Origin of the sequence: Mycobacterium sp. IS-836, assembly GCF_001954275.1 — a bacterium.
Lineage (GTDB): Bacteria > Actinomycetota > Actinomycetes > Mycobacteriales > Mycobacteriaceae > Mycobacterium.
Genome location: NZ_MBEU01000013.1, coordinates 57,672 through 99,680, shown reverse-complemented (window position 1 = coordinate 99,680; position 42,009 = coordinate 57,672). Strand labels below are relative to the sequence as shown.

Here is a 42,009-nt window from a genome sequence, read left to right as displayed (position 1 = left end):
CCCACGGCCAGAAGGTGCAGACCGCCGGCAGCAACATGGCCAGCACCGACAGCGCCGTTGGGTCCAGCTGGGCCTAACACCGCACCCTTAGACCGGGGCCGCACACCAATCGGTGTGCGGCCCCGTCGTTTGTGAATCAGCTTGGTGCGGAAGGTAATTCGTGGTGTGGCGCCCCTCAGGCCCGGCGCTTAGATTTGAGAATTCTATGAACTCCGTGACAATTGGATATGCGTATTGGGAGAATGTGGGGACATGACCACAACGTCGGGATACGCCGGCAGCCAGCGGCCGCGCCAGGCCATGCTCGGACAGCTGCCCAGGATTTATCGCGCCGACGGATCCCCCATCCGGGTTTTGCTGGTGGACGATGAGCCCGCGTTGACCAACCTGGTCAAGATGGCGCTGCACTACGAAGGCTGGGTCGTCGAAATCGCCCACAACGGGCGCGAAGCCATTGCGAAGTTCGAGCGAGTCAAACCCGACGTGCTGGTCCTCGACATCATGCTTCCGGACGTCGACGGGCTGCGAATTCTGCAGCGGATCCGTGAATCCGACGCCTACACGCCCACGCTGTTTCTCACCGCCCGCGATTCGGTTATGGATCGGGTCACCGGCCTCACCGCGGGCGCGGACGACTACATGACCAAACCGTTCAGCCTCGAGGAGCTCGTCGCGCGGCTCCGCGGCTTGCTGCGCCGCTCCGGCCAGCTGACCCCACCGACTCCCGAGGCGCTCAAAGTCGGCGATCTTCGAATCGACAGCGCTAGCCGCGAAGTCAGCCGCGACGGGACGGCGATCTCACTTTCGTCGACCGAGTTCGAATTGCTTCGCTTCCTCATGCGTAACCCACGTCGCGCGCTGAGCCGCACCGAGATCCTGGACCGAGTCTGGAACTACGATTTCGCCGGGCGCACCAGCATTGTCGATCTGTACATCTCTTACCTGAGAAAGAAGATCGACTCCGGCAGGGAGCCGATGATCCACACCGTCCGAGGTGTCGGATACATGCTGCGGCCACCGGAATGACGGCCGAGCGCGACACCCCGCGGTGGTTTCCCCGTTCCTTGCGACGCCAATTGCTGGTCGGCGTATTGGCAGTCGTCACAGTGGTTTTGGTGGCGGTCGGGGTGGTCTCGGTGCTGAGCCTGCGCGGCTACGTCACCACCATGAACGACGCCGAAGTCGCCAAATCGCTGCACGCGTTCAACCACTCCTACAGCAGATACCGCAGCGGCGACCATGCGTCGGGACACCGAGCCAACGCCCCGGTGTCGCAGGCCTTGCTGGAGTTCACCGGACAAACCCCGGGAAACCTCATCGCCGTGGTGCGCGACGGAGTGGTGATCGGCTCGGCGGTCTTCTCCGAAGACGAACCACGACCCGCGCCGGCCGACGTCGTCCGCGCCATCGAAGGACAACAGTGGCACGACGGTCCGCCCCATACCGAAAAGCTCGGCAGCCTTGGGTCCTACCGGGTCGACTGCCTCATCGATGGGTCCGACGTCCTGGTCGTCGGGGTGCCGCTGAACCTCGCCGACCGGATCATCGCACGCAAGAACATCACCACCACGGCGCTTGTCACGGCCGCCCTGATCATCACCGCGGGACTCACGGTCTGGGTGGTCGGCTACACCCTTCGCCCGCTGCGCCGGGTCGCGGCGACCGCCGCGGAAGTCGCCGCGATGCCGCTCACCGACGACGACCATCGGATCAGCGTCCGGGTTCGGCCGGAGGACACCGACCCGGACAATGAGGTCGGGATCGTCGGGCACACGCTGAATCGGTTGCTGGACAACGTGGATAGTGCGCTGGCGCATCGCGTCGACTCCGATCTGCGCACGCGACAATTCATCACCGATGCCAGCCACGAGCTACGGACCCCGCTCGCCGCCATTCAGGGTTATGCCGAACTGACCCGCCAGGACAGTTCGGCACTGCCACCGACTACCGAATACGCGCTGGCCCGCATCGAGTCGGAAGCTAGGCGCATGACGCTGCTTGTCGACGAGCTGCTGCTGCTCTCCCGCCTGGGCGAGGGTCAAGACCTGCAGAACGACGACGTCGACCTGGCCGACCTCGTCATCAACGCGGTGAACGACGCCGCGGTCGCGGCGCCTTCGCACGAGTGGGTCAAGGACCTGCCCGACGAGCCGGTATGGGTTCGGGGGGACCACGACCGCCTGCACCAGCTGGTCAGCAATCTGCTCAGCAACGCCCGGGTGCACACACCGCCGGGCGTCACGGTGACCACCGGGATCACCTGCCAGCGCGGTGCCGAGGGAGCCTATGCGGAGCTGACCGTCGCGGACGACGGGCCCGGCATCGACGCCCAGCTGCTGCCCCGGCTATTCGAGCGATTCGTCCGGGCCGACACGACGAGGTCCGACGGTTCGGGCATCGGGCTGGGGCTGGCGATCGTGAGTTCGATCGTCAAGGCGCACCGCGGCTCGGTCACCGCCGAATCCGCCAGCGGCCGAACGGTGTTTAGGGTGCGACTGCCGATGATCGAGGGCCCACTCTCGGATAGCGCCTAACCTTCTGCGTCGGGCGTAAACAAACCGTAAAGGTAAACCGCGGCGCCGTTAGGAAAGCATCAACCAACGGCCCCACGCCATCCGGTCCGATTAATTTCAACCTGACCTTTGCCTCCGAGGACTACGCTGTCGCGGACTCGATGAGGTCGTTAAGTGTGCGCACGACCGGCGCAGAACGGAGACAAGATGGGCGTCTTGGTGTACCTCGCGCTGACCGTAGCGGTCTTCGCCGCGCTCGGCTGGACGCTGAAGTTGGGCTCGTGAGCAGCGCTAACGCCATAGGTCTGATACTGGCCGTGCTCATCGCCCTGCTGCTGGGCGCGGCCCTCGTCTTCCCGGAGCGGTTCTAGTGAGCGGGACCGCGGCGGGGCTGATCTTCCTCGGGTTACTCGTCGTCGCGCTGGCGGTGGTCCATATCCCGCTGGGCGACTACATGTACCGGGTCTACAGCTCCCGAAAGCATTCGCGCACAGAGAAATTCATCTATCGCCTGATCGGGGCCAATCCGGACGCCGAACAGGGCTGGGTCGCGTATGCCCGTAGCGTGCTTGCATTTTCGGCCGTCAGCGTCGTATTCCTGTTCGTCTTGCAACTCGTCCAGGGCAAGCTGCCGCTGCATCTACACGACCCCGGGACAAAGATGACACCGGCGCTGGCCTGGAACACCGCCGTCAGCTTCGTCACAAACACCAACTGGCAGGCCTACTCCGGCGAATCGACCATGGGGCACCTGGTGCAGATCGCCGGGCTGGCGGTGCAGAACTTTGTCTCCGCCGCCGTCGGCATGGCCGTCGCGGTCGCGTTGGTCCGTGGTTTCGCGCGCCACCGCACCCACGAACTCGGCAACTTCTGGGTGGACTTGACGCGCGGCACGCTCCGCATCCTGCTGCCGATCTCCATCCTCGGAGCCATCGTGCTGATCGCCGGGGGCGTCGTGCAGAACTTCCACCTCAACGACCAGGTCGTCACCACACTGGCCGGTGCCCGCCAGACCATCCCCGGTGGGCCGGTCGCCAGCCAGGAGGCGATCAAGCTGTTGGGCACCAACGGCGGCGGCTTCTACAACGCCAACTCCGCGCACCCGTTCGAAAACCCGACCGCCTGGACGAACTGGGTGGAGATCTTCCTGCTACTGGTGATCAGCTTCTCGCTGCCGCGAACCTTCGGCCGCATGGTGAACAGCAAGAAACAGGGCTACGCGATTGCGGCGATCGTCGGCGTCCTGGCCGTTCTCAGCGTCACGTTCATGATGCTGTTCCAATTGCAGCACCACGGCACGGTTCCCACCGCGGTCGGTGCTTCCACCGAAGGCGTCGAACAACGATTCGGGGTCGCCGATTCCGCGATCTTCGCCGACGCCACCACTCTGACGTCGACCGGTGCCGTCAATTCGGTGCACGACTCCTACAGTTCCCTGGGCGGCATGATGACGATGTTCAACATGCAGCTCGGCGAGGTCGCGCCGGGCGGCGTCGGCTCCGGCCTATACGGCATCCTGATCCTCGCCGTCATCACCGTGTTCGTCGCCGGCTTGATGGTCGGCCGAACACCGGAATACCTCGGCAAGAAGATCAACCCGCGCGAAATGAAGCTCGCCGCAGGCTATTTCCTGATCACCCCGCTGATCGTGCTGCTCGGCACCGCCATAGCGATGGCGCTACCGGGTGAGCGCGCCGCCATGACAAACACCGGCCCGCACGGCCTCTCCGAGGTCCTTTACGCATTCACTTCCGCGGCCAACAACAACGGTTCGGCCTTCGCCGGGCTCTCGGCCAATACGGTCTGGTGGAATACCGCGCTGGGCCTTGCGATGGTCTTCGGCCGCTTCCTGCCGATGATGCTGATTCTCGCGCTGGCCGGTTCGCTCGCCCGTCAGGGCGCGACCCCCGAATCGAGCGGCACGCTGCCCACCCACAAGCCCCAGTTCGTGAGCTTGGTGGTGGGTGTGACCGTCATCCTGGTTGGCCTCACCTTCCTGCCCGCACTGGCGCTCGGGCCGCTCGCCGAAGGGATTCACTGAAGTGACCGCCACGATCCCGTCCCCAAGACTCCGGCGCAGCGCCAAGGCGCCCGGCGATAAGTTGCAGGGCGGGTTGCTCGACCCCGCATTGCTGGTGAAGTCGCTGCCGGACGCGTTCGCCAAGCTCGATCCGCGCACCCTGTGGCGCAACCCGGTGATGTTCATCGTGGAAATCGGCGCCGCATGGTCGACGGTGCTCGCAATCGGCGACAGCAGCTGGTTCAGCTGGCTCACGGTGTTCTGGCTATGGCTGACAGTGGTTTTCGCCAACCTAGCCGAAGCGGTGGCCGAAGGGCGTGGCAAGGCGCAGGCCGACACGCTACGCAAATCGAAAGCCGACACCATCGCGCACCGGCTCAACGACTGGAAGCCGGGCGGCACCGGCGGCACTCCCGAAGAAGTGGCGGCGCCCCTACTGCAGCAGGGCGACATCGTGGTGGTCACCGCGGGAGAGGTCATTCCCGGCGACGGCGACGTCGTGGAAGGCATTGCCTCGGTTGATGAATCGGCCATCACGGGCGAATCGGCGCCCGTCATCCGGGAATCCGGCGGGGACCGCTCGGCGGTAACCGGCGGAACCACCGTGCTCTCCGACCGGATCGTCGTCAAGATCACCCAGAAGCCCGGAGAGAGCTTTGTGGACCGGATGATCGCACTCGTCGAGGGTGCGAATCGGCAGAAGACACCCAACGAGATCGCGCTCAACATTCTGCTGGCGGCACTGACCATCATCTTCGTGTTCGCGGTGGCCACGCTTCAGCCGCTCGCGATCTACTCCAAGGTCAACAATCCCGGTGTGCCGGCGACCTCGGCGCTGAGCGCGGACGGGATCAGCGGCATCGTCCTGGTCGCACTTCTGGTCTGCTTGATTCCCACCACAATCGGCGCGCTGTTGTCGGCGATCGGCATCGCGGGCATGGACCGGTTAGTGCAACGCAACGTGCTCGCCATGTCCGGTCGCGCGGTCGAGGCGGCCGGCGACGTCAACACCCTGCTCCTGGACAAGACCGGAACCATCACGCTCGGGAATCGTCAAGCGTCGGAATTCATTCCGGTGCCTGGGGTGACGAACCAGGATCTGGCCGACGCCGCGCAGTTGTCCAGCCTCGCCGACGAAACTCCCGAGGGTCGTTCCATCGTCGTCTATGCCAAGGAGGCCTACGGGCTGCGCGCGCGGACCCCAGGCGAGCTGTCCAACGCCTCCTGGGTGGAATTCAGTGCGACTACCCGGATGTCGGGCGTGGACCTCGACGGCCGCCAGCTACGCAAGGGCGCGGCCAGCTCGGTGGCCGAGTGGATCCGCGGCCACGGGGGCACGGTTCCCGCCGAACTCGGCGAGATCGTGGACGGTATCTCCGCGGCCGGCGGAACCCCGCTCGTCGTCGGACGGCTGGCCGGCGGACAAGCCGAAGTGCTCGGCGTCATCCACCTCAAAGACGTGGTGAAGCAGGGCATGCGCGACCGGTTCGACGCGATGCGGCTGATGGGCATCCGCACCGTGATGATCACCGGCGATAACCCGTTGACCGCCAAGGCGATCGCCGACGAGGCCGGCGTCGACGACTTCCTCGCCGAGGCCACGCCGGAAGACAAGATGATGCTCATCAAGCGCGAGCAGCAGGGCGGCCGCCTGGTCGCGATGACCGGTGACGGCACCAACGACGCCCCCGCACTGGCCCAGGCCGACGTTGGGGTGGCGATGAACACCGGCACGTCGGCGGCCAAAGAGGCCGGCAACATGGTGGACCTGGACTCCGACCCGACCAAGCTCATCGAGATCGTGGAAATCGGTAAGCAGCTGTTGATCACCCGCGGGGCGTTGACCACGTTCTCCATCGCCAACGACATCGCCAAGTACTTTGCGATCATCCCGGCGCTGTTCGTGGCGATCTTCCCGGGCCTGGACCTGCTCAACGTCATGCGGTTACACAGTCCGCAATCGGCGATCCTGTCCGCGGTCATCTTCAACGCGATCGTCATCGTCGCCCTGATTCCGCTGGCGCTCCGCGGAGTTCGCTATACGCCGAGCCGTGCAGCCAAGCTGCTGAGCCGCAATCTCTACATCTACGGCCTCGGTGGCATTGTCGCCCCATTCGTCGGAATCAAGCTCATCGACTTGCTGGTTCAACTGCTCCCCGGGATGGCCTGAGATGAAATTTGGGAACGTGATTCGCCAACATTGGGCCGCGCTGCGCGCGCTGCTCGTGTTCACCGTGCTGCTCGGTTTCGGCTATCCGCTGCTGATTTGGTTGGTGGCTTCGATTCCCGGGTTGCACGACAAGGCGCAGGGCTCGATCGTCACCGCGGGCGGCAAACCGGTCGGCAGCAAGCTGATTGGCCAGTCGTTCACCGACTCGTCCGGCAACCCGCTGCCGCAGTACTTTCAGAGTCGGCCATCGGCCGCGGGCAGCAACGGGTATGACCCGACGTCGAGCGGCGGCAGCAACCTGGGTCCCGAAAGCGTAGTCGACATGGATCCGGCCAAGCCCAGCCTGCTGACGCAGGTGTGTTCCCGCAGTGCATCGATCGGCCAACTCGAAGGCGTCGACGGATCGCGTCCGTTCTGCACCGGCGGCGGCGTCGGGGCCGTCCTGTCGGTGATCGGTCCCCGCGATTCGCGCGGCTATGTCACGCACCCCACCCGAGTCGTGAGCGTCAACGAGCCGTGCGGCACGACGCCCCACCCTTTCCTGGACTTCTACGAAGGCGTTCGGGTCGAGTGCGCGAAGTCCGGCGAGGACTACTCGATCGGCCAGATCGTGCCCATTCGCGGGGCCGCACCGGCGGATCCGCGGGTGCCGGCCGACGCCGTCACCGCCAGCGGCAGCGGCCTGGATCCGAACATCTCACCGGCATACGCCGACATCCAGGTCGCCCGCGTCGCCAAGGCCCGCCATGTGTCCCCGGACCAGATACGTGAGGTCCTCGCGCAGTACCGCGACGGCCGCACCCTTGGCTTCTTCGGCGAGCCGTGCGTGAACGTGCTGGAACTCAACCTGCAACTCGATCACAAGTATCCGGTCACCAGTTAGCGCCATGGGGGGATGATGGTTGACGTGAGCGACGTCGGCCTCCCGGGCCAACCTGCCAAGCGCGGGGAGCTACGCATCTACCTCGGTGCGGCCCCGGGTGTGGGCAAAACGTACGCGATGCTGGGAGAGGCGCACCGGCGGTTGGAGCGCGGCACCGACCTGGTGGCGGCCGTCGTGGAGACCCATGGACGGGCGAAAACCGCTGAGCTGATTGAGGGCATCGAGGTCATCCCGCCGCACTATGTCGAATACCGCGGCGGGAGCTTCCCCGAACTCGACGTGCCCGCCGTGCTGGCGCGGCATCCGCAGGTAGTCCTCGTCGACGAACTCGCCCACACCAACACACCGGGCAGCAAGAATCACAAGCGCTGGCAGGACGTCGAGGAACTGCTCGACGCGGGTATCACCGTGATCTCCACGGTCAACATCCAGCACCTGGAAAGTCTCAACGACGTCGTCGCCCAGATCACGGGCATCCAACAGCAGGAAACGATACCGGACTCCATCGTGCGGGAGGCCTCGCAGGTCGAACTCATCGACATCACCCCGGAGGCGCTGCGGCGCAGGCTATCCCACGGCAACGTCTACGCCCCGGCACGGATCGACGCGGCCCTGTCCAACTACTTCCGGCGCGGAAACCTCACGGCCCTACGCGAATTGGCGCTACTGTGGCTGGCCGACCAGGTGGACACCGCGCTGGCAAAGTACCGCGCCGAGAACAAGATCACCGACCTGTGGGAAGCGCGCGAACGGGTGGTCGTGGCCGTAACCGGTGGTCCGGAATCCGAGACGTTGGTTCGGCGCGCATCGCGGATCGCTTCGAAATCCAGCGCCGAGCTGATGGTGGTGCACGTCATCCGTGGCGACGGGCTGGCTGGCGTGTCCGACCGCAAGATGGCCAAGATTCGCGAGCTGGCGAGCAGCTTGGACGCTTCCCTGCATACCGTGGTCGGTGACGACGTGCCCACGGCCCTACTGGATTTCGCCCGCGAGAACAACGCCACTCAGCTGGTGATCGGCACCTCCCGCCGCCCCCGGTGGGCGCGCATCTTCGAGGAGGGCATCGGCCAGACGATCGTCGAACGGTCCGGAAAGATCGACGTGCACATGGTCACGCACGAGGAATCCAAGCGCGGCTTGCACATTGGGTCGCTCGCGCCACACGAGCGACAAGTCGCGTCCTGGCTCGCAGCGTTCATCATCCCGTCGGCCATCTGCGCGGTCACGGTGACCATGCTGGACCCCTATCTGGACACCGGCGGGGAGAGCGCGTTGTTCTTCGTCGGGGTGCTGTTGGTGGGCCTACTCGGAGGTGTTGCCCCGGCGGCACTTTCGGCGGTGCTCTCCGGGTTGCTGCTGAACTACTACCTGATAGCTCCGCGACACAGCTTCACCATCGCCGAACCCAACAGCGCGATCACCGAGTTGGTGCTGCTGCTGATCGCGGTCGCCGTCGCGGTCCTGGTGAACTTCGCGGCCAATCGTGCGCGAGAAGCGCGGCGCGCGTCCCAAGAGGCCGAGCTGCTGACGCTGTTCGCGGGATCGGTGCTGCGCGGCGCGGACCTCGAGACCCTGCTCGAACGGGTGCGCGAGACGTACTCACAGCGCGCGGTCAGCATGCTACGCGAGCCCGGCGAGGAGGAGCGCGCCAGCGGAAAGAAGAGCCACGTGGTCGCCTGCGTGGGCAAAGACCCTTGTGCGAGCGTGGATTCCGCTGACACCGCGATCGAGGTCGGCGACGACGAGTTTTGGATGCTGATGGCCGGCCGGAAGCTCTCGGCACGCGACCGCCGGGTGCTCACCGCGGTGGCCAAACAAGCCGCGGGTCTGATCCGGCAGCGCGAGCTCGCCGAAGAAGCCAGCCGGACCGAGGCGATCGTGCGGGCCGACGAGCTACGCCGCTCCCTGCTCTCGGCGGTCAGTCACGATCTGCGCACGCCGCTGGCAGCGGCCAAGGTCGCGGTATCCAGCTTGCGCGCCGAGGACGTCGCCTTCTCGGCGCAGGACACCGCCGAATTGCTGGCCACCATCGAGGAGTCCGTCGACCAGCTGACCGCGTTGGTCGGCAACCTGCTCGACTCCTCGCGCCTGGCCGCCGGCGTGGTTCGACCGGACCTGCACCGGGTGTATCTCGAGGAGACGGTGCAGCGCGCTTTGGTCAGCATCGGCAAGGGCGCCACCGGCTTTTACCGGCCCGCCATCGATCGCGTCAAGGTCGACGTCGGTGACGCCGTGCTGATGGCCGACGCCGGGCTGCTGGAACGGGTGCTTGCCAACCTGATCGACAACGCGCTGCGCTACGCGCCCAACAGCATCGTCAGGGTCAACGCCGGACAGGTGGGCGATCGCGTCCTGATCAACGTCATCGACGAGGGCCCCGGAATCCCGCACGGGGCCGAGGATCAGATCTTCGAAGCGTTCCAGCGCCTCGGCGACCACGACAACACCACCGGGGTGGGCCTGGGCATGTCGGTGGCACGCGGCTTCGTCGAGGCCATGGGTGGCACCATCGCGGCCGGCGATACCCCCGGCGGCGGCCTGACCGTCGTGGTGGACCTCGCCGCACCGCAGCAGATTGGCGCGCGATGACCCGGGTGTTGGTGATCGACGACGAGCCGCACATCCTGCGGGCGCTGCGAATCAACTTGTCCGTGCGAGGCTACGAGGTCGTCACAGCGGCGACCGGTGCGGGTGCGCTGCGCGCCGCCGCCGAGCACAAGCCCGACGTGGTGATCCTCGACCTGGGCCTGCCCGACATCTCCGGCATCGAGGTGCTGGGTGGCCTGCGCGGCTGGCTCACGGCGCCGGTGATCGTCCTATCCGCGCGCACGGATTCGTCGGACAAGGTCGAGGCGCTGGACGCCGGCGCCGACGACTACGTGACGAAACCGTTTGGGATGGACGAGTTCCTGGCCCGGCTGCGCGCCGCTGTCCGCCGCAACGCCGCGGCGTCGGAAATGGACGAGCCTGTCGTGGAAACCGACGCGTTCACCGTCGACCTGGCCGCCAAGAAGGTCACCAAAGACGGGGTCGAAGTGCATTTGACCCCGACCGAATGGGGCATGCTCGAGGTGCTGGTCCGCAACCGCGGCAAGTTGGTCGGGCGTGAGGAACTGCTGAAGGAGGTTTGGGGCCCGGCGTATGCCACCGAAACCCATTACCTGCGTGTGTATCTGGCGCAGCTGCGCCGCAAGCTCGAGGACGACCCGTCACATCCCAAACATCTGTTGACCGAGTCGGGCATGGGCTATCGCTTCGAGGCCTGAATCGCATCCGCAACATACGCCTCTCCGGAAGCTGGCTGGCTTTGTGCCCACCTCACAGCGACAATTTGGCTGCCCGCCCGCGACTAAGCCGGATACGACATCGACGGAGTTGTCGCTATGAGGCGGGCAGAACGTGTGTCGCCTCCGCGCGGTTAGCAGTGTGGCGGATGTGACTCAGCCGGCGATCGACAGCACGATGCCGTCCAGGATGTCGTGCTCGCTGACGGTCAGCTCATCGATACCCGCCCGGGCGCGCAGCTCGCGCGCCAGTTCCTCGACCACGATCGCGCCACCCCCGATCACGTCGGCGCGGCCCTCGTGCATCGGCGGCAGTGCCGCGCGCTGCGCTCGCGTCATGCCGATCAGCCGATCGCAGACCCGTTGCAGATCGTGGCCGGCGACACGCGAAAGGTGAATGGCCGCAGAGTCATACGTCGTCATGTTGTGGGCCAGCGCGGACAGCGTGGTCATCGTGCCGGCCAACCCAACCCACGTCCGGGCGCCATCGACGGGCACCGTGCGCAGCGCGACGTCGAGCCGCTCACGCACCACCTGGCGGGCCGCCGTCACTTCCTCCGGTGTGGGCGGGTCGGAGTGCAGGCAGCGTTCCGTCAGCCGGACACAACCGATGTCGGCCGAATAGCTGGCGATCACTTCCTCCCCGCCGACCACGATTTCGGTGGAACCCCCACCCAGGTCGACCACGACGAAAGGCCCTCGCGCGCTGTCCAATTCGCCGACCGCACCTCGGAATGACAGCTCGGCCTCGTCGGCTCCGGTGATGACCTCCGCGACGGCGCCAGGGAGCACCGGGCCCAGCACGTCGGCCGTCATCGCGAAAAACACATCGCGATTGGCCACATCGCGCGCGGCCGACGTCGCCACCATCCGCACCCGCTCGACGCCGTGCTCTTTGAGCAACGCAGCGTAATCGGTTAACGCGGACCGGGTCCGGGCAATAGCTTCCGGTGCGAACTCGCCCGTCGCGTCCACGCCCTGACCTAACCGCACGATCCGCGTCTCGCGATGCACATCGCGCAGCCGGCCGCCGCCGGCATCGGCGATCAGCAACCGAATTGAGTTGGTACCGCAGTCGATAGCGGCGAGCCGGCTCACCACTGACCCGCCACCAACACGGGTGCCATCGCCGGCTCGCCGGCCAGCATCGCCAGCGCCTCATCGCCGAGCGGATTCACCCCCGGCCCCTTGGCCAGCGAATGCGCGATCAGCACGTGCAGGCACTTGACCCGGTCCGGCATGCCTCCGGCGGAGAAGTCCGTCCCCAGCGGCTCGATCGCGTCACGCTCGGCCAGATACGACTCGTGCGCGCGCCGATAAGCCGCCGCCAACTCGGGTTCGAGCTTCAATCGCTCGGTCATGTCGTGCATCAACCCCGTCGTCTCCAGCCTGCTCGCTGCGGCGGTGAGCACTGGGTGCGTCAGGTAGTACAACGTCGGAAATGGTGTGCCGTCAGGAAGTTTCGGCGCCGTCTTCACCACGCCGGGTTCGCCGTTGGGGCAGCGATATGCGATCTCCAGGACCCCGCGTGGCTCGCGGCCGAGCTGGCGCGCCACCGCTTCCAGGTCCGCACGATCAACCACCGGGCGCCGTTGGGATGGGTGGGGTGTTGGACGGTGGCAGGTGCGGGGCGTCGGCGATGGTGTGCCACAGCGCCGTGTACCACGGGTCGCCGCTGGCGGGTTTGGCCGTATCGGATCCCGGCTGCGGCGTCGCCGCCGACGGCGGGAGCTGGACCTGGAATGGGATGTCGCCCGGCTTCACGAAGCCCAGGCGCTCGCGGGCCTGCGCCGCGATGTAGGCCGGGTCACCGAGCTTGACCTTCTTCTGCTCGAGGTCGGCGATCTGGCGCCGCAGCGCGGCTTCGCTCGCGGACAACTGATTCATCTCGGTGCGTTGCGCGAAGTAGGTGCGTACCGGGCCCGCGATGGTCAGGGTCAACACGCAGATCACCGCGGCGAGCACCGCCGCCCGTCGCGCGGTGAATCCCAGCCGCTGGTCCGACCTCTGCTCGACCGATTCGGCGAGCTGCCGCTTGATGGGTTCGACGACGTGCTCACGCACGGTCTTGGTGGAGCGACGGCGCCGAGCCGGATCGCCGGCTTTGCCCGGGCGTGATGCCGGGGAGCGGCGCTTCGGATCGGGCTTGGGCGTCAAGCTATTTCGACCTGTTTCGAATCGAGCGCGAATCGTGGGAAAGCCAGATCGCCGGCGTAGCGGGCGGCGTCGCCGAGCGCTTCCTCGATGCGCAGCAGCTGATTGTATTTGGCGACGCGCTCGCTGCGGGCGGGTGCGCCCGTCTTGATCTGACCGCTGCCGACCGCCACCGCCAGATCGGCGATGGTGGTGTCTTCGGTCTCGCCACTGCGGTGGCTCATCATCGTGCGGTAGCCGCTGTGGTGGGCCAGCACGACGGCGTCCAGCGTCTCGGTCAGCGTCCCGATTTGGTTCACCTTGACCAGCAACGCATTTGCCACTCCCTTGTCGATGCCCTCCTCGAGGCGCTCGGGATTGGTGACGAAGATGTCGTCGCCGACGATTTGCACCCGGTCGCCGATCGACGCAGTCAGGGCGGCCCAGCCGTCCCAATCATCTTCGGAGAGCGGGTCTTCGATGGATACCAGCGGATAGGAGCCGAGCAGGCCGGCGTAGAACTCCGTCATCTGCTCGGCGCTGCGGGTGCTGCCCTCGAAGGCGTAGCCGGTCCCGTCGGTGTAGAACTCGGTGGCGGCGGCGTCGAGCGCCAAGGCCACGTCGACGCCGGGTTTCAAGCCCGCCGCTTCGATGGCCGTGCTGATCAGGTCGAGCGCCGCGGTGGTTCCGGCCACGTCGGGAGCGAAACCGCCTTCGTCGCCCAGCCCGGTAGAAAGCCCCTGTTTCTTCAGTACGGATTTGAGCGCGTGGTACACCTCGGCGCCCCAGCGCAGCGCCTCACCGAAATGCGACGCGCCGATCGGCGCCACCATGAATTCCTGAATGTCGACGGCGGTGTCGGCGTGCGCGCCGCCGTTGAGGATGTTCATCATCGGCACCGGCAGGATGTGCGCGTTGGGGCCGCCGAGATAGCGGAACAGCGGCAGCTCGGCGGAATCGGCGGCCGCCTTGGCGACGGCTAGCGAGACGCCCAGGATCGCGTTGCCGCCGAGCCGGGACTTGTCCGGGGTGCCGTCGAGGTCCACCAATGCCTGGTCGACCAACCGCTGATCGTCGGCGTTGAGTCCGATGACGGCCGGGGCGATCTCGTCCAGCACGGCCTGCACCGCCTTCTGCACGCCCTTGCCGCCGTAGCGCTCGCCGCCGTCGCGCAGCTCCACGGCCTCGTGCTCGCCGGTCGATGCGCCGGACGGCACCGCCGCGCGGGCAAACGTCCCGTCGATCAGAGCTATCTCGACCTCGACCGTCGGGTTACCGCGAGAATCGAGGATCTCGCGGGCCCCGACCTGCTCGATAATCGGCACTGGGTTCTCCTTGCGTGTTAGCTGATGACGGCCGCCTTTAGCGTAAAGCCTGGGTCAGCGATACATCCTGCTACAGCGGGTGTCCCGATGCGTAGGCGGTCGCCCAGTCCCGAACGGCCCGCGCGTAGATGCCGGAGTTGTTGTACGCGCGCAGCGCGGTTATCCACCCGCGGGGTGTGGCGAGATCCTTTCCGCGCCAACACAAATAGCCCGCCGCCGCGAGAGCTGCGTCATCGATGTTGTCCGGGCTGACGCGACCGTCGTTGTGGGCGTCGACCCCGTACAACCGCCACGTCTCCGGAATGAACTGCATCGGCCCCATCGCGCGCACCACCCCGACCCCATCATCCGAGCCACGCGTATCTTCCTCGCTGTCGACGATGCGCAGGGTGCCGCCGCTGCCGTCCAGTCGAACACCCCGAATTGGGGGGCTCACATCGCCGTTGGGCGCCAGCGTCGCACCCCGGTACGTGCCGTGATGGCTCTCCACCTGCCCGATGCCCGCCAGCGTGGTCCACGCGATATGGCACTTGGGGTTCTCGACCTCGGCGACCCGGGCGGCATAGGCGTAGGCCTCCAGCGCGATGACCGGAATCTCCATCGCGGCCGACCGTTGCTGCGCCCATTCCCGCAACTGGTCGGCGGGCCGGCCGCTGGCGTGGGTGTTCACCGGTGGCACCGCATCGCCGGCCGGCGGCGGCACGCCGTCGGGAATGAAGAGGCTGAGCTGCCAGGTGCAGCTGGAGGCCATGAGCATCGCGGTCGCGCCGATCACAGCGGCCGCGCGCAACCAACGCCTCGGCGACACCACGCTCCCCTTAAGCTCGCCTGCACCAACTTCGCCCATAATCATCGTCCCATGAGTTTTGGGACTGAAAAGTCTGAACGGGCTCAGCGGCGGCCACCGCGCTTCTTCGAGCCCTTGCCGGTCCCCTTGCCCGCGGCCGCGGGCTCGTCGGCCTTGTCGCCGGCCCCATCGCCGCCGGCCGGCTGCACCGCCTCGAGTTCCGGCCCCGCGACGGGCCAGTGTGCGCGCCACTCTTCGTCGGTGATCTCGCCCAGCGGCGCCACATCGAACTCCTCGGGGACGCTGTCCCCGCGGCGGGTGGCGGCTATCGACTTCTCGACGGCGCGGACGGTGTCGACGAACTCCAAAACGGCCGTGCGCAACGAGCTTTCCGCGTCGATACCCGCCGACACCTCGATCGCGGTGATCTCGGCGGGGATCAGGTCGGCCGGGAACCCGGCCTTCTCCGCGCGCTGAATGACCTTCTGCGCCAACGCCAGTGACGGCTGCCCGGTATGGACGTCGTCCATCACCGAGTTCCGCGGTTTTTCGGCCGCCTTGCGCTCTTCCCACTGAGCCAGCTGGTCCTCCAGCGAAATGGATTGTCCCGCAAGCACACCCGGCACCCGGTTGCCGAGCTTTCGCATCAATGTCACGGCGACGTCGTCGATGGTGAAGGAATGCTGCGGCGCGTCCTCGGCGATGCGGGCGTGGAAGAGGACCTGCAGCAACACGTCGCCGAGCTCTTCGCGCAGCTGGTCGGCGTTGCCACTGCGGACCGCGTCGAGCAACTCGTAGGTCTCCTCCAGCAGGAATCTGCGCAACGAGTCGTGCGTTTGCTCGCTTTCCCACGGCCCGGCGGTGCGCAGCTTGTCCATCATCGCGACGGCGTCGACGAGCCGTTCGCCGCGCGGAGTGTCGGGCGCTGAAATCAGCCGCGCCCCGGCGGCCAACCGCGCGGTGACGGCGGGGTGGTCGGGGTCGGACGACAGCAACACCGGGGCGTCGTCCCCGGTGTCGACCGGGCGCGCACCCGGCAACGACCAGGGCACCGCGACAGGCATCTCCTCGGTGTACTGCACCTCGCCGGCGAGGTGCTCGATCGCTTCGACGGGAACCAGCGACGGGCGGCGGGGGTCGAACAAGACGACAATCATCTCGCCTGTCGCTCCTCCCCGGACATCGGCGCTGGTGACGCACCCGTTATACCAATCTCTATCTGTGGTTTGCCTTGCAGCGCCGTCACCACGTTGGCCGCCATCTGGACCAGCTCGACATCGCGGATGCGTGGCGCACCGACACCCCCGGCTCGCGGAATCGGAACCTGGACGGTGGCGGTGGTGGCCCGGTAGTGCGCCCCCGGATACATCCGCTTGAGCCGCACCTGAGCCGAATCTAGCAGCGTTATCGGCGACAGCCGCACCGTCGCCGCGGAGGCGGCCGACACTTCGGTGATGCCGGCGGCGCGGCACAGCAGCCGCAGCCGCGCCACCGCGACCAGCCGCTGGGCGGGCTCGGGCAGCGGCCCGTAACGGTCGGTGAGCTCCTCGACGACGCCGACGATGGCCGCGTCGTCGGCCGCCGCGGCCAACCGGCGGTAGCCCTCCAGCCGCAGCCGGTCGCTGGCGATGTAATCCGGCGGCAGGTGCGCGTCGACCGGTAGGTCGATCCGCACATCCTTGGGCTCCTCGCGGGCGACGACCGTCTCGCCGTCGGCGGCCGCGCGGTAGGCCTCGACGGCCTCGCCCACCAGGCGCACATACAGGTCGAATCCGACGCCGGCGACGTGGCCGGACTGCTCGACGCCCAGCACGTTGCCGGCGCCGCGGATCTCGAGGTCCTTCAGCGCGACCGCCATGCCCGCGCCCAGCTCGTTGTTCTGCGCGATGGTCGCCAGCCGGTCGTACGCCGTCTCGGTCAGCGGGACGTGCGGCGGATAGAGGAAGTAGGCGTAGCCGCGTTCCCGGCTGCGGCCGACCCGGCCCCGCAGCTGGTGCAGCTGGGAGAGCCCGAAGGTGTCGGCGCGCTCGACGATGAGGGTGTTGGCGTTGGAGATGTCCAGCCCGGTCTCCACGATCGTGGTGCACACGAGGATGTCGTATTCGCGGTTCCAGAAGCCCTGAACGGTCCGTTCCAGCAGGTCCTCGGGCATCTGGCCGTGCGCCACGACGACGCGCGCCTCGGGCACCAGCTCGCGTACCCGGGCGGCGGCCCGATCGATGGAGCTGACCCGGTTGTGGACATAGAACGCCTGCCCGTCGCGCAGCAGCTCGCGCCTCAACGCGGCGGCGACCTGCTTGTCGTCGTGCGGGCCGACGTATGTCAGCACCGGGTAGCGCTCTTCGGGCGGCGTCAGGATCGTCGACATCTCGCGGATCCCGGCCAGGCTCATCTCCAGCGTGCGCGGGATCGGGGTCGCGCTCATCGTGAGCACGTCGACATGGGTGCGCAGCGACTTGATGTGCTCCTTGTGTTCGACCCCGAACCGCTGCTCCTCGTCGACGACGACCAGCCCGAGGTCCTTCCAGCGCACTCCGGTCTGCAGCAGTCGATGCGTGCCGATCACGACGTCCACCGACCCGTCGGCCAGGCCGTCGATCACGGCGCGGGACTCCGCGGCGTCGGTGAACCGGGACAACCCCTTGACGACGACGGGGAACCCGGCCATCCGCTCGCCGAACGTCTGTAGATGCTGGTCGGCCAACAGCGTGGTGGGGACCATCACGGCGACCTGCTTGCCGTCCTGCACCGCCTTGAACGCAGCCCGGACCGCGATCTCGGTCTTGCCGTAGCCGACGTCGCCGCAGATCACCCGGTCCATCGGAATCGGCTTTTCCATGTCCGCCTTCACCTCGGTGATCGCAGTGAGCTGGTCGACGGTCTCGGTGAAACCGAACGCGTCCTCCATCTCGGCCTGCCACGGGGTGTCCGGCCCGAACGCGTGCCCGGGGCTGGCCTGCCGTTTGGCGTACAGCGACACCAGTTCGCCGGCGATCTCCCGGACCGCGCGGCGCGCCTTGGTCTTGGTGTTGGCCCAGTCGCTGCCGCCCAGGCGGCTCAGCGCCGGGGCCTGGCCGCCGACATACCGCGACAGCTGGTCCAGGGAATCCATTGGGACATACAGCTTGTCGGCCTGCTGGCCCCGCTTGCTGGAGGCGTACTCGAGCACCAGGTACTCACGCCGGGCGCCGCCGACGGTGCGCTCGACCATCTCTACGAACCGACCGATGCCGTGCTGATCGTGCACCACCAGGTCGCCCGCCGCGAGCGCCAGCGGGTCGACGGTGTTGCGCCGTTTGGCTGCCAGCCGTTTGCCTTCGACGGCCGTGGCGCGGTTGCCGGTCAGGTCGGTCTCGGTGATGACGACGAGGTTGGCACCGGGAATCACGACGCCGTCGTGCAGCGGGCCCTTGAGCACCCCGACGACCCCGGACTTGGGCGCAGCGCCGCAGTCCAGCATCGCGGCCGGAGTATCGAACTCGGCCAGCCGCTCCACCACGCGGTGGGCGGTCCCGGTTCCGGGCGCGACGACCGCGGCATACCCGCCGGTCGTGACGTGCGCCCGCAGCATCGCGAAGATGCTGTCGATGTCGTGTTGATGCCCACGAGCCGACGGCGCCGCCCGGATGTCCAGCTCCAGCGCCGACTCGTCGGACAGCTGACTCAACGTCCACCAGGGATGACCGGCAGAGACCGCCGCGGCCTCCACGTCGCCGAGTTCGGCGAAGCCCGACCCACCGAGTTGCCCGACGTCGACGGGCGCCGCTGAGGTGCCCAGGGCGGCGACCGACCACGACGCCTCGAGGAACTCACGGCCGGTCTTGATCAGGTCGGCCGCCCGGCTGCGCACCTTCTCCGGGTCGCACACCAGCACCGGGGTGCCCTCGGCCAGCTGGTCGGTCAGCAGGACGTGGTCGTCGGGCCGCAGCACCGGCAGCAGCGCCTCCATGCCGTCGACGGGGATGCCCTCGGCCAGCTTCGCCAGCATGTCGGTGAGGCTGCCGGTGATCGCGGCTCCACCTTCCGGCAGCCTCGCTGCCGCCTGTGCGGCCAGTTCGGCGGCCCGCGCCCGCACGTCATCGTCGAGGAGCAGCTCACGGCAGGCGACCGCGACGACCGTGTCGACTTCGATCTCGGGAATCGAGCGCTGGTCGGCTACCGCGAACATCCGGATCTCGCTGACCTCGTCGCCCCAGAACTCCACGCGCACCGGGTGTTCGGCGGTCGGCGGGAAAACGTCGAGAATCCCTCCGCGGACGGCGAATTCGCCGCGCCGGCCGACCATGTCCACCCGGGTGTAGGCCAGCTCGACCAGCCGGCTCACCACGCTCTCGAATTCGACTTCCTGGCCGACGCTCAATGTGACCGGTTCCACGAAGCCCAGCTGTGGCGTCATCGGCTGCAGCAGTGATCGGACCGTCGTCACCACCACCTGCAGGGGCGGCCCCAGCCTCGCGTCGTCGGGATGGGCCAGCCGGCGCAGCACCATCAGGCGGGTGCCGACGGTGTCGACGCCGGGCGAGAGCCGTTCGTGCGGCAGCGTCTCCCAGGACGGGAAGACGGCGACCGCGTCGCCGAACACGCCCGCCAGTTCGGCGGCCAGGTCGTCGGCTTCGCGCCCGGTGGCGGTAACCACCAGCAAAGGACCGACCCGTATCAGCGCGCTGGTGACAAACAACCGGGCGCTGGCCGGGCCGACCATGCTCAATTCCGCGGGTCGTGCGGACGCGCCCTCGATGAGCTGCTGGAAAGTGGGCGCCGTCAGCGCCAATTCGACGAGCCCCGCGATCGGGGTTTCTGGGCAAGCAGGCCCCGGTGCGGTCATGATGAGGCCCATTCTAGGGGCCGATCGGAGCCGCCGAATTTCGTGAAGATTGCGCCCGACGCCGTCAAAGGATCGTCAAGAAAGCGGCACCCGGCCCCGCATGGGCGCACTTTGAAGCCATGACATTGATCGACATCCTGCCGTCTCTGGGTCAGGCGGCACCGGTGCGGTTCGATCCCGCGATCTGGCCGTTCACCACGCGTTCCGACGAGGAGGGCCGGCTGTGCGTCGGCGGGGTGGCACTGACCGATATCGCCGACGAATTCCACACCCCGGCGTACGTCATCGACGAGACCGATTTTCGGCACCGCGCCCGCCGCTACCGCAAGGCGCTGCGCGGTGTCGAGGTTGTCTACGCCGGAAAGTCACTGCTGACGACGGCGGTGGCGCGCTGGGCCCGCGAAGAGGGCCTCGGGATCGACGTCTGCTCGGGCGGCGAGCTGGCCGTCGCGCTGGGCGGTGGGGTCGACCCCGCCCGCATCGTCATGCACGGCAATGCGAAATCGCCCGACGAGTTGCGCGAGGCGGTACGTGTCGGGGTCGGGCGCATCGTGCTGGATTCGGCCATGGAGATCGCCTACCTGGCCGGCCTGACGCGACGACGCCAGCGCGTGCTGATCCGGGTGACGCCCGACGTCGACATCCACGGGCACCGGGCGGTGACCACAGGCATCAGTGACCAGAAGTTCGGCTTCACGCTCCACGGCGACCGGGCCGATGTGGCCGTGCAGCGGGTGCTGGCGCACCCGGCCCTCGACCTGGTCGGGCTGCACTGTCACATCGGTTCGCAGGTCACCGACGCGGCCCGCTACGGCGAGGCCATCCACCGGATGATCGCCGCCATGGCCGACATCCGCACCCGGCACGGCGTCATCCTCACCGAGCTGAACATCGGTGGCGGCCACGGGATCCCGTACGTCTCCGGCGATCGGGAACTGAACCTGGACGAGCTCGCCGGAGTGATCGAGAACGAGCTGGACGAGGCGTGCGCCGCCGAACGCTTCCCCCGGCCGACCGTCGTGGTGGAACCGGGCCGCGCTATAAGCGGGCGGGCCGGTCTCACGTTGTATCGGGTGCGCTCGGTGAAGACGCAACCGGGTGGCCGCACCTTCGTCGCCGTGGACGGCGGCATGAGCGACAACCCGCGGGTGTCGCTGTACGGCGCCCAATACACGGTCGCGCTGGTGAACCGGCATTCGCTCGGAGCCAAGCGCACCGTTACCGTGGCCGGCCGGCACTGCGAGGCGGGCGACGAAATCGCCCGCGACATCCAGCTACCCGCGGACGTGGCGCCCGGCGACCTGCTGGCCTTGGCGTGTACCGGCGCCTACCACCACAGCATGGCGTCGAACTACAATCTGGTCTGCCGGCCGCCCGTGGTGGCGGTCAAGGATGGTCGGGCCCACGCCCTCATCCGTCGCGAGACGATCGCCGACCTGCTCTCGCGCGACTGCGGCTAAAGCGTCGCCGTCACAACGCGTTTCGCTCCGCGAAGTGGCGTTGCCGCGCCGACAGCGCCGCCGCCCGCTGCCCGGCGGTGACGCGGCGCGATCGGCCGAAGTAGCCGTCGATGTCGTTGATGTCGATCACCGTGGCGGTGGGCGTCGCGGGCTGCTCGGGCGCGGTGGCGCGCCAGGTGACGACCCCACTGCGATACCCGCGCGCGTCGAGCCAATTGTCCACACCGACGTCCTCGTTGGACACCAGCACCCGAACGCGGTCGCCGTCGGCGTGCGACTGGGCGAGGTTCAGGCTCGTCTGCCGTGTCTCGATGTCGATCATCTCGCTCCACCGGTTGGTCAGGCAGATGCCGACATAGGGGCTGCCACTGGGGATTTGGTAGTCGATCACCAGGGCCTGGCGGTCCTGCAGTTCCCAGGAGATGGGGACGAACCACGCGCCGGCCATGGCCGACGGCGGCTGCATCGGCGGGATGGCGAAGTTCTTCGGGAGGGCTCCGAACACCCGCGCGGGTATGTCCTTGACCCACATGGTGAAAAGGTCGCGCGACCCGGCCAGGTGCTCGTCGAACTCGGCGACGCTCTGCGCCAGCGACGGTGGGTGCGCCGGCGGTGGCGCATCGAGGCATTCGATGCGGATGTCGCCCTTGGCCTGGCGCTGCCAGTCGCCGTAGGTTTGGTAGCAGCAGAAGGATTCGGCGCCGGGCGGAAGCTCAAACCAGTTGGTATCGCCCATCTTCCGGCGGCTGAAGTAGATTTCGAAGGATCCGTCCGGACCAATCTGTAAATCCTCGGACTGCGTCTTGACCGCGCGGGCCTGGTCGTCCTTGCCGGCGTAGACACCGAAGGTGGTCTGCGCGACCGAACCCAACGTGCCGTACACCCGGTAGTCGTGCGCGTCGTCGATCCGCGCCGACAGGTACAGCGTGTCGGGGTTGGAGTGACCCCAGTTCCACGGCGCGTACTGGGCGTTGATCAGCGTTGGGCGCGCCGGGTCGCTACGCAATTGCAGCCCCATGTATTGAATATGGCCGATCAGATGCCCCAAAAGCGCACTGGCCGAACCCTCGTCGAGGTCGCCCTGCGCCAGCGCGACGTCGAGCAGGTCGTCGTGGAGTTCGCCGAACCGTCGCCACGCCGCCCGCAACACATCATTCGGCTGTTCGGTCATGGCGCGTCCTCGATTCCGTAAAAGTCCCGGTAGTACTGGAATTCGGGCCAGAGCGTCGGAATGTCGAGCCCATAGTCCTCGGCCCGGTAGATGTTGGGCTTGCGGGTGGCGCCGCGCTGGTCCATGAACGTACGCATCTTCCGCTGAACCTCGGCGGTGAGTTCGATGCCGAAGTGGTCATAGATCTCCTTGACGCACGCCAGCGGATTGCGAACCATGCGGTCCATCGAAAAATCGATGAATTGCGCTGACCGGTCGGCGAATTGGCGTCGCAGTTCGACGTTGCGGGCGAGCAATCCCCCGGCGCGCCAGCGCATGTAACGGCCGTGGTCGTGCCAGTCGACGCCGTCCTGCACCATCGCGAACACGGTGCCGGACAACTTGCAGCTCGACGCGATGACTTCGGTGGGTTCGCGGTACGTGGTGACGAAGCGGGCATCGGGGAAGACGGCGAGGATCTTGTCGATGTTGGCCATGTGTGGCGGGGTCTTGAGCAGCCAGCCCTCCCGGGGCCGCAGACCGCCGCTCTGCATGTACTGCAGGAGCAGCTTCTCCTCCTGGTAGACCCAGGTGCGGTCCTGTCCTGCCAGCCACCGGTCGTAGCCCTGGCAATTGAACATGACGTGGAACGTCTCGCTGGCAAAGGCATAGGCGTGCAGCAGCGCGCATTCCTGCGCTTCCCACGCGCCGATCGGGTGCGCCGCATCGAGATCGGGGGCCAGCGCCAGGCTGCGGCGGATCTGCTTTTCGCTGCGGGCGATCCGCGGGTCGGTGCGCATGGTGGCGGGATCCAGCGGTGGGTGCAGCTCGTCGCACTCCCAGGTGAGGGGGAAGCGGAAACGATCATCCTGGCTCAACAGGTGATGGGTGATCGTCGTGCCGGTGCGCGGCGCCCCGACCAGAAAGACCGGTTTGGCGACGACCTCGTCGCGGATCGCGGGGTTCCGGCGGATGTGGTCCATCACCAGCAGCCGCTGGCGCAACAGGTTGGTGAGGTGCGTCGTGGCCAGGATGCGACCGAAGCCGTTGAGCCTGTCTTCGGTGTTGATCGACTCGATGAGCCGGTCCAAGCCTTCCTCGAAGCGGGGATCGCCGAAGTCGGTCAGGCCGCCGGCTTTCCGGCTCGCCCTGTCCATCAGCGCGTACTTGCGCAGCGGCAGGGGGTGAGCGCCCAGGCCGCGGGCGCCGCGATAGGCGCCGTTGAGTATCCGAAACGGAAGCGGTCTGGGTGGTGCCTCGATGGCCATGGCGGGCGTTCCTCACCGTTGAGCGGATACGCGTAATGCACGGTTGTGACCGGCCTCACAAAACATTACGATCTGAACGTAATGGAGTCAACGTCGTTCGAATCCGGGCGCCGTGAGGCCAAGCCTCAGGGGCGGCCCCGCGATTCGCGCATCGACGATGCGGTACTGCGCGCGACCAACGAGCTCCTCGAGGAGATCGGCTATGCCCGGCTGACCATTCCCGTGGTGGCGGCGCGCGCCGGGGCCACGCCGCCGGCCGTGTACCGCCGTTTCCCCACGAAGATCGAACTCGTCTTCGCGGCGGTGTTTCCCCCGACCCCGCGCGAGGAGTTGCCGTTGACCGGTGATCTGCGGACGGTCGTGCGCGGCCTGCTCGAAGGATCGATCAACCTGTTTAGCCGCCCGGCCGTGCACAGCGCGGTGTCGGGTCTGACGGCCGAGCTGCCCTCCGAGCCGGGCTTGTCGGCGCGGCTGCTGGATCGCCTGCAGGGCAGCACCTACGAACGCCTACAGCAGTATCTCGACGACGCCGCCGCCCAGGGTTTGGCGGCCGACGGTATCGACGCGCGTCTGCTGATGGACATGATCGGCGGCACCGCCATGATGTCGATGGCCACCGAACGCACGCTCGACGACGCCTGGCTCGAGCACAACACCACGCTCATCGTCAGGGGCATGACCCGATGACCGCCGGCGGGCCACCCATGGAAGTCGTGGCCTCCGCGCCGGCCCAGCTGGGCTTGGGCGAGATCGGTCCCTGGGCCGCACGCATGGAGCGCGTCGGCTTCGGGGTCATCCATGTATCCGAGACCATCCACGACGCATTCACGGTCGCGGCAATGGCTTTGGCCAATACGACGCGGCTGACCGTCCGGACGAGCATGGCGCTGGCGTTTCCGCGCAGCCCCATGATCACCGCCTACGCGGCATGGGATCTCGCCAAGTACTCCGGCGGACGCTTCCAGCTCGGTCTGGCCTCCCAGGTCCGCGGCAACATCGTCGGACGGTTCTCGGTCCCGTGGTCGCAGCCGGCACTGCGGCTGCGCGAATACGTCGAAGCCGTGCTCGCCATATTCCGCTCGTTCCAGACCGGCGAGCCGCTCGACTACGCCGGACGGTTCTACCAATTCGACCGCCTCCAGCCATATTTCAACCCCGGCCGCATTCCGTGTCCGCCCCCGCAGATCTGGACCGGCGGGGTCAACAAGAAGATGTGCCTGCTGGCGGGTGAACTCTGCGACGGTTTCGTCTGCCATCCCACCAATTCGCATCCGTCCATCCTCGCGACCCAGACGCTGCCGGCCCTGGCCGAAGGCGCCCGGAATGGCCGCCGCACGCGGACGCCGCTCGCGGTGGTGGCCAACCCGCAACCGCTGATGGCCGCCACCCGCGACGAGCTGGCGCGGTTGCGCGAGCCCCGGCGATCCGAGCTGGCCTTTCTCTACAGCACGCCCGCCTACCGCCGACAGCTCGAACACTTCGGCTTCGCCGAGATCGGCGAAGCGCTCACCGGCATGGCGCGCCGGAACGAATGGAGCGAACTGCACAAGCACCTGACCGACGAGGTGATGGATCAGGTTGTGCCGCAAGGCACCTACGACGAAATTCCCGCCGTGCTCGAGCGCTGGTACTCCGGCGCGTGCACCGGCCTGAGCCTGCCGGTCGCCGACGGGATGCCCGACGACGCGCTGGCGATGCTGGTCGATCGCCTCCAGGCCATTCCCACGCTGACGGTCGCGTGACCCACCCCAGGAAGGTACGAATGAACGCAACTCAACCGGCTCGGGCGCTGAAATCACTCGTCGCCAGGCAGTGGCACTCGCACAGTCCACTGGCCCGCCGCGCCCCGGCGAACTTCGCCGGGCAGTACGGGCCCTGGGCGCTCGTGTCCGGCGCCAGCGAGGGCATCGGCGGCGCCTGGGCGGATTACGCTGCGGCCCAAGGCTTGTCGGTCGCGATCGTCGCCCGCGACCCCGAGAAACTGGAGAAGAAGCGGCAAGAACTGGTGACACGGTTCGGCGTCGAGGTACTCACCATCTCACAGGACCTCGGGGCGCCCGATGCGGTGGAAAACATCGTCGCGGCCGTCGGCGACCGCGAAATCGGGCTGCTGGTATCCAATGCCGCCCTGGCCACCGTGGGCGGATTCTTCGCAGACGACCTCGAATTCGAGCGGCGGCGGATAAACGTCAACTGCTGCAGTCCGTTTGGGCTGACCTACCACTACGGGGCACTGATGAAGGCGCGCCGTCGCGGCGGCATTGTCCTCATGAGTAGCGGCACGGGATTGATCGGCAGCCCCTACTACACGCACTACGGCGCGACGAGGGCATACAACATCATCCTCGCCGAAGGGCTCTGGTACGAACTGAAACCCGACAACGTGCACGTGTTGGCATGCATGGCCGGGCTGACGAGTTCGCCGGGGGCCGCCGAGGCGCTCGACGTCGCCCGGGCCAGGGGCAGCCTCATCAATACGCCCGAGGAAAACGTCGAAGAGGCCGTCCTGTATCTGGGCAAGCGACCCAGCATGCAAGTAGGCGCCCCGAACCGGCGGATGATGTTCGTCGTGACCCGCCTGCTTCCGCGCCCCCTGGGCATACGAGAAATCGGCAAGCACGCCCTGAACAACTTCCTCGACGGGGTGCGGCCCTAGCGAGCGCTACTCGTCTTGCAGCTTGGGATCAGCTTCCAGATGGGTCAGGCCGTTCCACATCAGGTTGACCAGATGCGCGGCGACCACTTCCTTCTTGGGCTCGCGGGTGTCGAGCCACCACTGGGCCGTCATCGACACCGAGCCGACCAACGCCTGGGCGTAGAGCGGCGCCAGATCCGGGTCCAGGCCGCGGCGGGCGAAGTCGCCGGCCAGGATCGAGCTGACCTGGCTGACGGCGTCGTTGAGCAGGCTGGAATAGGTGCCCGAGCTGATCGCGGCGGGCGAGTCGCGGATCATGATCCGGAAGCCGTCGGTGCGCTCCTCGACGTACGTGAGCAATGCCAGCGCGACCCGCTCGACCCGAACGCGGGACCGGTTGTTGGTCAGCGACGAGGTGATGCCGTCGAGCAGCGCCGACATCTCGCGGTCGACCACCACGGCGTACAGGCCCTCTTTGCCGCCGAAATGCTCGTAGACGACGGGCTTGGACACATTGGCGCGCTGCGCGATCTCCTCGATCGAGGCGCCCTCGTAGCCGCGTTCGGCGAACAGCTGGCGCGCGATACCGATGAGTTGGTGCCGGCGCGCGCTGCCGGTCATCCTGGCGCGCGGGGCCCGCACTTCTTTATCCGGGGCAGCCACGTCCTTCAGGGTATCGGTTTGCGCAGGTGAAGTTGTATGACTTTGCCTGGGGCCGCCGTCGGCCCCGGTAACGTTTAGAGTCTTGGTGGCGCGGTCGGCGATCGTTCCGGCAGCCGCCGCAGTGGGCAATCCGTCGTGGTGTAATCGGCAGCACCTCTGATTTTGGTTCAGAAAGTTCAGGTTCGAGTCCTGGCGACGGAGCACGGTTCTTTGCCACGAGCGTGCATGAAATGACACGCTTGACGGCGTGTCGGCGGACAAACATGCTCGCTCGCGTCGAAAGGGGATCCATGTCGTCTGGTGGTGACACCGCGGTCCTGGTCTTGGCGGCCGGGCCCGGCACCAGGATGCGGTCGGACACCCCGAAGGTGCTGCATACGATCGCCGGCCGCAGCATGTTGGCCCACTCGCTGCACGCGGTCGCCAAGGTGGCACCCCAGCGCCTGGTCGTCGTGCTCGGCCACGAGCACCAGCGCATCGCGCCGCTGGTCGCCGAACTGGCCGAGCGGCTCGGGCGCCCGATCGACGTCGCGCTGCAGGATCGACCTCTCGGTACCGGCCATGCGGTGCTCTGCGGGCTGTCCGCGCTGCCCGACGACTACGCCGGCATCGTCGTCGTCACCTCCGGCGATACCCCCCTGCTGGACTCCGACACCCTGGCCGGCCTGATAGCGACGCACAACGCGGCGTCGGCCGCGGTGACCGTGCTGACCACCACGCTGAGCGAACCTTTCGGCTACGGCCGCATCCTGCGCACCCAGGACAACGAGGTGATGGCGATCGTCGAACATGCCGACGCGACCGACTCGCAGCGCGAGATCCGCGAGGTCAACGCCGGTGTGTACGCATTCGACGTCGCCGCATTGCGGTCGGCTCTGGGTCGCCTGAGCTCCGACAACGCGCAACGCGAGCTCTACCTCACCGACGTCATCGCCATCCTGCGCGGGGACGGCCGGTCGATCCTTGCGCAGCACGTCGACGACAGCGCGCTGGTGGCCGGCGTCAACAACCGTGTCCAGCTGGCCGAGCTGGGCGCCGAGCTGAACCGCCGGATCGTCGCCGCCCACCAGATGGCCGGCGTGACCGTGGTCGATCCGACGACCACCTGGATCGACGTCGACGTGACGATCGGCCGCGACACGGTCGTCCACCCCGGGACGCAGTTGCTCGGGCAGACGCAGATCGGCGCCGGCTGCGTCGTCGGCCCGGACACCACGTTGACCGACGTCACGGTGGGTGACGGCGCATCCGTGGTGCGCACCCATGGCTCGTCGTCGTCGATCGGCGGTGGCGCGACGGTCGGCCCGTACACCTACCTACGCCCCGGCACGGTGTTGGGGGCCGACGGCAAGCTGGGCGCGTTCGTCGAGACCAAGAACTCCACCATCGGCGCGGGCACCAAGGTTCCGCATCTGACCTACGTCGGCGACGCCGACATCGGCGAGCACAGCAACATCGGCGCGTCCAGCGTGTTCGTCAACTACGACGGCGAATCCAAGTCCCGCACCACCATCGGCTCGCACGTGCGCACCGGCTCGGACACCATGTTCGTGGCGCCGGTGACCGTCGGCGACGGGGCCTACACCGGCGCCGGCACGGTCGTGCGCGACGACGTCCCGCCGGGCGCGCTGGCCGTTTCGGCGGGACCGCAGCGCAACATCGAGAACTGGGTGAAGCGCAAGCGGCCGGGCAGCGCGGCGGCCCAGGCCGCCGAAGCCGCGGAAAAAGCCGCCGACCAGCCCCCGCCCCACCCGACCCGGATCGGGCGCCGTGAGCCCACTGCGTGGCAATGCGGCAACCCATCCAGACCCTTCGCATACGATGGGGCCTTCAATTCGCTATCTCGATCCCGATACCCCGAGGGCAGCACGGTGAGCCACGACTGGACCGATAACCGCAAAAACCTGATGCTCTTCTCCGGCCGCGCGCATCCGGAGCTGGCCGAGCAGGTAGCCAAAGAGCTCGACGTCCACGTCACCGCGCAGACCGCGCGGGAGTTCGCCAACGGTGAGATCTTCGTGCGCTTCCACGAATCGGTGCGTGGCTGCGACGCGTTCGTCCTGCAATCCCATCCGGCGCCGGTCAACGACTGGCTGATGGAACAGCTGATCATGATCGACGCGCTCAAGCGCGGTAGCGCCAAGCGGATCACCGCCGTCATGCCGTTCTACCCCTACGCTCGCCAGGACAAGAAGCACCGGGGCCGCGAACCCATTTCGGCGCGGCTGGTCGCCGACCTGCTCAAGACGGCGGGCGCCGACCGGATCGTGACCGTCGACCTGCACACGGACCAGATCCAGGGTTTCTTCGACGGGCCGGTCGACCACATGCGCGGACAGAACCTGCTGACCGGCTACATCCGGGACAACTACCCAGACAGCAACATGGTCGTGGTGTCTCCCGACTCCGGCCGAGTGCGCATCGCCGAGAAATGGGCCGACGCGCTGGGCGGCGTTCCGCTGGCCTTCATTCACAAGACCCGCGACCCGCGCGTGCCCAACCAGGTGGTGTCGAACCGCGTCGTCGGCGAGGTCGAAGGCCGGACCTGCGTCCTGATCGACGACATGATCGACACCGGTGGCACCATCGCCGGCGCGGTGCAGCTGTTGCGCGACGACGGCGCCAGTGACGTGATCATCGCCGCGACTCACGGTGTGCTGTCGGACCCGGCCGCCGAGCGGCTGGCCGCGTGCGGCGCGCGCGAGGTGATCGTGACGAACACCTTGCCGATCGGCGAGGAGAAACGTTTTCCGCAGCTCACGGTTTTGTCGATCGCGCCGCTGCTGGCCAGCACCATTCGCGCCGTCTTCGAAAATGGCTCAGTCACAGGGCTATTCGACGGAGACGCCTAGATGGCTTCCGGTTCACACAACGCGGTCATCTACCACAATCCCAAGTGCAGCACCTCGCGCAAGACGCTGGATCTGCTGCGGGACAACGGCTTTGAGCCCACCATCGTCCAATATCTGAAAACGCCGCCGTCCCGGGACGAACTGGTTCGCATGATCCGCGACGCCGGCATCGATGTGCGCACCGCGGTGCGCAAGCGGGAACCGCTTTACGCCGAGCTCAACCTCGCCGACGCGAGCGACGACGAGCTGCTCGACGCCATGGCCGAGCATCCCATCCTGATCGAACGGCCGTTTGTCGTCACGCCGAAGGGGACCCGGCTGGCCCGGCCGATCGACGCGGTCCGCGAGGTTCTGTGACCTCTCGCTGCACGGTCGCGGCCGGGGCCGCGCTAGTCGCGCTGACGCTGGCCGCGTGCGCCCCGAAACCCCCGGACTACTCGTCGGTGTTGGGAACGACGTCGACGACCGCTACCACCACCACGACGACCAGCAAGCCGGTCCCGCTGTCGAAGTATCTGGAAAGCATCGGTGTCACCGGGCAGCAGGTGGCGCCAGGCAGCCTGACCGATCTGACCGTGTCGATACCGACGCCACCGGGCTGGTCGCCGTTCAGCGATCCGAAGAAGATCACGCCCGAGACGGTGATGATCTCCAAGGGCGGTAAGTATCCGACGGCGAGGCTGGTGGTGTTCAAGCTGCGCGGGGATTTCGACCCGGCCCAGGTCGTCAAGCACGGCAACGACGATGCCCAGCTGTTCCAGAACTTCCACCAACTCGACGCGTCGACCGCGCCCTTCAACGGATTTCCCTCGTCGATGATCCAGGGCAGCTACGACCTCGAGGGCACGCGGCTGCATAGCTGGAACCGGATCGTCATCCCGACCGGATCGCCACCCGCCGCCCAGCGATACCTGGTTCAGCTGACCATCACTGACCTGGCCGGCGAGGCGGTGGCGCAGTCGACCGACATCGAGGCGATCATCCACGGATTCGTCGTCGCCGCAAAATAGCGGACGCCGGGCCTCGTCCGAGGTCACCGAGATTGCCGCCATGGCAGCCCTCACGGCAATCTCGCTGCGCACCCGTCACTACTGTTGTCAGCCATGACCGACTGGACCGCCGCAGACCTCCCCTCGTTTGCCGGGCGCACCGTCATCATCACCGGGGCCAATAGCGGGCTGGGCGAGGTGACGGCGCGCGAGCTGGCCGCGAAAGGCGCCAAGATCGTGATGGCCGTGCGCAACACCGAGAAAGGTGCGGCCGCCGCGCAGCGGATGCGCGGCGAGGTCGAGGTGCGCCCACTCGATCTGCAGGACCTGTCCTCGGTGCGGCAGTTCGCCGACGGGATCGACAAGGCCGATGTGCTGATCAACAACGCCGGCATCATGGCCGCGGGCTACGCGTTGACCGTCGACGGCTTCGAGGGCCAGATCGGCACCAATCATCTCGGCCATTTCGCGCTGACCAACCTGTTGTTACCCAAACTGACCGACCGGGTCGTCACGGTGTCTTCGATGGCGCACTGGGCGGGGCGGATCAACTTCGACGACCTGCACTTCAAGACCCGGCGGTACTCGCCGTGGCTGGCCTACAGCCAGTCGAAGCTCGCCAACCTCTTGTTCACCAGCGAGCTGCAGCGACGGCTCGAGGCCGCCGGTTCACCGCTGCGCGCGGTCGCGGCGCATCCGGGTTATTCGCACACCAACCTGCAGGGCGCCTCGGGCCGCAAGCTGGGCGACGCGCTGATGTCGGCCGCCACCCGGGTATTTGCCACGAACGCCGACTTCGGCGCTCGGCAGACGCTCTACGCGGCGTCGCAGGACGTGCCGGGAAACGCGTTCGTCGGCCCGCGGTTCGGCTATGTCGGCCGAAGCCAACCGGTCGGGCGCAGCCGCCGGGCGCGAGACGCGGCCGTCGCCGCCGCGCTCTGGGAGCTGTCCGAGCAGCTCACCGGCACCAAATTTCCGCTCTGAGGCGTGCCGAGTGTGCGCCGAGGGCTGCGAGTGTGCGCTGACGGCGCCCTCAGAGCACACTCATCGATTTCCGCTCTGACGTGCCCATGCGATAACCTGACCGGGCGTCACGGCGAGGGTGGCTGGCCGTCTAACCAGCACCGTTATCGACGGGGACCGACAGATTGTCGCGATCCTGGCCGTGCCCAGAACTAGAGCACACAGGAGCGACACGATGGCCAAGTCGGCAGTCAATCAACTCACGGCGACGGTGCGAACCGAAACCGGCAAGGGCGCGTCCCGCCGAGCCCGGCGCGACGGCAAGATTCCGGCCGTCCTCTACGGTCACGGCGCCGACCCGCAGCACCTCGAATTGCCCGGGCACGACTTCGCGGCCGTCCTGCGGCATTCCGGCACCAACGCGGTGCTCACCCTCGACATCGCCGGTAAGGAACAGCTGGCGCTGACCAAAGCGCTGCACATCCACCCGATCCGCCGCACCATTCAGCACGCCGACCTGCTCGTCGTGCGTCGCGGCGAGAAGGTCGTCGTCGAGGTCCGAGTCGTCGTCGAGGGCGACGCGGTCCCCGGCACTCTGGTCACCCAGGACACCAGCACCATCGAGATCGAGGCCGACGCCCTGTCGATTCCCGAGCAGTTGACCGTGTCCGTCGAGGGCGCCGAACCCGGCACCCAGTTCACCGCCGGGCAGATCTCCCTGCCCTCGGGCGTCAACTTGATTTCCGACCCGGAGATGCTCGTGGTCAACGTTGTGGTCGCGCCGACCGCCGAGGACCTCGAGGAAGAGGGCGCGGGCGAGGTCGCCGAGGGCGAAGAAGCGCCGGAAGCGCCGGCAGAAGAAGAAGCAGAGGCCGGCGAAGCCGAGGCGCCCGCCGCCGAGTCCGAGTAGGCGGCTCGCGAGATGGCCGAGCCGTTGTTGGTGGTCGGCCTGGGCAACCCCGGAGACAACTACGCCCGCACGCGGCACAACCTGGGGTTCATGGTCGCCGACCTGCTCGCCGCCCGGCTGGGCGCGAAATTCAAGGCGCACAAGCGTTCTGGCGCGGAGGTCGTCAGCGGCCGGTTGGCCGGCCGCTCGATCCTGCTGGCCAAGCCGCGCTGCTACATGAACGAATCCGGCCGCCAGATCGGGCCGCTGGCCAAGTTCTACTCGGTGGCACCCGCGGACATCATCGTCATCCACGACGACCTCGACCTCGAGTTCGGTCGCATCCGGCTCAAGATCGGCGGCGGCGAGGGCGGCCACAATGGCTTGCGCTCGGTGGTGGCGGCCTTGGGCACCAAGGACTTTCAGCGGGTACGCATCGGGATCGGCCGTCCGCCCGGACGCAAGGACCCGGCGGCTTTCGTGCTGGAGAACTTCAGCGCCGCCGAGCGCCCCGAAGTCCCGACGATCTGCGAGCAGGCGGCCGACGCCACCGAGTTGCTCATCGACCTGGGCCTGGAGCCCGCGCAAAACCGCATCCACGCTTGGTAGGCGCGTCCACTTCAGGTGGGCAGCATGTCCTTCCACGACTTGGGCGCCGCATCGGAGATCACGTTGGATTGCCGAAACAACTGGCCGTCGGGCGTCATGTATTTGCCGGTGCGCGGGTCGTATCCGGCGAACCCCACCAATGGTTTTGGCTCGGCCGTCGTCAACGAACTCGGAGCCGCCCCTGCCGGCGGTGTTCCCGACGGCGAGGCACCCGGCGGCAGGGGCGTCCCTTCGACCGGACCGAAGGTGTGCTCGTCGGCCGTAACGCGACCATCGGGGGGGATGCCCTGCGACAGCAGATTCGGGTCGAGGGGATACGGGCCGAGCACATGTTGACGCATGGCGAGCGGCTCGTACGGCTTGTCGCTGTCACAGATTTGCACGGTCGGCGCGCGTTTACCCGGGTTGCCCATGCACGGATAGTTGCGGGCCCCGCGGACCGAAATCGGGGCATCCTGCGGGAGTTTGCAATACAGCCCGTCCGGGGTGTCGATGGTGGTGGTGTCGGCGGGCGAGCGCCATGAGGATGGTGGCAGGAAACCCACGGTGCATGGCGGCGGATCGCCGATGCTGATCGCGAACTCGCCCATCGCCTGTCCGGTCGCGTTGTTCGCCGAGAGTCCGGCGGACTGCAGCGCGGCGATTGCCGGCGGCAGCAACACCAGCAGCTGCTCCAGCGACGGGTTGTAGGTCACCAGCACCTGACCGACGGTGGTGAGGTTCGCCAGCAGGACGGGCAGCGTCGGTTTGATCTGGTCGAGCAGGCGAGAAACTTCGTTGACGGCGCCCGGGCCGCTCCGCAGCAGCGTTCGCAGCTGTCGGTCGTCGGCCACCGCCGTGCGCGTCACGCCGGCCAGGCTGTGCACCCAGGTCCGGATGGAGTCGGTCGTGTTCGCTTGTGAATCCAGCAGCGGCACAGCGTTATCGACCAGGGCGCGGGTCGGATCGGCGACAGGCTTGAGATCACCGGCCACCTGAGCGGACGAGTCGAGCAGGGAGCCCAGATCGTAGCCCGCGCCGTTGAGCCCCTTGAATGACTCGTCGAGCAACGCGCCGAGCTTGTCCTTGGGGATGCTGTTTATCAGCGCGCTGACCCTGTCCAGCATCGGCCCCACCGGCTGGGGAACCGAGGTCTTCTCAAGGGGAATCACCGAGCCGTCCTTGAGGTAGGGCGCGACCTCGGCGCGGGGTCGAAGATCCACGTACTGCTCCCCGACCGCGGAGACGCTGCGCACCTCCGCCCGCAGGTCGGTGGGAATCCGCGGCGACGTGTCGAGCGAGAGCGTCACCTCCACGTGGTTCGACAACACGTCGACCGCGGTGACCTTGCCTATCTGCACGCCGCGGTAGGTGACGTTGGAGAACCTGTATATCCCTCCGCCGGACGGCAATTCCAGCCGCACAGTGATGCGGCCGATGCCGAGCAGGGTCGGCGCCTGGACGTAGACGAGGACCATCGAGAGGATGCCGATGATCGACAAGATCGTGAAGACCGTCAGTTGGATTCGGACGAAACGCGTCAACATCAGCCGCCGGCCTCATCTTTCGGCGGGAAGTCGGTTGGGAGCGGAATGCCGGACAGTGGCCGCGCTTGGCTCACCCCATCCGGTGTCGGCGCCGGCGCGGGAACGCGATCGGTGGGCACGCTCGCCGGCGGGGGTGTCGCGCCCACGCCCGGCGGCGCATAGGTGTAGTTCAGATACGACGGATCTCCCGGTGCCGGAACAAGTCTCGCGCCCGGTTGACCCCACCGGGTGCCGAGCAGCAATGTTCGCTTGAGCCGCGGCAGCGTGAGGTCGGCGATCAGGTACATGTTCATGTAGTCGCCTCGGACGCCCCGGTCGATTAGATTCTGGCCATAGGGGAAGGTGGGGGCGTAGGCGAGGGCGGTACCGAGGTCGGGGCCGATATCCGCGAGGGCCTTGATGGCCGGTTCCAGGTTCTTCAGGTTGCGCACCAGGTCGGCCTGCGTGTCGTTGACCAGACCGGTTGCGGTGTCGCTGAAAACGCGCAGCTTGTCCAGTGCCGTCGTGATGCGTGGCCGCTCGGCTATCAGCACGTCCAGGGCGGGCGGTATCTTGCGCAGCGCTTGCGTGATCACGTCGCGCTGTCCCGCGAGCGTCCCGGTGAGGCGGTTCAGTTCCTCCATGAAACCAATGAGGTTGTCGCGCTGGGCATCCAACGTGCCGACGAAGTCGTCGAATCGGGTCAGCAGATCCCGGACCTGGCTTTCATGCCCGGACAGGGCGGCGCCGAAGTTGTGGATGATGTCGCCGATCTGGCCCAATCCCCCGCCGTTGATCACGGCCGACAGCGACGAGAGCGTCTGCTCCGTCGACGGGTAGGTCGCCGACCTGTCCAGTGGGATCGTGGCTCCGGACTGCAGCCGGCCTCGTGGCGCTTCACCCAGCGGCGAGTTCAGCTCGAGATGCATCGATCCCAGCAGGCTGGTCTGCCCGACGCGGGCCACCGCGTTCGCGGGCACGACGACGTTGGGTTTCACCGAGATCAGCACGTCGGCGTGCCAGTCGCGGAAGGTCAGGTTGCCGACGCTGCCGACGACGACGTCGTTGAGCAGCACCGGCGAATTCGCCTCTAGCGTCCCGACGTTCGCCACCTCGACGCGGTAGGTGGTGGCGCCAGGCCCTCGCCCCACCGCGCCCGGCAGCGGTAGTGAGTTCAACCCTTGGAACGCGCATCCGGTCACGCCGAGCAGGACACAGGAGCCGATCAGGTATGCGCGGACCATCGACCGCAACCGGCTCACGGGCCCGGCCTTCCTGATGGGAGCAACAGGTCCTGCCAACTCGCCGGTGCGGGTGCCGGGAGTGCTTGCGGCACAGTCCCTGTGGCGGTGGTCGGTGGCGGGTCGGGTTGCGCCAGCCCGGGTATGCGACCCAACGGCGGTGGTGGCGGTGCCGCCGGCGGCGTGTCACCGGGCAGCCCCGTGTACGCGGACACCGCCGGCGGCGTCTCCGCCGGCCCCGGAGGCGGCCCCTCGCCGCCGGGCGCCAGGCGGGGATCGGAGTAGATGATGCTGTCGGGGTTGGCCGACTTCATCAGGAACGGACTCGACGGGATCGGTGGATAGTTGAAATTCAGCAATCGCAGCGCGGGACCCAGGTACTCGGCGCACAGCTTCCCGCTCTCGCCCGCGGTGACGTTTTCGATCGCCGCGATCTGCCCGCAGATGAACTCCACCGGGCTGGAGAAGTTGTTGAACACGATGGATCCGATGGCGTCGCCCGTGTCGGGGTTGTAGGCGTTGTAGAAATTGCCGAACGCGTTCGGCGCCACATGCAGGAGGTTCTCGAGGTCCGTGCGGTGCTCGACCAGGTTGGTGGTGACGTTTGCCAATCGCTGGATCTGTTCGGAGACCTGGTTACGACTTCCCGAAACGAATCGTTGCACTTCCCCGACCGCGCTCGAGAGATCGGTCAACGCGGCGTCCAGGTCGGAGCGGCCGTCGTCGAGCACGCTGGTCAGCGTGGCGAGCCGGTTCTCGAATTGAACGATCTGCTGGTCGCTGTCGCGAAGCGCCGTGACGAAGACTTGCAGATGGTTGACGATGTCGACGATGTTGCCGCTGCCGTTGGCCAGGATCCGTCCCACCCCCGACAGTTGAGCCAGGGTCTGACGCAGCTTGTCCCCGTTACCGTTCAATGCGTTGGCGGCGCTGTCGATGAACCGGGCCATCGACGGCACCGACACCTGGCTGTTGGGGCCCAATTCGGTGGCCAGGCGCGTTAATTGGGTCTTCACCTCGTCCCACTCCACGGGGACCGCGGTGCGTTCTACGGGAATCACGGCGCCGTCGGGCATCGTCGGGCCGCTGTGGTGGTATGCCGGGGCCAGCTGGACATAACGCGCCGCGACCAAGTTCTGGGCGACGATCACCGCCTTCGCGTCGGCGGGGATGCGTACGTCGCGATCGAGGTTCATGGTCAGCCTGACCGTGCCGCCCTCCGGGTGGATCGACGTGATCTTGCCGACCCTTACACCGGAGACCCGCACCTGATCGCCCGGGTAGATCGCGGTCGCGGTGGTGAAGTAAGCCGTGATCGTCTTCGAGTGCGAGAATGACTGGTAGACAAGGAGTGCCGCGCCGCCGACGCCCAGCCCGATCAACGCGGTCGCCAGCGCCACGACTAGCTTGTTCCGGGACATCATCGTGGTCCTTGATGCTGTGGAATCCCGTTGTACGGGAACGGGAACAGTGCGCGCGGGCCGGCATTGTCGGGCGGCTGCCCGGGAATGTTGCCCCGGCGGAACCCCCACAGGTAGTCGAGGAACGGCTGCACGAACTGCGGCGGCATCACATTGGGGTCGTAGGCCTGGTAGTAGAACCCGCTGGAGACCGCTTCGCCCTGGGTGATCTCGAACTTGGCCAGGCCCGGAAGGGCTTTGGAGATATTGTCGCGGTTCTTCTCCAGAATCGCGGTTACCGAGTTGAGCCTCTGCAGCGTCGGTGCCAGGGTTTGTTCGTTGTCGTGCACCAGCCCCGACAGCTGCTTGGCCACCGCGGAGGTGTTGGCGAGGAGTTCTACGATCGCCTGGCGGCGCTGGGCCAGCACACCCAGCAGAGCATTGGCGTTGAGGATCAACGTGTTCATCTGCTGGCTGCGTTGCGACAGAATGCCGGTCACGGTGCTGGTGCTCTTGAGGACCTCGCCGAGAGTTTGATTGCGGCCGTTGAGCGACTCCGACAAGTGGATCAGGCCGTCGAACATCGGCCCCAATTGCGGTGCGACCCGGTCGATCGTCGCCGACAGTGTTTCCAGCGACTGGTTGAGCGACGCGGTGTCGGTCCCGGCAAGGTTGGTCGTCAGGTCGCTGACCGACTCCGTCAGCGAGTACGGCGATGATGTGCGCGAGAGCGGAATGAGGTCGGACGGGCGCAGTCGCCGAGCCCCCGCCGACTGGAGGGTGAGCACCCGCTGCCCCAGCAGCGAGCCCGTTCTGATGTGCGCGGTGCTGTCCGATCCGAGCCGCACCTTGCCCTTGACGGTAAACGTGACCAAGGCTTCGCCGTCGCGCAACGCGATATCCGACACCGTGCCGACCTTGATACCCGATGTCGTCACGTCGTTGCCGACCTCGAGCCCGCCGGCCTCGGAGAACAACGCCTGGTAGCGGACTGAGGTCGCCAACGACAACAGGCGCCCGGGCTGCAGGCCCACGGCGATGATGAGTGCTACGAGGACGATGCCGATGAAACCCGACCGGATCAGGTGCGAGCCGCCGTATTTAAGCATTGGGTTCCGCGCACCTCCCTCCTTGTGTCTTAAGCCAAGGGAACACAGCGGTTTCGCCCTGCAGGTCGGTGACCCGGACGGACATTCCGCAGATGTAGAACTGGATGAAGCTGCCGTATGCCCCGAGCCGGGCGAGCTTGCGATAGTTTTCCGGCGCCCGCTGCAGGGCGGCGTCCAATCGGTCCTTGTCCTGATCCAGCAGTGGAGCCAGCCGGTCCAGTTGCTCCACGGTGCCGGCCAACGGTGGCCGCGCGGTTCGCAGCAGGTCGGCGATGGTCGCGGTTCCGTTGTCCAGTGATTCGATCGCAGCGCCGATCCGATCGCGGTCTTGGGCGAGTCCGGACGTCAAGCGCTCGAGCCGGTCGATGGCGTTCGAGAACTTGTCGCCGTCCTTGACGAGCGTGGCGAGGACCGAGTGCATGTTGTCGATCAATTGCTGAATCGTTTGGTTGTTGTTGGCCAACGCATTCGAGAACGACGATGTTTTCGAAAATACGGAGTCGAGCGTGTCGCCCTCGCCCTGGAAGACCTTTACCAGCGATGCGGTGAGCGCGTTGACGTCTTGCGGATTGAGGCCTTGGATAACGGGTTTCAAGCCGCCGAGGAGCAGGTCGAGGTCGAGCGCCGGCGCGGTTCGGTCCACCGGGATCTGCGCCCCGGCCGGCAGCATCCCGGTCGAGCCGGGGCCGTTGACCAGTTCGAGGTAGCGATCGCCGACGAGGTTGAGGTAGCGAACCGCCGCCTTGGTTCCGCTGGTGAGGGCGACGCCGCGGTCGGCGTCGAACTTCACCAAAACGCTTTGGTCCGGGCGCAATTCGACGCTGTCGACCGTGCCGACCCGGATCCCGGCCGCACGCACCGAGTCGCCGCTCTTCAGGCGCGACACGTCCGAGAAGATCGCGGAGTAGCCGTTGGTCGCGCCGGTGCGGTACTGGCCGAAGATGACGAAGAGAAACGCGGTCAGCGTCGCCATCACGACGCAGAAGACCCCGAACTTGAGAAAGGTCGCGCGCACCGAGTGGCTCATCCCGGTTGTCCGATCTGAGCGGAGTTGCGTGGTGGCCCGTCGATCGGCCCGTACAGCAGTTGTTTCAGCCCGTCGGAGTTGAGCAGGATGCCCTGGTTGCCGTACTGCCACGGGTTGGCGCCCACGTCGGCGACCACGAACGGCGGAGCCGTGTTGGGCGGCACGACCGGCAGCTGTTGGTCCGCGCAGTGCGGTCCGCCCTTGGCCGAAACCTTCGGCAAATGGCCGGGGTATCGATAGCGTTCGATCCCGAGTGTGAAACTGACCGAGACCACCACGCCGGGTTCGGGCGGCGGCGGGTTCTTGGCCATCGGCACCAGGCCGGCCACCGCGCAGTTGAGCGCTTCGTGGTATTGGTTGGCCAGATCGGTGGTCGGCACCAACAGATGAACCACATCGGTCAGGCCGTGCCGATTGTCGCCCACGACATCGTTTCCGATGTCCGCCAATCCGATCGCGCTGATCAGCAGGGCATCCAGGTTGCCTTGCTCATCGACGACGGTCTGACCTATCCGTGTCGCGTTGTCGGCGACCTCGACCAGGTCGCGCGCACCGTCGGCGTAGGCGGTGAACGCCTGCCGCGCGGCGGCGACGTCATGGCTGAGGTTGGCAAGGCTGGGATCCAGCGTGGCCAAAAACGAATCCAGGTCCGAAAGCATCTGGCCGACCTTGTGACCGCGGCCGCCCAGCGCCGAGGCGAGCGCGCCGAGCGTCTCGTTGAGCTTCTCCGGTTCGATCTTCGACAGCACCGAGGTCAGTTCCTGGAAGACCGTGTTGATTTCCACCGTGACGTTCTTGGCCTCGAGGACCTGGCCCGCGTGCAGCTTTTGCGGTGAGGGATCCGCCGGTGGGACCAGCTGCACGAACTTCGCTCCGAACACCGTCGTCGAGGTGATGTCGATGAGCACGTTGGCCGGAATCAGCCGTAGCTTCGACGGGTCGATCGACAGGTGAAGGGCCGCTTGGCCATTCGGCTGCTCCTCGATGGAGGCGACGGTACCGACCTGCACGTCGCGCAGCTTCACCTTGGCGTCCGGATCCATCACCAATCCGGCGCGTGGCGAAAGCACGGTGACCGCCACGCTCTCGGAGAAGTCGCCCCGGAACAGGCTGGTGGTCATGGCGACGATCCCCGCGATCGTCGCGAGGGTCACCAGCCCGAGCATCGGACGAACGGCACGACCAAACATCGATTCGCTCATCCGGACAGGTCGAAGTTGCCGTTGGCAACGTAGACGGCCAGCGATACCAAGAGGGTCACGGAGCTAGTTGCCATCGCGACCGCGCACTTCGGGAACCGCATGCTGATCCGTCATCGCTGCAGCTCCTTGTCCGATGATCCCGGCGACCCACCCCGGCGGGCTGACGCCAGAATATGTCAGTGCTGACTCAATTGGAAGACGTCAGTACTGACAAATTTCGGCTGGAGCGGCCGACGCGATGACCTCGCCGCTCAGGCCGGCTTCGGCTCGGCGAAACCGCGGCCGAACCGCTCGACCAGCTGCCAATACTCGGGCACATTGCCGTCGCCGAGATAGTCGACCAGCAGTCGCACCTCCGGCGGCAGGTGACCGTCGACATCGGTGAAGCCGTATTCGCGGGCGAGACGAGAGGCGAAGAACGATCGGCCGGTGCGGGCCATGCGGTCCGGGTCGGTGAACAGCGCGGCCACCGCGCGACCCGGAAACCGTGGCGACTCGCAGATGTCGAGGTCGAGCCCGAACAGCTGACGCGACCCCGACGGACCCTCGGTGGCGAAGGCGAGGATGCGGTCGGCGAGCACCAAGCCCGGCCACAACCCGATCACCGCCACGTTGTGCTCGCGCAGCTCGAGCGCGGTGTCGTGGGTGATCTTCTCGATGGCGGCCTTGGCGGCCCCGTAGGGCGTCGACAGTATGTAGTCCTCACTGCCGTGCGAGGAGATGTTGACGATCAACCCACCCCGCTGCTCGATCATCATCGGCGCGGCCAGCGCCGACGTCACAAAGTTCGCGCGCGGTCCGACGGCCAGGCTGTCGGTGATCGCATCGAAGGGCAATGCCCAAAACGGTTGGCCCACCATCGATGTGAAGTCCGGCGATGCGACGTTGACCACCACATCGAGTCGGCCCGCCTCCCGACGCAATTCGTCGAAGACGGCCACCACCTGGGCGTCGTCGGCGTGATCGCAGGGCCGGGCCACCGCCGCGCCGCCCAGATCGCGGATCTGCTCGGCCGTCTTCTCGAGGCCCGCGGCGCTTCGGGCGGTGAGCCAGACGGTGGCACCCTGCAGGCCGAGCTCCAGCGCGATGCCCTGGCCGATGCCCTGG

The 42,009-nt window shown here is 67.0% G+C and carries 35 protein-coding genes, 1 tRNA gene and 2 pseudogenes (1 of these 38 cut by a window edge); 21 read left to right on the top strand and 17 right to left on the bottom strand.

Annotated elements, in window-relative coordinates:
* The 9 genes and pseudogenes from A5747_RS06805 to A5747_RS06765 form a co-directional block, all read left to right on the top strand.
* Positions 1–77 (top strand): annotated as a pseudogene (locus A5747_RS06805) (type VII secretion protein EsxI); the annotation flags it as partial.
* 175 nt (positions 78–252) lie between these two features.
* Positions 253–1,026: a response regulator transcription factor gene (locus A5747_RS06800; RefSeq protein ID WP_076122886.1), complete on the top strand. Its 774-nt coding sequence runs from the start codon at positions 253–255 to the stop codon at positions 1,024–1,026.
* Positions 1,023–2,534, top strand: coding sequence for a cell wall metabolism sensor histidine kinase WalK (locus A5747_RS06795; RefSeq protein WP_076122885.1), 1,512 nt, complete (start codon positions 1,023–1,025; stop codon positions 2,532–2,534). The genes A5747_RS06800 and A5747_RS06795 overlap by 4 nt, the downstream gene beginning before the upstream one ends.
* Before the next feature lie 260 nt (positions 2,535–2,794).
* Entirely contained in the window at positions 2,795–2,884 is a 90-nt protein-coding gene (locus A5747_RS25400) for a potassium-transporting ATPase subunit F (RefSeq protein WP_139329779.1), read from the top strand.
* On the top strand, positions 2,884–4,554 hold the full coding sequence (gene kdpA, locus A5747_RS06785; protein WP_076122883.1) for a potassium-transporting ATPase subunit KdpA: 1,671 nt from the start codon (positions 2,884–2,886) through the stop codon (positions 4,552–4,554). Before A5747_RS25400 ends, kdpA begins: the two co-directional genes overlap by 1 nt.
* Before the next feature lies 1 nt (position 4,555).
* Positions 4,556–6,703, top strand: a complete 2,148-nt coding sequence (kdpB, locus tag A5747_RS06780; RefSeq protein WP_076122882.1) for a potassium-transporting ATPase subunit KdpB — start codon at positions 4,556–4,558, stop codon at positions 6,701–6,703.
* Between the two features lies 1 nt (position 6,704).
* On the top strand, positions 6,705–7,586 hold the full coding sequence (locus A5747_RS06775; protein WP_076122881.1) for a potassium-transporting ATPase subunit C: 882 nt from the start codon (positions 6,705–6,707) through the stop codon (positions 7,584–7,586).
* A 12-nt stretch (positions 7,587–7,598) separates the two neighbouring features.
* On the top strand, positions 7,599–10,175 hold the full coding sequence (locus A5747_RS06770; RefSeq protein WP_076122880.1) for a sensor histidine kinase KdpD: 2,577 nt from the start codon (positions 7,599–7,601) through the stop codon (positions 10,173–10,175).
* Positions 10,172–10,852, top strand: coding sequence for a response regulator (locus A5747_RS06765; protein ID WP_076122879.1), 681 nt, complete (start codon positions 10,172–10,174; stop codon positions 10,850–10,852). The genes A5747_RS06770 and A5747_RS06765 overlap by 4 nt, the downstream gene beginning before the upstream one ends.
* Before the next feature lie 174 nt (positions 10,853–11,026).
* Here A5747_RS06765 and A5747_RS06760 read toward each other — a convergent pair whose 3' ends face one another.
* From A5747_RS06760 to mfd, 7 genes are all read right to left on the bottom strand, one after another.
* Positions 11,027–11,971 (bottom strand): Ppx/GppA phosphatase family protein, encoded by a 945-nt coding sequence (locus tag A5747_RS06760; protein WP_076122878.1) that lies wholly within the window; start codon positions 11,969–11,971, stop codon positions 11,027–11,029.
* Positions 11,965–12,453 (bottom strand): DUF501 domain-containing protein, encoded by a 489-nt coding sequence (locus A5747_RS06755; RefSeq protein ID WP_076122877.1) that lies wholly within the window; start codon positions 12,451–12,453, stop codon positions 11,965–11,967. Before A5747_RS06755 ends, A5747_RS06760 begins: the two co-directional genes overlap by 7 nt.
* The gene (locus tag A5747_RS06750) at positions 12,446–13,027 is read right to left on the bottom strand and encodes a septum formation initiator family protein (protein WP_076122876.1); all 582 of its coding nucleotides are present in this window, start codon (positions 13,025–13,027) and stop codon (positions 12,446–12,448) included. The genes A5747_RS06755 and A5747_RS06750 overlap by 8 nt, the downstream gene beginning before the upstream one ends.
* Positions 13,024–14,328 (bottom strand): phosphopyruvate hydratase, encoded by a 1,305-nt coding sequence (gene eno, locus A5747_RS06745; RefSeq protein ID WP_076122875.1) that lies wholly within the window; start codon positions 14,326–14,328, stop codon positions 13,024–13,026. Before eno ends, A5747_RS06750 begins: the two co-directional genes overlap by 4 nt.
* Before the next feature lie 70 nt (positions 14,329–14,398).
* On the bottom strand, positions 14,399–15,136 hold the full coding sequence (locus tag A5747_RS06740; protein WP_076122897.1) for a lytic transglycosylase domain-containing protein: 738 nt from the start codon (positions 15,134–15,136) through the stop codon (positions 14,399–14,401).
* An 83-nt stretch (positions 15,137–15,219) separates the two neighbouring features.
* A complete protein-coding gene (locus tag A5747_RS06735) occupies positions 15,220–16,272 on the bottom strand; it encodes a nucleoside triphosphate pyrophosphohydrolase (protein ID WP_083667305.1) in 1,053 nt (350 codons plus the stop codon).
* Positions 16,269–19,940, bottom strand: a complete 3,672-nt coding sequence (gene mfd, locus A5747_RS06730) for a transcription-repair coupling factor (protein WP_198938139.1) — start codon at positions 19,938–19,940, stop codon at positions 16,269–16,271. Before mfd ends, A5747_RS06735 begins: the two co-directional genes overlap by 4 nt.
* Positions 19,941–20,059: 119 nt before the next feature.
* Between mfd and lysA the strand changes: the two genes are divergently transcribed.
* Positions 20,060–21,400: a diaminopimelate decarboxylase gene (gene lysA, locus A5747_RS06725; protein WP_076122873.1), complete on the top strand. Its 1,341-nt coding sequence runs from the start codon at positions 20,060–20,062 to the stop codon at positions 21,398–21,400.
* Between the two features lie 10 nt (positions 21,401–21,410).
* On the opposite strand, the gene A5747_RS06720 is transcribed toward lysA, so the two are convergent.
* Positions 21,411–22,571 carry a DUF1214 domain-containing protein gene (locus A5747_RS06720; protein WP_076122872.1) on the bottom strand — a complete coding sequence of 387 codons (1,161 nt, stop codon included), beginning with the start codon at positions 22,569–22,571 and terminating at the stop codon, positions 21,411–21,413.
* Positions 22,568–23,818, bottom strand: coding sequence for a sulfotransferase (locus A5747_RS06715; protein ID WP_076122871.1), 1,251 nt, complete (start codon positions 23,816–23,818; stop codon positions 22,568–22,570). The genes A5747_RS06720 and A5747_RS06715 overlap by 4 nt, the downstream gene beginning before the upstream one ends.
* Before the next feature lie 81 nt (positions 23,819–23,899).
* On the opposite strand from A5747_RS06715, the gene A5747_RS06710 reads away from it, so the two are divergent.
* The 3 genes from A5747_RS06710 to A5747_RS06700 are packed head-to-tail and all read left to right on the top strand — an operon-like array spanning position 23,900 to position 26,474.
* On the top strand, positions 23,900–24,505 hold the full coding sequence (locus A5747_RS06710; protein ID WP_076122896.1) for a TetR/AcrR family transcriptional regulator: 606 nt from the start codon (positions 23,900–23,902) through the stop codon (positions 24,503–24,505).
* Between the two features lie 17 nt (positions 24,506–24,522).
* The gene (locus A5747_RS06705) at positions 24,523–25,560 is read left to right on the top strand and encodes a TIGR03617 family F420-dependent LLM class oxidoreductase (protein ID WP_076122895.1); all 1,038 of its coding nucleotides are present in this window, start codon (positions 24,523–24,525) and stop codon (positions 25,558–25,560) included.
* 20 nt (positions 25,561–25,580) lie between these two features.
* Complete coding sequence (locus A5747_RS06700) at positions 25,581–26,474, top strand: SDR family oxidoreductase (protein WP_076246030.1); 894 nt, start codon at positions 25,581–25,583, stop codon at positions 26,472–26,474.
* 6 nt (positions 26,475–26,480) lie between these two features.
* Here A5747_RS06700 and A5747_RS06695 read toward each other — a convergent pair whose 3' ends face one another.
* Positions 26,481–27,074: a TetR/AcrR family transcriptional regulator gene (locus tag A5747_RS06695; RefSeq protein WP_139329783.1), complete on the bottom strand. Its 594-nt coding sequence runs from the start codon at positions 27,072–27,074 to the stop codon at positions 26,481–26,483.
* A 171-nt stretch (positions 27,075–27,245) separates the two neighbouring features.
* Here A5747_RS06695 and A5747_RS06690 point away from each other — a divergent pair.
* From A5747_RS06690 to pth, 8 genes and pseudogenes are all read left to right on the top strand, one after another.
* Positions 27,246–27,317 (top strand) — tRNA-Gln (locus tag A5747_RS06690).
* An 89-nt stretch (positions 27,318–27,406) separates the two neighbouring features.
* A pseudogene (gene glmU / locus A5747_RS06685) lies at positions 27,407–28,890 on the top strand (bifunctional UDP-N-acetylglucosamine diphosphorylase/glucosamine-1-phosphate N-acetyltransferase GlmU).
* A gap of 97 nt (positions 28,891–28,987) precedes the next feature.
* Positions 28,988–29,968, top strand: a complete 981-nt coding sequence (locus tag A5747_RS06680; protein WP_076060142.1) for a ribose-phosphate diphosphokinase — start codon at positions 28,988–28,990, stop codon at positions 29,966–29,968.
* Positions 29,969–30,325 carry an arsenate reductase (glutaredoxin) gene (gene arsC, locus A5747_RS06675; protein WP_076122869.1) on the top strand — a complete coding sequence of 119 codons (357 nt, stop codon included), beginning with the start codon at positions 29,969–29,971 and terminating at the stop codon, positions 30,323–30,325. It begins immediately after the preceding gene.
* 41 nt (positions 30,326–30,366) lie between these two features.
* Positions 30,367–30,978, top strand: a complete 612-nt coding sequence (locus tag A5747_RS06670) for an LpqN/LpqT family lipoprotein (RefSeq protein WP_369805013.1) — start codon at positions 30,367–30,369, stop codon at positions 30,976–30,978.
* 93 nt (positions 30,979–31,071) lie between these two features.
* The gene (locus A5747_RS06665; protein ID WP_076122867.1) at positions 31,072–31,941 is read left to right on the top strand and encodes an oxidoreductase; all 870 of its coding nucleotides are present in this window, start codon (positions 31,072–31,074) and stop codon (positions 31,939–31,941) included.
* Between the two features lie 214 nt (positions 31,942–32,155).
* A complete protein-coding gene (locus tag A5747_RS06660; protein WP_076122866.1) occupies positions 32,156–32,830 on the top strand; it encodes a 50S ribosomal protein L25/general stress protein Ctc in 675 nt (224 codons plus the stop codon).
* A 12-nt stretch (positions 32,831–32,842) separates the two neighbouring features.
* Positions 32,843–33,418 (top strand): aminoacyl-tRNA hydrolase, encoded by a 576-nt coding sequence (gene pth / locus A5747_RS06655; protein WP_076122865.1) that lies wholly within the window; start codon positions 32,843–32,845, stop codon positions 33,416–33,418.
* 11 nt (positions 33,419–33,429) lie between these two features.
* Here the strand turns inward: pth and A5747_RS06650 are convergent, their stop codons facing one another.
* The 7 genes from A5747_RS06650 to A5747_RS06620 all read right to left on the bottom strand — a co-directional run.
* Positions 33,430–34,944 (bottom strand): MCE family protein, encoded by a 1,515-nt coding sequence (locus tag A5747_RS06650; RefSeq protein WP_076122864.1) that lies wholly within the window; start codon positions 34,942–34,944, stop codon positions 33,430–33,432.
* Complete coding sequence (locus A5747_RS06645) at positions 34,944–36,167, bottom strand: MCE family protein (protein ID WP_076122894.1); 1,224 nt, start codon at positions 36,165–36,167, stop codon at positions 34,944–34,946. Before A5747_RS06645 ends, A5747_RS06650 begins: the two co-directional genes overlap by 1 nt.
* A 14-nt stretch (positions 36,168–36,181) precedes the next feature.
* Positions 36,182–37,585 (bottom strand): MCE family protein, encoded by a 1,404-nt coding sequence (locus A5747_RS06640; RefSeq protein WP_083700190.1) that lies wholly within the window; start codon positions 37,583–37,585, stop codon positions 36,182–36,184.
* A complete protein-coding gene (locus A5747_RS06635) occupies positions 37,585–38,673 on the bottom strand; it encodes an MCE family protein (RefSeq protein ID WP_076122862.1) in 1,089 nt (362 codons plus the stop codon). Before A5747_RS06635 ends, A5747_RS06640 begins: the two co-directional genes overlap by 1 nt.
* A complete protein-coding gene (locus A5747_RS06630) occupies positions 38,666–39,700 on the bottom strand; it encodes an MCE family protein (RefSeq protein WP_076122861.1) in 1,035 nt (344 codons plus the stop codon). Before A5747_RS06630 ends, A5747_RS06635 begins: the two co-directional genes overlap by 8 nt.
* On the bottom strand, positions 39,697–40,902 hold the full coding sequence (locus tag A5747_RS06625) for an MCE family protein (RefSeq protein WP_233147973.1): 1,206 nt from the start codon (positions 40,900–40,902) through the stop codon (positions 39,697–39,699). The genes A5747_RS06630 and A5747_RS06625 overlap by 4 nt, the downstream gene beginning before the upstream one ends.
* Positions 40,903–41,153: 251 nt before the next feature.
* Positions 41,154–42,009, bottom strand: the 3' portion of a protein-coding gene (locus A5747_RS06620; protein ID WP_076122860.1) for an SDR family NAD(P)-dependent oxidoreductase. Its footprint extends 47 nt past the window's final position; 856 of the gene's 903 nt are visible here — the last part of the coding sequence; its start codon lies beyond the right edge, outside the window; it ends in the stop codon at positions 41,154–41,156.

What these genes read in the sequence shown, in the direction of transcription:
- A5747_RS06635 (WP_076122862.1), bottom strand. Translation starts at nt 38,673, where the DNA reads ATGCTTAAATACGGCGGCTCGCACCTGATCCGGTCGGGTTTCATCGGC.
- A5747_RS06700 (WP_076246030.1), top strand. Translation starts at nt 25,581, where the DNA reads ATGAACGCAACTCAACCGGCTCGGGCGCTGAAATCACTCGTCGCCAGG.
- A5747_RS06795 (WP_076122885.1), top strand. Translation starts at nt 1,023, where the DNA reads ATGACGGCCGAGCGCGACACCCCGCGGTGGTTTCCCCGTTCCTTGCGA.
- A5747_RS06705 (WP_076122895.1), top strand. Translation starts at nt 24,523, where the DNA reads ATGGAAGTCGTGGCCTCCGCGCCGGCCCAGCTGGGCTTGGGCGAGATC.
- A5747_RS06665 (WP_076122867.1), top strand. Translation starts at nt 31,072, where the DNA reads ATGACCGACTGGACCGCCGCAGACCTCCCCTCGTTTGCCGGGCGCACC.
- A5747_RS06640 (WP_083700190.1), bottom strand. Translation starts at nt 37,585, where the DNA reads ATGTCCCGGAACAAGCTAGTCGTGGCGCTGGCGACCGCGTTGATCGGG.
- A5747_RS06770 (WP_076122880.1), top strand. Translation starts at nt 7,599, where the DNA reads ATGATGGTTGACGTGAGCGACGTCGGCCTCCCGGGCCAACCTGCCAAG.
- mfd (WP_198938139.1), bottom strand. Translation starts at nt 19,940, where the DNA reads ATGACCGCACCGGGGCCTGCTTGCCCAGAAACCCCGATCGCGGGGCTC.
- A5747_RS06720 (WP_076122872.1), bottom strand. Translation starts at nt 22,571, where the DNA reads ATGACCGAACAGCCGAATGATGTGTTGCGGGCGGCGTGGCGACGGTTC.
- A5747_RS06800 (WP_076122886.1), top strand. Translation starts at nt 253, where the DNA reads ATGACCACAACGTCGGGATACGCCGGCAGCCAGCGGCCGCGCCAGGCC.
- A5747_RS06710 (WP_076122896.1), top strand. Translation starts at nt 23,900, where the DNA reads ATGGAGTCAACGTCGTTCGAATCCGGGCGCCGTGAGGCCAAGCCTCAG.
- A5747_RS06645 (WP_076122894.1), bottom strand. Translation starts at nt 36,167, where the DNA reads ATGGTCCGCGCATACCTGATCGGCTCCTGTGTCCTGCTCGGCGTGACC.
- A5747_RS06695 (WP_139329783.1), bottom strand. Translation starts at nt 27,074, where the DNA reads ATGACCGGCAGCGCGCGCCGGCACCAACTCATCGGTATCGCGCGCCAG.
- A5747_RS06715 (WP_076122871.1), bottom strand. Translation starts at nt 23,818, where the DNA reads ATGGCCATCGAGGCACCACCCAGACCGCTTCCGTTTCGGATACTCAAC.
- A5747_RS06660 (WP_076122866.1), top strand. Translation starts at nt 32,156, where the DNA reads ATGGCCAAGTCGGCAGTCAATCAACTCACGGCGACGGTGCGAACCGAA.
- pth (WP_076122865.1), top strand. Translation starts at nt 32,843, where the DNA reads ATGGCCGAGCCGTTGTTGGTGGTCGGCCTGGGCAACCCCGGAGACAAC.
- A5747_RS06765 (WP_076122879.1), top strand. Translation starts at nt 10,172, where the DNA reads ATGACCCGGGTGTTGGTGATCGACGACGAGCCGCACATCCTGCGGGCG.
- A5747_RS06735 (WP_083667305.1), bottom strand. Translation starts at nt 16,272, where the DNA reads ATGATTGTCGTCTTGTTCGACCCCCGCCGCCCGTCGCTGGTTCCCGTC.
- A5747_RS06650 (WP_076122864.1), bottom strand. Translation starts at nt 34,944, where the DNA reads ATGTTGACGCGTTTCGTCCGAATCCAACTGACGGTCTTCACGATCTTG.
- A5747_RS06775 (WP_076122881.1), top strand. Translation starts at nt 6,705, where the DNA reads ATGAAATTTGGGAACGTGATTCGCCAACATTGGGCCGCGCTGCGCGCG.
- lysA (WP_076122873.1), top strand. Translation starts at nt 20,060, where the DNA reads ATGACATTGATCGACATCCTGCCGTCTCTGGGTCAGGCGGCACCGGTG.
- A5747_RS06630 (WP_076122861.1), bottom strand. Translation starts at nt 39,700, where the DNA reads ATGAGCCACTCGGTGCGCGCGACCTTTCTCAAGTTCGGGGTCTTCTGC.
- arsC (WP_076122869.1), top strand. Translation starts at nt 29,969, where the DNA reads ATGGCTTCCGGTTCACACAACGCGGTCATCTACCACAATCCCAAGTGC.
- A5747_RS06625 (WP_233147973.1), bottom strand. Translation starts at nt 40,902, where the DNA reads ATGAGCGAATCGATGTTTGGTCGTGCCGTTCGTCCGATGCTCGGGCTG.